This is a genomic window from Vibrio lentus (assembly GCF_002875945.1).
Taxonomy (GTDB): domain Bacteria; phylum Pseudomonadota; class Gammaproteobacteria; order Enterobacterales; family Vibrionaceae; genus Vibrio; species Vibrio apostichopi.
This window is the reverse complement of the sequence record NZ_MCZK01000110.1, coordinates 1-57,671: the sequence shown is the minus strand read 5'-3', so window position 1 is coordinate 57,671 and position 57,671 is coordinate 1. Positions and strand designations below refer to the sequence as shown.

Genomic DNA, 57,671 nt, shown 5'->3' with positions numbered 1-57,671 from the left:
AACAGCGAACGAAAGTCAGTGAAAACCATTGAGCTTTGGGTCGGTAAAGATGAATGGCTTAAAGATTTACGTAGTTGGTGGAGAAAGGTTGGACGTTACGATCGTGAATTGGTTGATGCAGTGACCTCTGCAACGCGCCCTGCTGGCCAATACCGTTTTGTTTGGGATGGTAAGAGCGATGATGGCCAAACTCTAGAACAGGGCGAGTACACGGTTCATATCGAAGTGGTTCGCGAACACGGTGGCCGTAACTACCTTCGCCAAAAAGTATCACTTACAGATTCAAACGCATCTTACGAATTAAAAGCAACAGAAGAGACGGGTGAAATCACCCTGAACTACATCGCTAAATAGTAAGTGCGAACAGTAAAACCAAGCTGAACAGAGTAGACAGTCGTCATCGTAGGCTCAGATAGAGCGACACGGCTAACAATTATAAATAATGGAATTGAACATGATGAAACAGACAAAAATCAAAGCACTTGCTCTAGCGGGTGTGATGGCATTCGGCCTAGCAGCGACGACAACGGCACAAGCTCACCCACGTTGGATTTTGCCATCTCACTTCACCGTATCTAAAGAAGGTGGTGACTGGCTAACGTTCGACGTGACTGCTTCTCACGGTACGTTTGTTTTTGATAAGCCAGCTGGCAGCGAAAATGCTCATGTCATCATGCCTGATGGTCGCAGCGAGCGTCCTAACTTTGTGATTCGCGGCAAACGTCGTTCAATCTTTGATTTCTACTTCGAAGAAGAAGGTACGCACAAAGTTGCGATCAACAATGAGCCTTCTTACTACACGCAATACAAAGCGGGTCGTCGTGACACAGTGAAATGGATCAAAGCAAACAAAGCTGAGCGTGACTCTGTTCTTCCTGAAAAGTCGCGTGACGTGGTAACACAAATCAGCTTCACTCGTGCAGAAAGCTACATCACAGTGGGCAAGCCATCGGATTCAGTCTTCAAAATTGAAGGCAAGCTACTTGAAATGAAGCCAATAACGCATCCTTCAGACATCATTGAAGGTGAACCTGTGACATTCCAGTTCTTCTACAACGGTGAAATCCAGAAAGACGTGAAAGCGGAAATCACTCGTGAAGGCACACTTTACCGCAACCACCAAGAGCAGATTGACGTTGTGAGCGATGAGAACGGTGAAATTACCTTCACTCCAGACGTAGCGGGTCGTTACGTAATGAAAGCGAACTACAAAGGTGAGTTGATTGACAACCCACTGGCTGACAAAGCAAGCGCGAACGTTCACTTAACGTTCGAAGCACTGCTTCAATAATCTGCGATATAGGGATCGATCCCTGATATAAGCAACCAAAAAACTTAAGGGCTCATTTGAGCCCTTTATCGCTCAGTTTACTTCTGAGAATTTGCACTGTGGCTAGGGTACGAACCATGACAATAAAAACAAAACTAAAATCGATAATCACTCCATGCTTTGCTCTGGGACTTGGTTTCGCTGCATTACCTGCGCAAGCACACTTTCCACTGATGAGCTGCTGGTTTGAAGGCAAAACCGTGGCCTGTGAAGCGGGTTACTCTGATGGTAGTAAAGCGATTGATTACGCGGTTGAGATGTACGATTACGAAGACAACTTGATTGCAAAAGAGATGACGGATAAGCGTTCTATCGTTGAATTCCCAAACCCTGATACTGAGTTCTACCTTGTATTCGACTCAGGTCATGAGTTTCCTGTTGAAGTCGACGTTGTTGAGATCAGTGAGAAATGATGATTCAAGGCGTACGTGCTGACACGGGTGGCAGAGAAGGCAAATGGGTAGGGCTGATCATTGTATTCATCCTGAGCTTTGCCACGGTCGCTATTCCATTTCATCAGGCAGAATCCCACGTGAAAGCGGTACTTGATCATCAAATTCTGGTGACCGATGTTGAACAAGAAAACTTGGCGATGCTATCAGAGCTACGTTTGGCGCATGAAGAGATTCGCGACCTGCGTATGGACTCAGACGGCGAATGGCCAAGTGTTATGTCACTTAAAGATGAATGGGTCGCGCCTTTTGTTGAAGACCAGAGTTGGAAGCGCAAAGGTTCTCATACTTGGTTATTGGACGAGCGTGGTTACTACTTTTCTACGCCAAGTGAACACGCTACATCAAGCGAATATGCTGCACAAAGCGAACATGGCTTTGCAGACTCGTTTATTTTAAACGCGAACAGCGTCTCTCCTGAAATCTGGATTTACTTCGGTGGTGTAGCAAAACAGCCCGATACTTTTGATGAAAACACACTGGAATCAGCAGGTTGGAAAGTGGTGGTGAATGAGTCAGAAGTTGCTGATCAGCATGATGCTTCTTCTCATTAAACAATCCGGCTTACAAAAATGCTCACTAATAATAAGAGATTTACTATGCGAATTATGACTCTATTGATGTCGTTATTGGCGGTGTTAATGACACCCAATGCATTGGCAAAAGAATATAAGATCGATAGCGACAAGCTGACGATTGGCATAACCCTTCAGCCTTATTACAGCTACGTAAAAGCGGTGGTCGGTGACAAAGTGAACATCCTTCCATTGGTTGATGCTGGCTTTAATCCGCATAACTACTTGCCACAACCGAATGATTTGAAGCGATTGAGCCAGATGGATGCAATCGTGGTAAACGGTATTGGTCACGATGACTTCGCGCTTAAAGTGATTTCAGCCGCGCAACGTGATGACTTAGTGGTTATCGAAGCAAATAAAGAAGTGCCTTTGCTTCCTGCATTAGGCCAGTCTGTTGGTCAAGGTGCTGTGAACCCGCATACCTTTGTTGGGCTTTCGACAACGATTCAAAAGGTTTACACCATCGCGAGTGAAGTCTCTAAGCTCGACCCAGACAACGCGACGTTTTATCGCAAGAACGCACGTAAATATGCCAAGCAATTTCGTTTTATGAAGCGTGATGCGATGCTGTCATTAGGTGAGCTCGATACATCAGGCATGAAAGTAGCGACGACGCACAATGCTTACGGCTATATCCTTCAAGAGTTTGGTGTAGATGTGGCGGCGGTGATTGAGCCTGCACACGGTGTTGAACCAAGTGCTAGCCAACTGCAAGAAACGATCGAAAAGATCCGCGCATCGGGTATTGATGTTCTGTTCTATGAGCTCAACATGCCAAACCGTTTTGTTGACACCATTGAAGCGGAAACGGGCGTTCAGCTTTACCGTTTCTCTCACATGACGCACGGTGAATATGAAGACGACAAAGTCGCAGTTGAAATGAAGAAGAACCTAGAAACGTTAATCGAAGCAATGAAGTTTGCTGCAGCTAACCAAGCTAAAAGCGGGAACGCATAATGCTAGGTCCATCAATTTCAATCAATCAACTTGGTCTGCAATACGACAACAATGTAATCCTTGATGATATTTCACTAGAACTTAATGCGGGTGAGTGTCATGTGATCATGGGACCAAACGGTGGAGGCAAAACATCTTTGCTGCGCTCTGTGCTTGGTTTGACGCCTTTCTCTGGGCAAATCAATATTCATTGGCCAGAAAAGCCAAGCATTGGTTACGTTCCTCAAAAAGCGACTTTTGAGTCGAGCTTACCTTTGACGGTAATGGACTTCGTACTGCTTAATCAAACGCGAATCCCATTGTTTTGGCGTCGCAAATCTAAGCAATTGGATCTTGCACTCGCACAGTTAGATCGCGTGGGCATGGCGACTCGTAGCGACCGCCGTATGGGGCAGCTATCGGGCGGAGAACAACAACGTGTGTTGTTTGCTCAAGCCTTATTGGATCACCCAAGCTTACTGGTGTTGGACGAACCGACAACAGGTATGGACGAGCAGGGCGTTCGTTATCTTGAATCGCTGATTCGTGAATGCGTTAATGAAGGCCGTACGATTCTTGCCGTTCACCATGATGTAACCGCAGTGCGTCGCCTTGAAGCGAATGTACATGTTGTGAATCGATTCTTGGTTGATAGCGGTCCACATAAACAAGTGTTGCACCCAAGTAAAATTGAAAGCTTGTTCCAGCATTACAGCAGTGGTGCAGCCATCGCTAAATCGAAGGAGGTTGCGTAATGGATTGGTTACGACAATTTGCCATTAGCGGCGTGGAAGCAGGTTGGTTATCAGACAGCTTTATGTATGCCTTTATGGTCAATGCTTTGGTTGCAGCGTTATTGCTTGGCCCTCTGTTAGGTGGTCTTGGTACTTTGGTGATTGCTAAGCGTCTGGCTTTCTTCTCTGAAGCCGTCGGCCACGCGGCTTTAACCGGTATCGCTATCGGTGTTCTGCTCGGTGAGCCACCAGAAAACCCAATTATTGGCTTGTTTAGCTTCTGTATGATCTTCGCTTTGCTTCTTCACTTCGTAAGAAACAGAACCAACGTGCCATACGACACCCTAGTCGGCGTTTTCCTTGCGCTTGCGTTAGCGGTTGGCGCGGCATTGTTGATGTACGTGGCACGTAAGATCAATATCCACATGCTTGAGAACGTGTTGTTTGGTTCGATTCTTACCGTAACAGACCAAGATTTAGCGATTCTCGCAGGCAGTTGCGGGATCATCATTTTACTCTTGATACCGACATTCAACCGCATTCTTTTGACGTGTATTAGTCCTGATATCGCCAAGGTACGTGGCTATAACACCAGCTTCTACGATTACTTGTTTGTCATGATGATCACCTTAGTGACGATTGCAGCGGTGAAAATAGTGGGTGCGGTTCTGGTTGGCGCGTTATTGCTGATCCCAGGTGCTACGGCTCGATTGCTGACTAAACGCATGGGCAGCTTTGTTTTGCTGTCTGCGTTACTTGCAACCATCGCGTGTTTGGTCGGAACAGTATTGCCTATGGAGCTAAAACTGCCGGTGCCATCAGGGGCTTCAATCATCATCGTTTCTGCAACGTTTTTCCTAGCGGCAACGCTATACCGAATTGTAAGAAAGGCATAATCATGACTTCTTTAATGAATCGTATTTCAAGTTCACTCAAAGCAACGGCTCAAGTGAGTGCAGTCGGCAGTATGTTGTTAGGTGCCTCAATGGTATCTTTCAACGTAAATGCAGAGGATATCCTCACCAGTACGCCTGTGACTTACGCGTTAGCGACAGAGCTAACCAAAGGTACCGACATTACGACCGAATACCTACCACCAAAACGCTACGGTATTGATCGTCTGCCTAACTGGTTTGGCACTAAGGGCGCAAGCAAGGTGCTTAAGTCCGGAGAAAAGGCGACCGTTGCATTAACGCTGTCATCGATCTGGCAAGCTGACCCTACCTTTGTCTACGCAAGGCAGGGCAACATCCGTTTGGTGGAAGTAGATGCGGCTCAAGCGATTACTCCACGCGCACAAGGTGTTGCAGCGTTGACGTTATCGAGTGGTGATGTGTCTAAGTACGCGTGGTTAAACCCGACAAACTTAACGCGTATGGCGGCAATTGTGGCTGACGACTTTAAGTTATTGTGGCCAGCGCAAGCAAACACGATTGATAGCAACTTACAGCGTGTAATGCTTGATGTTCGTGAACTGATTAACAAGCAACAAGCGGTATTACTGGATAACGACGTAGATTCAGTATTGTTGCTTTCAGAAAGCTTGGAAGATTTCGCTTCGGGTAGCCAACTGTTTGTTGAAGAACGTATGTTCAAAGCAGAGCTTGAATGGACAGAGCAAGATAAAGCGAAGCTCAAAGCGATGTTTTCGGAAGATGATGCTCTTTGGTTAGTCACAGCGAAAAAGCCGACGACTTTGATTAAGTCACTGGTGCCTAATGAGCGAATTCTGGTAGTTGACTCGGTAGACCGCTGGGGAAGAGCAGGGATTAACGCAAAAGCGCCGTTCGCACGTTGGGAAGTTGAACCCTTCAAAGGTTAATAAAATAGCCAAGTCGTTAGATTAAAACGGTAGGATCAAAAAAGCAGCCCAAGTAGAGGCTGCTTTTTTTGTTCTTGTCCGTTGGCTCTGGTAAGAGTCTTGGGCAAGAGTACTGCGAGCTAAAACTTACTCTGCAGCTTTTGTCTCTTCAGCTTGGATACCAGCTTCTTCAGATTCAACAGTCGCTTCTACCGATCCTTCTGCTTGTTCTAGAGCGGCTTTCGCTTGCTCTTCAGCTTCCATTTTTGCGCGGTCAGCTTTAGAGATGTAGCGAGGTTTGTTGCTACCATGCAGTTTAGAATTCGCCTGTTTCTGTCTTTTCTTTAGAATTTGATTGATTTTTTTCTTACGGTTCATTGCTGCATAGCCTTGTATTTAGTTTATGCGGTGGAGGATAATCATTTTAGATCTAGAACTCAATATTTACATGGTATTCAGCAAGGAAAATATCACTATGCAGGCAGTCGAGACCGCACGTTTACGATTAAGAATGATCACACCTCAAGATGCGGCGTTTATCCAACGATTATATAGCTCAGAAGATTTTCTGCGTTACATCGGAGACAAGGAAATCAGCGACGTAGACAAGGCTGTTGAATACATCGAAAACAACATTCTCAAAATGCACCAAGAGAAGGGTGTGTGCTTATTAATGGTTGAAATTAAAGATTCCTCAACGCCAATTGGTGTCTGCGGATTAATTAAAAGAGATACCCTAGAGTCCCATGATATTGGATATGGTTTTGTCCCTGAAGCCTATGGGCAAGGTTTTGCATTGGAAGCGGCACAAGCTATAATTGAACAAGCTAAGCATAATGCTGATATCGATCATTTAGTTGCCATCACAACCTCTGATAACATTCGAAGTATCGCACTACTGACTAAGTTAGGTTTTGTGTTCGAACGAGTTGAAGAGGCGATCAATGAAAGCGTCAATCTCAACCTGTACGGTTTCTCATTAGGTAATTAATCATGTTCCAACATAACAACATTCTACAAGGCGAACTCGAGACAGAGTACAAAACCGTTATTGCGATGGTGCACATCTACTGCAAAGATCACCACGGTACGGTTCGTCAGAATAACGCGTTATGTGAAGAGTGTGAGCAACTGTTGCGTTATGCAGAGACACGACTCGATCGATGCCCTTATGGCGAAGCAAAGCCGACCTGTAACAAGTGCCCGATTCATTGCTATAAGCCTGACCCGAAAGAGCAGATGCGTTTGGTGATGCGCTATGCCGGGCCAAGAATGCTACTCAAGCATCCGATTTTAGCTATTCGACATTTGATTCATGAGAAACGGAAAGTGCCAGAGAAGCCACTGCCGAACGTGTCTAATCGCCATATCCGGATGAACAAGAAGTAACTGGCGCTTTAAATCAATTACTGACGAAACAAAAAAAGGTCTGATTTCTCAGACCTTTTTGTGTTTCTAATCTTCTTGTTCAGAAGGCAGCAAGCTTTATGAGGTTAAGCTGCTTGTGGTTCTTCGTAGGTAACCGTTAGGTTATTGATCCAACGTCGACTCAAGTATCGGTGTGAACAAATTGCGAGTTTCACCACTTCTTCTACCAACATCAAACCATAGATGTATTTGAAATCCCATCCAGCGACAAATGCGCCGTAAACACACACTGGAATGCCAACCATCCACATCGCGATGAAATCCATGCGCAGGCAGAATGCATTGTCACCACCAGCACGAATGATACCGTTAATGATTACCATGTTTAGCATGCGAATCACGACGGCAAAGCACATGATCATCATTGCTGGCGCGGCGAGTGGGTACAGTTTCTCGTCTGTTAAGTTCAGCCAACTCAATACGTGCTCTTTGCTTAGGAAGAGAAGAAGGCCGACAATCGCGCCAAATCCAATCACAGCCTTTATGAACGTCAGACCCATGCTCATAGCATCATCAAATTCATCACGGCCGAGTGAGTGTCCAAGCAGTACAGAACACGCCACAGAAATACCAAAGAATATCGAGTAACACAGCGACTCGAACGGCGCGAGCATCGAGAAAACCGCTAGCTCTGTTGTACCCATGTGACCGAAGATCATTTGATACGCCATGGTACCCATTGCCCACAACACTGCATTCATCGTTAGCGGTAACGCAATACGACGGTAAGACAGCCACAGTGACGGGCGATGTGGTGAGCTTGGGGTGGTTAACAGCCAGTGTTTACGCACACGCATGTAGCTATACATTAAGCCCACTTGAATCAATCGCGCTAAAGTTGTCGCCAATGCCGCACCTGCAACGCCCATCGCTGGAATGCCGAAAGCCCCTTTAATAAGAACGAAGTTAAGCGCAATGTTAAGTGCGATGGTAACGCCGCCTAACAATAGTGGTGTTACGGTGTCACCTGAAGAGCGCATGCTCGCTTCTACCACGACCACAATGTGAGTCAGCAGCAGAACAGGGAAGCCATACCAAAGGTAAGTGGCACCAAGCTCAATCACGGTTTGATCGCTGGTTTGCAACATCATTAAAAATTGGGAACCAAGAGTGATGATTGCAGTCACAGGCAGAAGAACTTTTAAGCCAAATACCATTGCGATAGATGACACTGTGCGTGCACTTTTTCGGTCATTCTTCCCCCAGTATTGAGCGACTAATGTGCCGTTTGCTGAGGCCAACCCTGCCATAATCATAATCGCAACGAAGTGCCATTTTGATGCAATTCCCACAGCCGCTGCTGCTTCCATACCAAAATCACTGACCATTAAGACGTCAGCAAGGGCAAGAATGGCAACCAGCGCACTTTGCAAAGCAACAGGCAAACCAAGTTTAACGATACGAGGTAAGATGCTCTCTGGCTTGTTATTCATAGATGAGTTAGGGTTGATGTTAGTTGTCATAAGCTCTCCGATTTATGGCAGAACTATAGTGATTTGAGCGAAGTAACAACATGTTTAAAAAACAACAAAACCTGTGCGAATCCGTCATTGATACCATGAAGCCTAAATCAACGTGGCAAGATGATGTTTTTCTCGCGGAACATTGCAAAGAACGTTTTTTGACCGTTGAAGATATCCCAGAGATGAAAAGCTGTGGTGTCTACATGGGGGGTATGGCAAAGCTGCATGACGCGTATTGGGTTGAGCGTGAATCAGTGAATGTTCATACGCTCATTTTTACTCAAGAAGGGGGCGGAATTCTAACGACCGCAACCTCGGTACAAGCCATCACGCCATACACGCTTGTGGTTCTGCCCGCGGAAACACCATTTCGCTTCGAGCTTGATCCTCAATATAACTATTGGAAAATGGCGTGGATGCTGACGCCCGATACCCCGCAATGGCAGCATATTGCGAGTTTAGGTCAGAGCATTGTGCCTTTCGGAGAGTGCGAACAGATCTGGTCGCTGATGAACTTGGTTCACTTTGAAATTGGCGGCCGCGCAAGTTACAGAAAACTGCTCATGAGCGAAATCATTCGAACCTTGACGGGCTTTGAGCCTAAATCGACCAGCACCACGGCTCGTGTTCAGGCGCTATACAACGAAATCGAAAGCAGTCTGCATTTAGCGTGGACAGTCGCAGGGATGGCCGAGCGTGTTTTCATTAGTGAAGAACAGTTAAATCGCGTCACGAAGTCGTTGTTTAACGTTTCTCCGCGCAGCAAATTGATTCAGCTGAGGATGGATAAAGCGACCAGTTTGTTGAAGCAGCAAGATTGGTCAGTGTCGATGATTACTTACCGCTTAGGTTACAAAGATCCTTATAACTTTTCACACCGTTTTAAAAAACATTTTGGTTTATCGCCGAGCCAATATCGTAAGAGTCATCGAGTCTCAAGTTAAATAACCGGGCTGTTGAGAATCATACCCACATACGATATAAAACAGTGTTCATTTGCAACATCTAATAACGTCGCAATGCAGTAGATTTACTGTATTGTTACCGATCGGGGTTATGTACTTTTCTCTTACTTTTATGGTCATGCCTATGCAAATCGGTATGGCTGATTCACAAAATAAGAGGTAAGTGATGCCACAAGACATAATGGACATACCAGACTTTAGTTCTGAACGGATAATCGTTCTTAACAGGAGAGAAGTAAATACTAAAACGAAATTGGTCCGAAAGGAAGACAACGGGTCAATCATAGGGACATTATCTGAACCTCACCGTAAGGTACTTTTTTATCTGTACCAGAACAAAGGCGTGGTCATCAGCAAGAATATTCTCAAGCGCGTAGGGTGGCCAGGTAAGTCTGTGACATCCGCTTCAGTGCTTGTTGCTATCTATGAAATACGCAGAATGATAGACTGTAAATGTATCTATACCATACCTAACGAAGGCTATTTGTTAGAGCCAAGACCCTGCTGTTGATATTCTGTTCATAATCTAATAATAAAAATTTAATCTCTTTACCGTATACGCTGCTTTCATTATCTTCGATTTTAAGCGTCCATTTATAAGTGACGTTATTAAACACATCTCTTAATAAAGTTGTGTCGTTAGTTGCTCTGTTAGGGAATATTATATGAATACGGACACCTACCCTGTGATTGAAGGTAAACAGAAAGAACAGAATGAGGTTTTAGAGGTAAACGGAAAGGTTATTGAGCTGAACACAAAGCTCATACGCAATCTAGAAAATGGTTATATCGTTGGAACCATGCCATTAGCTTATCGAAAGATGATTCTCTCTATGAATCGTCAACGTGGACAACTCTTCAGTGTTCATCAGCTTAAAAATATTGGCTGGGAAGGCGAGAAGGTGACTAACTCTTCGGTCATCGTTGCTATTTCTGAAATACGCTCAATTTTAGGCGATGGTTTGATCTTAACGATCACCGGTGAAGGCTATGTTTTCCAGCCTTAATACGCTTGAAACTTGGTGTTGTTCAAATCAGTAGCGCAGTTTTAATAAATAGCTCTATTCCAACGAATTGATCGTTAACCCCCGACGTATCAAAGACACATCAAAAAGGGCGCTTCCTTCAGGCCAATAGCCTTAATGAAGAGCCCCTGAATTTACAATTCAACTAGTTGATTCTGATTCGTAGACTAAGATTCGCTGACTGCGAGTCGGTCACTCGCCTGCGATCTGCATAGGAGAGCGCTTTAGGCTTGCGATCAACATGTAAATAGTTGTCGCTAGCAGAGACGCAAACAGGTAAGTAAATAGTCCTGCTTGTGAATCCATAAAGCTATCCGCAACCAATGGTCCTGCGACTGAACCCACGCTGTAACACAACAACATAACCTGAGTCACTGACACTAGGTAGTTCGGATCTAAGTTACGACAACCCAAGTTAATTGCAATTGGGTAAAGTGCAAACGTCGCCATACCTAACACAAACAGGCTCATACCAAGAACGTAAAAATCATGGTTAATAGTGAGCACGCCAATGCTTGCAACACCTAGCAGGCAGAATAGAGCCATTAATAACACTTGTCCTATGTGGTGCGATAACCATGTCACCATCGGTTGAACAGCCATACCACCCATAATTACTAACGCCATCAAACCACCAATATCTTGGTGAGCAATGTTGCGTTGAGCCAGTTCTACAGGCATCAAGCCATAAATCGAACCAAGTGTTAGCCCTGAAACAATGCAACCAATCAAAGCGCTATGACTTAGCTTGCTGATTTGCTTTAGTGATAGAGACTGCGCATCATGAATTTGTGGTGCTGTCGCTTGTCCGTACATCAATACAATGATTGCCCCAAACAGCAGGGTGAACATTGCGATGAAAGGTACGCCGCCTGTAATTCCAAGATATCCAATGCCAAGCTGACCAACGGCAGAACCGCCGTATAGCGAACACATGTAAACCCCTAAACGTTTCGCACGTTGGGATTCGTCCCCGCTCATTAACCAAGACTCTACAATCACAAAAATACCAGCGACAGACACACCCGCCACGAAACGAGCCAACAGCCAAACGGATTGATGTGGTGCCAACGGTAATACAAGGATCGTTGCGATAAAAATGGTTAGTGCGATAACAAACGCGTCTCTGTGACCAACACGCGCGATTGCACGCTCAATCAATAACGTTCCCGCTAAAAGACCTGCATAAAAGGCACTCGCCAACCAACTCGATAGGTTACTGTCTAAGCCATACTCAGACAGCATTAATGGTAATGAACTCATTAAGTAGCCTGAAGCGATCGCGTAAAAAGACAATGCAATAACAGGAACAGTTATGCGAGTTGTTGGTTGGATGTTGTCCAATGCAGGAGCCTCTAAATAGTGAAAGAAACGATGAATTTTCCGCGACTATGGGGGAGAAACTGAATTGGGTAAAACGAATAAAAATGGTCGTGAAGATAAAAGAAATTTATCGCCAATCTAAACTAAAATACCATTGCGATGTTTAGGGCGTGTTGATCTTTCGAGCTGATTTTTGCAGCGAGTTGTTGGGTATTTATACAAGGCAGAGGCTTTGATGTGTAGCTAGCCTACATGAGAAGCCGATAACGTAGTAGAAATGACCAGCAAACGCTGCCCGAAGGGTTCGACTAAAAGCGCTTTACTCTTTGTTGAGGGAGATTTGCTTAGAATGACTAGGCTACTTCTCCCTCGCCGCGATTAAAACGCTTTTACTTCGAACAAAATTTCACCACGAAAGGTCAACACGTCCTAGCAATTTGGCAAAATTTTATGCGGTCAAAAAGCCGTTAAACCCTTGTTCATGGGCTATTTAATTTACAAAGCGATCGGATAGTCATTGGCGTTATCTGATTTTAATTTCGTGCGCGATTTAGTGTTAGACGACTTCTTTACGGTATTGCCTTGGCGAACTACCACTCCACTTACGAAACGCATGTCGAAAGTTAGCACTGTCAGAAAAACCGACGCGTTCGGATATCTCTTCAATGCTCATTTGAGTTGAAGAAAGATAGTGTCGAGAAAGGTGAAAACGAACATGATCAAGAATCTTTTGATAACTCGTATCGACCGCTTTGAGGTGCCGGCGCAGTGTTCGGGAAGACATCCCCAATTCTGAAGAGATAGATTCTATGGAAGGGTAACACCCAGGTCGCTCAATCAACATCTGAGAGACTTTCTCTTTTAGGCTGGTGGGCGCACTGACTTTTGCCAGCATGTCATCACACGACTTTAAACACATCTGCAGTGTGATGGTATTGGCGGTCGGAAGGGGCGAGTACAAGCTTGTCGCGTCGAACTGCCATTCAAGGCGATCACTGTTGAATTCGACCGGACAACGGAAAATCTCTGTGTAGAGATCGCCATATTCTGGTTTTGGGTAAGGGAAGCGGATCACTTGTGAGGGGAAGGGTTGTTGCAGCACTTCTTCACATAGGCTTTGAATCGCGGTGAACCAGTATTCACAGCAAAAAGGCAACAGCGAATCCAAATCGATAAGTTGTTCTGCGCGAAAGTGGCCCACGTTGTCTTCAACAGACATGGTTTTTCTTAGTACAGGGCCTGCAAGCTGTAGATATTTAAATCCAATCAATAAGGCATCTAATAGTGTTTCACTGCTGAACACCGCATACCCCAAGACACCGAAATCACTGAAACGTGCCTGTTGGCCGACTCTGAGCCCGAGACCTTCTTCGTTGGTATTTGCTAGCGCATTACTAAACACCGCCAACTTTTGCGCCAAGGTAATGTGCGTGTCTGGCGTGTTGAGTTGAAGATCATCGATGTTACTGCCTTCAAGCAGTTCATCGATGCTGAGAGCAGGCGACATGTAACGATGCAGCAATTGAAGGTCGAGAATACCGAATGCTTGCATATCGGGTTCGTAGACTGCGGTGTATTCCATAGGATGCCTCTTGTTGAGTATTGCCATCTTAACCGAACTCTTAACATTTACGCTTGTCGCCTGTTCTCACTTTCCCAAGCTTGTTCAAACTTTTGCTTTATGTGTGCAAGGTTTTACAAGGCCTGATAGAGGTATGTCCGAATATCACCGGTTTTTGTCTTTTTGAAACCTGTTCGAAATGTTATCAAAATGTTGTAATTTAACAAGTTGCACATTGGGTCGTACCCGTCACTTTGCGAATTAGCTCGCTGCATGGTGTTCGCTACACATCAACGTACAAGCTCGTGATTAGAAGAAAGACACTTATAACGATTACAACTATTAGAACGTCTACGGTGACCGTGACTAACCGGTCTAAGCCGAATAAGGAGATCATGGATGCACAATCTTGCTGTTAACTTGGAGCGCAGCGCTTCGCTTTTTCCAACTAAAGCTGCTCTGCGTATGGGATCGGATGAAGTCAGCTTTTCTCAGTTAGAACAACTTTCTGGAAACGTGGCCGCGAATCTAAAAAGACTCGGGTTAAAGAAGGGAGACAAGGTCGCGTTGTCGTGTCCGAACGTCACGTATTTCCCAATCGCTTATTACGGGATTCTAAAAGCGGGCTGTGTAGTGGTGCCGTTGAATGTGTTATTCAAGGCCAGAGAGATCGCTTATCACCTTAACGATTCTGATGCGAAAGCTTATTTATGCTTTGAGGGCAATGAAGAGCTACCAATTGGCCGTTATGGATTGCAAGGCTTCGAGCAGGCAAATCAATGTGAACATTTTATTGAGATGCCAATTCCAACAAGCTCAGGAGCTTCTTCAGAAGCACATAAGCAACATGAATCGATTATCGACTGGATGGCACAACCTTTGGTTCCTTTTGAGTCCGTGCCTTGTCATGGTGATGATACCGCAGTAATCCTTTATACCTCTGGCACAACCGGTCAGCCAAAAGGCGCTGAGCTTTCTCACACCAACATGCAAACCAATGCGATGGCGTCTCAGTATTTAATGAGATTGGAATACAGTGACACGACAATGGCCACGCTTCCTTTGTTCCACAGTTTCGGCCAAACCGTGATGATGAACGCGAGTGTGTTAACGGGTTCTACCATGGTGTTGATTCCGCGTTTCGAACCGTCATTGGTGATCGAACAGATCATTAGCCATAAAGTCAGCGTGTTTGCGGGTGTTCCTACTATGTATATCGCGCTGCTAAAGGCGGGAGAAGAGTCTCCTGATAGTTTAGAAAATACAAAAAAACGCTCTGAACAGGTTAAACACAGCTTAAGGCTTGGTGTATCAGGCGGGGCTTCTATGCCTCTTGAGGTTATCCGACAATTTGAATCCCGATTCGAACTTCCGGTATTGGAAGGTTATGGGTTGTCTGAAACTGCGCCGGTTGCCACGTTTAATCATATTGATGGTGATCGATTGTCGGGTAGTGTTGGCCAACCCTTGTGTGGGCATCTAATCAAGATTACAGACATCCAAGGTAACTCAGTCGCCATGGGTGAATTGGGCGAAGTCTGCATCAAAAGTCCAAGTGTTATGAAAGGCTACTATCAAAGGCCAGAAGCCACGGCTGAAGCCATCAGAGACGGTTGGTTCCTAACCGGAGATATCGGACGCATCGATGAGCACGGCAACTTGTTCATTGTCGATCGCGTTAAAGACATGATCATCCGTGGTGGTTACAACGTGTACCCGCGTGAAATCGAAGAAGTCTTGATGTGTCATCCCGATGTCGAAATGGTCGCGGTGGTTGGTGAACATCATGATCGTCTAGGCGAAGAAATTCATGCGCATGTTGTGCTTCATGAACATACACAATGTGATAGCACAGCGCTGATAACTTGGTGTCGTGAGCAATTGGCGGATTACAAATACCCTCGTAAGGTGTTTATTCGTAAAGCGCTACCAATGACGGCGACAGGCAAGATTTTGAAGCGAGAGTTACACCCACTAGAAATCGCGGAGGCAACCAATGGATAGTTATGATTTTATTATTGTTGGCGGTGGTTCTGCGGGTTGTGTCATGGCTTCGCGGCTGTCTGAAGACCCGAATATCACTGTTTGCTTATTAGAAGCGGGTGGTAAAGACAGCAGCCCGTTCATTCATACTCCGGTTGGCGTGGTGGCAATGATGCCAACCAAACTCAACAACTGGGCCTTTGAAACCGTTGAACAACCGGGTTTAAATGGCCGTAAAGGTTACCAACCGAGAGGTAAGACACTTGGCGGTTCTAGCTCTATCAATGCCATGATGTATGCTCGTGGGCATCGTTACGACTACGATACGTGGGAAAGCTTAGGTAACACTGGCTGGAATTATGAATCATGTCTGCCTTACTTTAAGAAAGCGGAAAATAACGAAGTTCACCAAGATGAATACCACGGCCAAGGTGGTCCATTGAATGTGGCGAACCTTCGATCGCCAAGCCCGATGTTGGAACGTTACTTAACGGCGTGTGAGTCGATAGGGGTTCCTCGTAATGAAGACATCAACGGTGCGGCTCAATTTGGCGCGATGCCGACTCAGGTGACTCAGATTAATGGCGAACGATGCAGCGCTGCCAAGGCTTATTTAACGCCAAACCTTTCGAGACCAAATCTAACGGTCGTGACCAAGGCAACCACGCATAAGGTATTGTTTGAAGGCAAGAAGGCGGTTGGTGTCGAATATGGTTCTAACGGCAAGCGTTATCAGATCCAGTGCAACAAAGAAGTGATTCTATCCGCTGGCGCCTTTGGTTCCCCACAATTGCTGTTACTGTCGGGTGTCGGCGCTAAAGATGAACTAGAGACGCATGGCATCGAACAGGTTCATGAATTGTCTGGAGTGGGTAAGAACCTTCAAGACCATATCGACTTAGTCCATTCGTACAAATGCAGTGAAAAGCGTGAAACTTTTGGTATCTCGCTGCAAATGGCCTCTGAAATGACCAAAGCTTTACCGTTATGGCACAAAGAGCGCCGCGGTAAGATGAGCAGCAATTTTGCAGAAGGGATAGGCTTTCTTTGTTCCGAAGATCATATCGCCGTGCCAGATTTAGAGTTTGTATTTGTCGTCGCTGTGGTTGATGATCATGCCCGAAAAATACATACCAGTCATGGGTTTACGTCTCATGTCACCTTGCTACGACCGAAAAGTATAGGCACGGTAACGCTCAATAGTAGCGATCCCTATGATCCGCCTAAGATCGACCCTGCGTTTTTCAGTCACCCTGAAGACATGGACATCATGATTAAGGGGTGGAAGAAGCAGTATCAAATGCTAGAAAGCGCGGCGTTTGATGATATCCGTGGCAATGCTTTTTATCCGGTCGATGCCAATGATGACAACGCTATTGAGCAAGATATTCGAAATCGTGCGGATACTCAGTATCATCCAGTCGGAACCTGCAAAATGGGAACCGATGATGATTCTCTGGCCGTGGTAGATAACGATCTTAAAGTCTATGGATTGGATAACTTAAGAGTCATTGATGCTTCTGTGATGCCAACATTAGTGGGGGCGAATACCAATGCGCCAACCATTATGATTGCCGAAAAAATAGCAGATCAGATCAAGGAACAATACGGGCTTTGCAAGCAACAAACCAAGCAACAAGACAATGAACAGGCAGAAGACGAGATGGTTGTATAATTAACAGAAACAGATATAACTGATTGTTTTACAGTAGGTTAGGGAGTCTTATTTTGGTAAGGCTCTCTAACCTATTTTTTGTACGCTTTCTTAAAGCACAAGCTAAATTAAAAGCGATATAAACACGGGTCTATTTGGTCAGAGCTTGATTAAGCCATTGATCAAATTGGCCTTTTGGTAACGCACCGTTAATCGTATCGACACGCTTACCGTCTTTAAACACCATCACCGTGGGAATACTTCTGATTTGGTACATCGCGGCAAGCTGTTGCTGAGCTTCAGTATCAATCTTAACGAATCGAACATCTCCCGAACGCTCTTTTGCGACGTCGCTGAACACTGGCGCAAAGCCCACACATGGGTTGCACCATGTCGCCCAGAAATCGACAACCACAGGCTGTGAACTGTTCAAGATAGATTGGAAATTAAGTGACGTTCCCTCGATAGGAGCGCCATCGAGCAATGCTGTTTTGCATTTGCCGCAGGTTGGGCTTTCTGAAATTCTTTCTGAAGGAACTCGGTTTACGCCATTACAAGAAGGGCAACGTGTGTTGAATGTAGACATAACTTTCTCTTTTTATTGCAACTCCGTGTCTAACGCGATTTACGAATCGCGCACGGAACGCTTATACTGTTTAAAACAAGAATACGATACTTAAATAAAAACAAACAATAAACAGGTAAATGATGACAAAATTTTACGCCGAAATTACTGGCTGGGGAAAGTGTCTGCCACCAGCCGTGCTGTCCAATGATGATTTAAGCACTTTCATTGATACGTCTGACGAGTGGATTCGAACTCGAACTGGTATCGAAAACCGTCGTATCAGTCATGTAAATACCTCTGAACTTGCGACTGTTGCAGCGAAACATGCAATGGCGTGTGCTGGCCTAACTGCTGAAGATATCGATCTTGTTATCATCGCGACGTGCAGCCCAGATTCTCTTATCCCAAATACTGCATCTAAGGTTCAACAGAACCTAGGCATTAAAAGTGCAGCGGCTTTCGACCTTAACGCTGCGTGTACTGGATTTATTTACGGTGTTGAAACCGCGACTCGATTGATTCAAGCGGGCAACTACCGCAATGCGATCGTTGTCGGTGCTGAACGTCTTTCTTTCTTCATCGACTGGACCAAACGTGATACTGCAGTTCTGTTCGGTGATGGCGCTGGCGCTGTGGTTCTATCTCGCACTGAAGAACAAGTTGGTTTGCAAGAAGCTCAGATCGGTTGTGATGCTGAAGGACGCGATATTCTAGCTGTACCAAAATTCGGTACTTCTATGGACCGCTTTGCGGCTGATAACGGCTACTGGGACTTTGATTTCGTTGGTAAAGAGATCTTCAAACGTGCAGTGAAAGGCATGGGCGCAGCGGCACACACAGTATTGAGCCGCACAGGTATCTCAACCGACAACATTGACGTTGTGATTCCGCACCAAGCGAACATCCGAATCATTCAAACTCTGTGTGATATGGCAGGTATCGATCGCGAGAAAGCGTTTGTTAATATCCAAAACTACGGCAACACATCCGCAGCGACTGTGCCAATCGCATTGTGTGAATCGCTAGAACAAGGTTTCGTTAAGCCTAACGACAACATTCTTGTTGCGGCATTTGGTGCGGGCTTAACGTGGGGCGCTGGCCACATTAAATGGGGTAGTCGTGTTGAACCGCTAGGTCAATCAGATGCTAAGCTTCCAGAAGCCGACAAATCTGCGTTAGAGCTTCTAGAAAGAGCCATTTTACACTGTAAAACACATCCGAATTCAGCGAGCGAATAACGCTGATGGGCACAGTAACCAAAGTACGTCTTATGACTAAAGCCGACCTCGATGGGGCGGCTTTAGTCCACCAAGCAACGTTTGTTCGACAACAGAACTCAAAAGATTGGTTACAATGTAACTTGAACGCCGCGCCACGCTTTCTTAACTTTGTTGCAGAGAGTGAAGGTGAGATCGTGGGTTACATCATCTGGGTTCAGAAGAGTGGGTTTAGACCTGAAGCTGTTTTGGAGCTAGAACAACTTGCGGTATTACCAAGCGCGCAGGGCAAAGGATTGGGTAAAAAGCTGATTCTAGATTCCCTGCCGCAGGTAAAGCAGCATTTGGCGGAGCAAGGCTCAACACTAAAGCATGTTTTAGTGACCACCAGAGCGGATAACTTTGCACAGAAACTGTATCAGTCGACATTGGGTGCAGAGGTCGAAACCACGATTTCAAACCTGTACTCTGCTGACGAAGTGCTTATGATAGCTCGTAATGTAGGTGAGCGAATCTGATCGCTGAGTTCTTAGAACCAATTATAATCAGCGGTACAAACCGACCGTCATCGATAAACGTTTAATTAGGGACTAATCTAGTCCCTTTTGTTATTTCTTAGGAAGTGTTTTGAAGAAAGTTTTAGCAATTGGCTACGTTTGGCCAGAACCGAATTCATCGGCGGCTGGCAGCCATATGATGTCAATTTTACGTCTATTTAAGAGACAAGGTTGGTCAGTTGAATTTGCAACGCCAGCTCAAGAAACCGAGCACATGATTGATCTCTCTGAAGAGGGCATCACGAGCCAATCTATACAGTTAAATTGCGATAGCTTTGACCAGTACATCGAAGAGCTGCAACCCGATGTCGTGATGTTCGACCGTTTCATGATGGAAGAGCAGTTTGGTTGGCGTGTTGAGAAAGTATGCCCGAATGCCTTTAAGTTACTGGATACGGAAGACTTGCAGTTCCTACGTAACGCGCGCCATGAAGCTGTTAAGAAAGAGACAGAACTGACTAAAGCGCATTTGTACAGTGACTTGGCTAAACGTGAAATTGCCGCGATTCTACGCTGTGATCTTTCGTTGATCATTTCTAGCCATGAGATGGAGTTGCTTCAATCTGAGTTCAATATCGATCCAAAACTGCTTCATCACTTGCCGTTCATGGTTGATCTCAATACTCTACCTGAAAGCACGAAAAGCTTTGAAGAACGTAAGCATTTCATGACGATAGGCAACTTTAGACACGCACCGAACTGGGATGCTGTACTTCAGTTGCAAAAGATTTGGCCGAAGATTCGTAAACAGTTACCTGAATCTGAGCTTCATATTTACGGATCTTACCCGCCGCCGAAAGCAACGGCTTTGCATAACCCTAAAACTGGCTTCCATATCAAAGGTTGGGCGAAAGACGCTCAAGAAGTGATGGAGCAGGCTCGTGTGTGTGTAGCACCTCTACGATTTGGCGCAGGCATTAAAGGCAAGTTACTTGATGCGATGAAGCTACAGACTCCGAACGTGACCAGTGAAATCGGTAGCGAAGGCATGTTGCCACAAGGTGAACTGCAATGGCCGGGCGCGGTTGCTGATGATATCGACGAGTTTGTTGAAGCTGCGGTTGCTCTCTACAAAGATGAAGAGAAGTGGCTTAAGGCTCAAAGCCAGTGTCACTTAATCCTTGAAGCGTACTATGAACAGAATCAACTGGGCGACACATTGATTGAGCGATTAACGGCGTTAGAGTCGGATCTTGAATCTCATCGACTGGATAACTTCTTTGGTTCGATGCTTAAGCACCATAGTATGGCGAGTACTAAGTACATGTCGCAGTGGATAGCTGAAAAGAACAAGACTAAGTAGCTTACACAATACAACCAATACAACCGAATCAAATCATAAGCCCTTAGGTTAACGCCTAGGGGCTTTTTTCATGCAGGGTGCTTGTTAATTCCAGACTTACAAAACGAAACATACCTTTAGTACATTAGCATTGACTAATTTATATTTATTAGTAAACTCTAATTTAAAGGTTGTTATGAGTTTATGATGTTTGTGGATAGGAGAGGTCTGTGCTTAGTTTGATTCCTTGGGATGCTTTTTTCGGAGGCATGTTGTTAGGCGTGTCGGCCATTGTTTTAATGTTGGGGATTGGTCGAGTTGCTGGCATTAGTGGCATTGTCAGCCGATTATTGCCAACTGGCACCAGCAACAAAGAACGTAAAGATGCGGATACAGCAAACACCGAGAAACACTGGCGTATCGCCTTTGTTGTGGGAATGGTCGCAAGTGGTTGGCTATTAATTCCGACGGGCTACCAACTTCCGCAGTTAGAAGAGATGAATCTCGCTTTAGTGATTATTGCAGGCCTTCTGGTGGGCTTTGGTACTAAAACAGCGAACGGTTGTACTAGCGGGCATGGCATTGTCGGAATGGCTCGTTTATCTAAACGTTCTATTGTTGCGACCTGTGTATTTATGGGTGTGGCAATCGTAACCGTGTTTATCAAGAATCTGACTGGCTTGGGGGCATAATGAAAAACGCTTCATTTACTATCGTTATCGGTTTGGTCGCAGGTATTCTTTTTGGCTCTGGCATGATCATCTCAGGGATGGTTGATCCTGAGAAGGTACTCGGCTTCTTAGACATTACCGGTAACTGGGACATTAGTTTGGCATTCGTCATGGGTGGCGCGCTATTGGTCTTTGCACCGTTTTATCACCTGGTCATTAAAAAGCGCGCTAAAGCCATCAATGGCGAGCCGTTAGATAGCCGTAACAATCCGTTGATAGACAGAAAGCTGATTCTTGGATCTACAGCGTTTGGCTTAGGCTGGGGGATTGCAGGCTTTTGCCCAGGCCCTGCGGTAACCAGCCTAAGTGGCGGCAACCCGACGGTGTGGGTGTTTATGATAAGCATGCTGGTGGGAATGTGGCTGGCGGGTCGTATGAACAAAACCTGTTAGTAGCAAGCGTATAGCTGATTACAATGGCTTTGATGTTATTCGTTCTGAGCTGACCAACCATAGAGGTTGACTCGCTTTCAACAAGAAAGCCAGTCAGCCTCTTTTATATCTACTGTTTCTACTATTTGCAGTTATCTACAATCTGCCGTTATCTAAAATCTATTAATTAATAGTCGTTGAAACTGGGCAGTGGTCACTGAGTTTGTAGTCCAGCACATCTTGCGTTTCAAATACCTTTTGCTTCGCAGGAGAAGCATCCAAGGACTTGCTCACCACAATATGATCAATCACTGAACGAAACTGATGCGTACGGTGATTGTTGCGGTTTGAGCGCACCTTACAATCTGCTCGAGTTTTTCGTGTTGCCAACTGAGCATCGGTATTTTGCGTCATGTCTTTCCACATCCAATCTCTTGAATAGGAGAGGTTGTGGTTAAAGTCGCCCAGAATCGCGTAGTCTTCGCCTTTACGTTCTCTTTGCTGTATCCACTTATTGAGTTGTTGAGCTTGGTCTTTGAGCCTTGAACAGTCTCGGTTAGACTTATACGCGCCGCTGCAACCCGCCTTTAAATGCACTGACAACATGTGAATTGGTTTTGTGTTCGTTTCTACAACCATATAGCTAGCAAACCTAAGCTTGCTGTTAGCACTCGTTTCTAGAGGAAAGTCAGCGTAGTCAGTGAGAGCGATTCCTTTACGAACCGCGAAGCCCGTATATTGGTTCACTTCTTTGAATTGTCGGTTACTATTTTTGGGCAATGAACGATCAGACATCAAGATTTCATATTGATCACCAGCGATGCGTTGGATGGCATTGACGTCATCGATTTCTTGAAAAGCAACCACATCCGCATCTAAGGATTGGAAATACTGTTCGAGTTTATCGAAATCCGCTTGATCACGTTGGGCAGAAAACTTATTCACAGCCACATTGGTTGATAACCATTCGATATTCCAACTGGATATGGTCAAAGGTTCAGCAAATGCCTGGCTACTGAGTAAGCAACTTAGCATTACCCACTTTTGAAGTCGTTTCATTCCAAATATCCCTAATTTTGTCGTCCAATATAGTTGAGCCGTTATCCTACAACACTTACCAAAAATTCAACTCTTTTTAGCAGTTTTTTTATTGTTACATTGTTTCTTTTCGACTTGAGAACTCACGTAATAATATTGGATTTATCTTGTTCAGCGTGCGCGTTTTATTGATCCAAATCAATACTCAAAGTTGGTGGTTCTCGTTAAATACGCCACAATATCTAGTGTTAGTTAAACGATAAATCGCTCTATATAGTGTGTTTGTGGATAAGTCTGTGAATACCTCAAGAGTAAGGAGAAGTGGTGAAATCAATCGTAATCAAGCGTGATGGCTCAAGAGCTCCATTCAGTAGAGATCGCATTCAAGCTGCAGTGGAAGCAGCATCAGACAAAGCCGATAAGGAAATTGCTATTTATGCTCTGAATGTGGCATTAGCAGTTGAGTTGAAGCTCGAAGACTACGATGAAGTTCATATCTCTGAAATTCAAACCATGGTCGAGAACGAGCTAATGCAGGGACCTTATAAGTCTCTGGCTCGTGCCTACATTGAATATCGTCATGACCGCGACATCGCACGTGAAAAGCAAAGCGCTTTAACGCGTGAAATCGAAGGCCTGATCGAAGAAAGCAATGTTGATCTGATCAATGAGAATGCCAACAAAGATGGCAAAGTTATCCCAACTCAGCGTGATTTGCTGGCGGGTATCGTGGCTAAACACTATGCGAAAACTCACATTTTGCCGCGTGACATCGTACAAGCTCACGAGTGTGGTGACATTCATTACCATGATCTAGACTATGCACCGTTCTTCCCAATGTTTAACTGTATGCTTATCGATCTGAAAGGCATGTTAACGCATGGCTTCAAGATGGGTAATGCAGAAATAGACACTCCTAAGTCTATTTCTACGGCAACAGCGGTAACCGCGCAGATCATCGCGCAAGTAGCGAGCCACATCTACGGCGGCACAACGATTAACCGTATCGATGAGGTTCTAGAGCCTTACGTTATGGCGAGCTATGAGAAGCACTTATCGCTAGCGAAAGAGTGGGACATTCATAGCCCAGAAGCTTTTGCTATCTCTCGTACTGAGAAAGAGTGTTACGACGCGTTCCAATCTCTGGAGTACGAAGTAAACACGCTGCACACCGCTAATGGCCAAACACCATTCGTGACGTTTGGTTTTGGTTTAGGCGAAAGCTGGGGTTCAAAACTAATCCAGCAATCTATCTTGAAAAACCGCATTGCAGGTTTGGGTAAGAACCGTAAAACAGCCGTGTTCCCGAAACTGGTTTTTGCAATCAAAGATGGCTTGAACCACCAGAAGCAAGATCCGAACTACGACATCAAGCAATTAGCGCTAGAGTGCGCATCTAAGCGTATGTACCCAGACATTCTTAACTACGACAAAGTAGTAGAAGTGACAGGGTCATTTAAAACGCCTATGGGTTGCCGTAGCTTCTTGAATACTTATGAAGAAAACGGTGAGTTGATTCATGAAGGACGTAACAACTTAGGTGTAGTTAGCTTGAACTTGCCACGTATCGCGATTAACGCGAAGCAAGATATGGTTAAGTTCTACGAACTGCTTGATGAAAAACTGAAGCTGGCTCGTCGTGCTCTAGAAACTCGTATCTCTCGTCTAGAAAACGTGAAAGCGCGTGTTGCTCCAATCCTATACATGGAAGGTGCGTGTGGTGTTCGTTTGAAAGCAGACGACTCAATCGCAGACATCTTCAAGAACGGCCGTGCTTCTGTTTCTCTTGGTTACATTGGTATCCACGAAGCAATGACCGCACTTTACGGCACTGACGTTCATCTGTACGACGACGGCGAAATGCGTACTAAAGCGCTTGAGCTGGTGGAGTACATGAAGCGTGAAGTGGAATCTTGGACGAAAGAAACAGGTTACGCGTTCAGCCTATACGGCACACCAAGTGAAAACCTATGTAGCCGTTTCTGCAGCATCGATACCAAAGAATTTGGTGTGATTGATGGCGTAACAGACCGTGGTTACTACACAAACAGCTTCCACTTAGACGTGCAGAAGAAAGTGAACCCATACGACAAGATCGATTTCGAGATGCCTTATCCTGAAATCTCTAGCGGCGGTTTCATCTGTTACGGTGAGTTTCCGAACATGCAGAAGAACATCGAAGCACTAGAAAACGTATGGGACTACAGCTATACACGTGTTCCTTACTACGGCACCAATACGCCGATTGATGAGTGTTACGAGTGTGGTTACAACGGTGAGTTTGACTGTACAAGTAAGGGCTTTACATGTCCTAAGTGTGGCAACCATGACTCAACCAAAGTATCGGTAACACGCCGTGTTTGTGGTTACCTTGGTAGCCCAGATGCACGACCATTTAACTTCGGTAAGCAAGAAGAAGTTAAACGCCGCGTGAAGCACCTTTGATCTAACGAAGGATCTTAGTAAGGTCTGCGATTTTTAGCTAGCTCACTTAGAAGAGCTACGTTTCAAGAAATAAGATTGGTATCGGCGCTATGTCGATACCAATTCTTTTGTTTCAGTTCTTACTGCATTTCGCTTCAAACTATTAAGTAATAACGAGTTTTCAATACTGCCTTATGAATTATCATCAATATCACCCAATCGACGTCGTAAACGGCCCTGGAACACGCTGCACTTTGTTTGTGTCGGGTTGTGTACACCAATGTCGCGGGTGCTATAACCAGTCGACACAAAGATTGGACTCTGGGCATTTGTTTACTCAAGAACTACAAGATCAAATTATCGCTGATCTCAATGACCCGCGAATCAAGCGTCGTGGTTTATCACTTTCTGGTGGTGACCCAATGCATCCGGCAAACGTGTCTGAAGTGCTTAAGCTTGTTCAGCGTGTAAAAGCGGAATGCGAAGGCAAAGACATTTGGATGTGGACGGGCTACGAGCTAGATGAGCTTGATGAAAAACAGAAGCAAGTATTGGAATACGTTGATACCTTGATTGATGGTCGTTTCGAGCAAGACAAAGCGGATCCAATGTTAGATTGGCGTGGTAGTTCAAACCAAATCATTCATCGATTTACTGACATATAACTGTTGTCGTGACTTAGCATACTCGTAAAGCGAAAAAGGGCGTCATGGTTAGCGCAATGCAACCAATCGGCCCTTGGGTGTGAGTTCTTTTCGTTTATTAGCTCAAACTATTATTCAAGCAGTGAGCTGGTCAGGTTCTTCTATTAGGTTGTTAATCCATTTCTTAGAGTGAATACGTTGGCTGGTCAAAGCGATCTTGACTAACTCCTCCAGTAGCACAATCATCAACACCCATTCTAAAGACCAACCCAACACTAAAGCGGTGAAATAGGCGAGGGGAATACCAATTGCCCACTGGCCAAATATGTCGATGAAGATGCTGTAGTTGATGTCTCCACCACTTTTTAAAACACCGCCAATGCCAACCATATTGAATACTCTCAGTATCATCCCCGCGGCCATTACTAATGCGACGTTGACCGCTGTGTCTTTAAGCTCTAGATGCGTAAAACCGATCAGTTGGACAATGGCTGGCTTGGCGATAAAACACAGTAATGCGAGTAAAGCAGCAAGCGCACAACTGACGAACACATAACCCCAAGCGGTATTCTCGACGCGTTGGTAGTTCTTCGCCCCAATCTCATTACCAAGAATGATTGAAGCGGCAACCGCAAAACCCAAGAACGCGGAGATTAAGATACTTTCGACAGGCGATAACAGCGAAATGATCGCAAGCTCTCCAACACCCATTTGCCCAACGATCACGTTATAAATAAGAATCCCGCCTGCCCATGCTGTGTCATGAATCAACATAGGTATCGCTATCGTGAAGTACTTCTTTCTATGCTTGGGTAAGATTGCATCACGCCAACTCTCTATTGTAGGAAATAGATGCGCGTAATGTTTTCTCGCCATAACAAGCAATCCAATCGTCTGAAAGAATCGAGAAACTGTGGTGCCAATCGCTGCGCCAAGCACGCCGAGTTCTGGAAAACCAAATAACCCAAAGATCAGCAGTGCATTTAGAATCGCATTCACGATGATCGCCCAGATACTGATCTTGGTAGGTAATTTTGCTTCACCAACCGATCGCAATGCACTTTCTAGCGGCACAACGATCGCGGTACCAAAAAGGCTGGCTCCTGTTATCCAAAGGTAATCCGTTGCCAAGCGGACGTAATCAGGGTCTGAGGCCACCACAGACACCACTGATTCAGGAACCAATGTATAGATGAACACAAAGGGAATGATGGCAAAGATAGACAGTGCCCATGATTGCGCTAGCGTACGTCGAATTCCGTTGAAATCACCTGCGCCAAAATATTGCGAAGCTAGCACGTTCACTGCTCCGCTAATCCCCGACACCATGATCAAGTTGAAGAAGAAGATACGGTTGCCAACACCAACAGCGGCGGTTGCAGAATCACCAAGCTGATTGACCATAAAAATATCGACCACGCCAAGCAATGAAAACAACATGGTTTGCAGTGAGACAGGTAAACCGATGTGTAATAGTTTTTGCCAAAATTCTTTGTCTAAATGACGATATGTCGAGAGCATCGCATTTCCCCTCTAGTGAATATGCGAGAAGTTTATCGGCATTTGTTTTGTCTGTATTGTTCCTGCTCATCACAAACTTTTGCCAAACTATCCAGTTTAGTGGTTTGGCAATTTATACGAGCTAGCAATTGAATGAATGAGAAACAAGAACGGTATGAGATTTCAGACAAGACGCATCAAGAGTTTGTCGATCAAAGCCATGTCTTAGCATTTGAAGAGCTCGGCATCGTTCAGTGTGGGACGGCATCATGCCGAGACTTCTTTTCCGTCTATCGCAAGAATCAACAGAAACACATGCTGCTGTATACCGTGAGAGGCAAGGGTTGGCTCGAAAGCGCAGGATGTCGCTACATTCTAGAACCGGGCTCGTGCATTACCGTTCCAGCAGGTATTGAGAATGGCTTTGGTATTGAAGAAGAAACATGGCAGATAGCCTGGATCTTTCTCTCGCCCGATAAACAGTGGGAAAATGTTGTCAGTGATGAAGTGAGTTATACGCTGTCTCCGGCAGCAGAAGTCGTTTCGTCGTGCATTCACACTCTATTGAGAAGCATTGCCTTACCCATCGATTTGGGTGGAGCGATTGCCATACATAGCGTAGCCCAAATAGAATTCATGATTAATGCGCCGGTCCCACAACAGCAGTCACGAAATTTGATTCGCCTAAGACGCGTGTTCGACAACGTACAAAAGCAGCTTCACAAAGAGTGGAACGTTCATGAACTCGCGAGCTTATTCCCGTGCTCAGAGCCGCATTTCCATCGCTTGTGTCAACGATATTATTCTCATAGCCCGATGACCCACATTATGCGCATGAGAATGGAGTACGCGGCGCGATTACTCAGGTCGAGTGATTGGTCGATTCAACATATCGGTGAGATAGTCGGTTATCCCAATGCTGCCAACTTTAGCACCCGATTTAAGGCGTGGTCGGGAATGACACCAAGGCAATTCAAACAGAGTGTTTGATCGATGTAGCTGTGGGAGGTTAAACAATAAAGCTTATATATTGCGCAACTGGCTCTTAACTGTTCGAAATTTAAACTATATCTAGGCTTAAAATGACCAATCTCTGATTACTTATGGTAACTAAGCTCTTCTATTAAAAAATGTTTCTGATTTTAGTACGAAAATGTTAACGTGAAATCCATTACTTGAATTTCAAAGGGTTGTGACTTTCATGTTTTCACATCTACCAAAACCAACTTTAGATCCAATTTTATCTCTTTCTGTCGCTTACCGCGGCGATCCTCGTACTGACAAAGTCGACTTAGGCATTGGTGTTTACAAAAACGACCAAGGCGAAACACCTATCATGAAAGCCGTTTCTATGGCTCAAGATATTGTTGTCGAGACTCAGAAAACCAAAGCTTACGTTGGCCTTGCTGGCTGTGAAGAGTTTAACCAGAGCATGGTTGATCTGCTGCTTAAAGGGACTTCTGCAATGGGTCGTGTAGCCGCGATTCAAACACCGGGTGCAAGTGGTGCACTTCGTATGTTGGGTGACTTAATGAAAGTTTCTCAACCAGACACCACGGTTTGGATTTCAAACCCAAGCTACGTTAACCATAAACCGGTGATGGAAGCAGCAGGCCTAAAAGTTCGATACTACAATTACTTCAGTCCTGAAACGAAGCAAGTTGATGTTGCAAGAATGATGGAAGACCTATCAACAGCGGGTCCATCAGACGTTGTACTACTTCACGGTTGCTGCCATAACCCGACGGGTGCTGATATCAATTTTGAAGCGTGGCAGGAAATTACTAAGTTATCGCAAAAGAATGGTTTCTTACCGTTCGTTGATATTGCCTACCAAGGCTTTGGCGATGGCCTAGAAGAAGACGCGAAAGGTCTTCAACACATGGCAAACAACGTCGAAGAAATGCTGATCACAACATCCTGCTCGAAGAACTTCGGTTTGTATCGTGAAAGAACGGGTGCTGCGATCGTTATCGGCAAGAACAGCGAACACGTTGGCAATGCAAGAGGTAAGCTTCTTACTCTGGCTCGTTCAACTTACACTATGCCGCCTGATCACGGTGCTGCTCTGGTTAAAACAATTCTTCAGAATCAAGAGCTAACGAAGATTTGGAAGCAAGAGTTGAGTGAAATGCAGCAACGTTTGTTAAATCTGCGCCAAAGTTTGTGTGATGAATTGCGAAATACTTATAACACGTCACAATTTGACTTCATTGAAAGCCATAAAGGTATGTTTAGTGTACTAGGCTTTAAAGAAACTCAAATGAATCAATTACGTGAAGAATATGGAGTCTATGGTGTTGGTGATGGACGCATCAATATTGCAGGCCTTTCCGAATCTCATATTCCTTACGTAGCAAAGGCGATAGCTAACGTATCAAAATAAAAGGTGACTGAATGTACAATTGGAAAGCGATTATAACCCTGATGTTAAGTGGTGGCCTGTTTGCTTGTTCGACGACGACTCAAGTTCCTGTCGAGCCAGAGCAAAAGCCTCAAATCGAACAACCTGTTGTTGATGATTCTTCGAAGGGTGAGACTGAAGCAACGGAAGGCGAGAAAGTAACGGAACCTACAGAAAAGCCTGAAGAAGTAAAACCAGTAGAGCCTGCGGAACCTGAGGTAAAACCTGCACCTGTTGAAAAGCCAGTAGAGAAGGCTAGAAAAACAAGTGATGGTAAACTGATCCTTGGTGAAGAAGAGTGGGTGTTTGTTCCTGGTCTTAAAGAAGCATTTAAAGCTCGTGTCGATACCGGCGCGACGACGTCATCAATCAGTGCAGTCGATATTGTCGATTTCGAACGTGACGGCAAAGATTGGGTTAAATTTAAGATTGAACATGATGGCATCACAACGGAAGAGGTGAGCTTACCTGTAGAACGTTGGGTGAAGATCAAACAATCAAGTGCTGAAGGCACACAACGACGTGCTGTTGTTGTCGCTTCAATTCAAATCGGCGATCTAAAAGACAAAACTGAGTTTACGTTAGCAGACCGAACGCATCTTTCTTTCCCACTTCTTTTGGGTAGAAGCTTCTTTAGAGATGTTGCGGTAGTAGATGTAAGCCAAAAGTACGTTCAAAAGAAAATTACTAAGTAACGGTACATTTCCTCGTCAAGGCTTTTAGTCTTGAAGAGAGATAGCTTTAAAAGCGATCAGCTTAGAACGTTTTTAGTATCGATAAATAGAATCCCTGTCAGTTCAACTGGCGGGGATTTTTCTATTTACACGTTAATAACGTATGAAAAGCATCTAAATGGTCTATGTTTACCATTCGTTTACTGTTTAGCCTCGACAACGTGATCGAGATCTCTATATAATCCGCGCTTCGATTTTTGTTTAATCCATACTTTCGTACTTCTTATTTAGGTTATTGAAATAGTCTAATAATTATCTGTCAGTACACGCTTAGGAATTAGTTCTTTGATATCTACCGCGAACATCACAATGCAATTTGGCGCAGAGCCGCTGTTTGAAAACATCTCTGCTAAATTTGGTAACGGCAACCGCTACGGTTTGATCGGCGCTAATGGTTGCGGCAAATCAACGTTCATGAAAATCCTAAGTGGTGCATTAACGCCAAGCTCGGGTAACGTTTCTATCACTCCAGGCGAAAAACTGGGTGTTTTGAGCCAAGATCAGTTCGCATTCGAACAGTACAGCGTTATCGACGTTGTGATCATGGGTGACAGAAAGTTGTGGGAAGTAAAACAAGAACGTGACCGTATTTACTCTTTGCCAGAAATGAGCGAAGACGATGGCATGAAAGTCGCTGAGCTTGAAAGCGAATTCGCGGAAATGGATGGCTACACAGCAGAAAGCCGTGCAGGTGACATCCTGATCCAAGCGGGTATTGAAGAAGAGTTTCACTTCGGCCTGATGCAACAAGTTGCTCAGGGTTGGAAACTGCGTGTGCTATTGGCACAGGCACTGTTCGCAAACCCAGATATCTTGCTTCTTGATGAACCAACCAACAACTTGGACATTCACACGATTAACTGGCTTGCTGAAGAGCTAAACCAGCGTAAATGTACAATGATCATCATTTCGCACGATAGACACTTCCTGAACTCTGTGTGTACGCACATGGCGGATATCGACTACGGCGAACTTCGTGTTTACCCAGGTAACTACGAGTACTTCCTAGAAGCGTCAGGTTTGATTCGTGACCAACTTCTAGCGAGCAACGCTAAGAAAGCAGCTGAGATCAGCGAACTGCAAGACTTCGTAAACCGTTTTGGTGCGAACGCATCTAAAGCGAAACAAGCAAGTTCTCGTGCTAAGAAAATGGACAAGATCACGCTTGATGAAGTGAAATCTTCGAGCCGTATGAGCCCATCAATTGATTTTGGTGAAGGCAAGAAACTACACCGTCAAGCGCTTGAACTTAAAGAGCTTGGTCACGGCTTCGATGGCGAAACATTGTTTGCTGGTGGCAACTTACTGCTTGAAGCGGGTACACGTCTTGCTGTTATCGGTGAGAACGGTGTGGGTAAAACCACGTTGCTACGTTGCCTAGTTCAAGAGCTAGAGCAAAACGAAGGCATCGTTAAATGGTCTGAAAACGCTTCTGTAGGTTACTGCCCACAAGACAGCACAAGAGACTTCGACAATGATTTGAGCATCTTCGATTGGATCTCACAATGGCGCACAGCGAAGCACGATGACCTAATGGTACGTGGCATTTTGGGTCGTCTGTTGTTTACTGCTGATGATGCAAACAAGAAAGCACGTAACTGTTCTGGTGGTGAGAAAAACCGTCTGTTATTCGGCAAGCTAATGATGCAAGACATCAACGTACTTGTTATGGACGAACCAACTAACCACATGGACATGGAAGCAATCCAAGCTCTTAACGATGCGCTCAAGGTTTACACTGGCACGCTCATCTTCGTAAGTCATGACCGTGAGTTTGTTTCTTCACTAGCAAACCACATCATTGATGTGAAAGATCAACAGCTAGTAAGCTTCCAAGGTACTTATGAAGAGTACTTAGACCACCAGAAAAAGATGCTGATGGTTAACTTATAATCGTGTTGATTAGCTGCTAAGTAACTCGGGTATATAAATAGCTTTGTATATAAACTAAGCTACGCACAGGTAACCTGATACGAACATAAAGAAAGCCCCCGAACACAACAGTGGTCGGGGGCTTTTTGTTTGGGCTGCGTTTGTAATCGACGACAGCTAGAATCTAATCACCAGATTTAGTATTTGAACAACTGAACTTGGGTATTCAATTGTTGGGCGATACCGCGCAGCTCTTCTGATAGGTGGCGAGAGTTGTCAGCCTCAGTCGACATGTTATCTGACACGTCATTAACCAACTGAATATTTTTACTCACCTCACCAGTTACGGTTCTTTGCTCGGATGCTGCATTTGAGATTTGTGACGCCATATCTGAGATCTGTTGAATCGACGTTGCAATCTCTTCTAGCGCTGTCGTCGCATTGTTTGCATCATCAACACTAGACTGCGCCAAGTCTTGGCTGCGTTGCATTGATTCCACTGCACTGACGCTGTTTTTCTGAAGAGTCTCAATCATTTCACGAATCTCATCAGTAGAGCTGTGAGTTCGTTGAGAGAGAACTCGAACTTCGTCTGCGACAACCGCAAATCCACGACCTTGTTCACCAGCACGTGCTGCTTCAATGGCGGCATTCAGAGCGAGTAGGTTAGTTTGCTCTGCGATGTCTGAAATTGTTGCCAATATCGCATTGATATCCAGTGCATTTTTCTCAACTTCTTGAATGATCCCAGAAGCGTTTTCTACTTGTTGAGCAAGGTTAGTGATTGAATCTTGGTTACGAATAATAACTTGTTTGCCTTGTTCACAGTTTTCGGTCGAGCCAATCGCTGAATCAGCCGTCATTTGAGCGTTGCTTGCCACTTCTTCTGCCGTTGCCGACATTTCGTGTACCGCCGTGGCGATTTGTGAGATCTCGTGAAGTTGAACCGACAGGCCTTCATTGGTCTGACGCGCAACATTGGTACTGACTTCAGATTGCTGATTGAGCTGATGAGAAGAGTCTGCAATATCACGTACGATCTCTTGTAGCTTAGCGATGAACGCGTTGACGTGGTGCGCAAGCGTGCCGATCTCGTCTTTGCTATTCACGGTAATACGCTGTGTTAAATCACCATCACCTTTAGACAATGCTTCCATAGCAGAGCTTAGCGTCGTTAATGGCGCAAGTGCTTTCTTGATAATGAACATCGCAACAAATGCGATAACGGCAAGTTGTATTAGGCCAAAGATCGCCGATTGACGTAGTAACGAGCGGTAAGAGGCAAAAGATTTGGTTTTATCGATAACGACGGTGAAATACCAATCGGTGTGTGGGACTTTCTTTGCCGAGAGTAGAGATTCAGCGCCATCAATCATTAGTTCTTCAAATGCTGGGTCTCGAGCAAGCGATTGGATCTTATGTGCTGAAAGGTTACTTGAAATATTAGAAATCGACTTTAGCGTTAGGTTTCGATCTCTATGGGCAACGATATTACCTTCGCCGTCGACAAGAAATGCATAAACGCCAGGTTGCTCGATGTTCACCACATCTTTGATCAAGGTGGTCAGGTTAAGGTCTGCGCCGATGACACCAGAGTAACCGTTGGTGCTAAAAGGGCTCGCGATGGTCACCACAAGGTCATTGGTTGCCACATCAACATAAGGTTCGGTGACCACGGTTTGCCCCGTTGCCATTGGTTTTTTGTACCAATCACGGGTGCGAGGGTCGTAGCCTTGAGGAACCGGCAAATCAACGCCTTGTAGAAAGCGGCCATCAGAAAGACCAGCGTAAGCGATCTGGAATTGACCTGCGTTGGTGCTTTGTGTGAAGTAACTGGTTGGGTCGTCTGTGTATTTGAACGCATCTTTGGCGGCGTTTACCACGTTGATGCGTCCCGCAACCCATTTCTCAATACCAGAAACATTGGCATTGGTAAGGGTTGTCGAATACTGCTGGATAGAGCGGTACGTTTCGTTAAGAAGTTGCTTCCCTGTTATGTACGTCTGAATCATTGTCATCGCGAAAATAACGACAACAAACATCAATGTTAATTTGTTCTTGATTGAAATGTTGCTAACACCCATTTACGGTACTTCACTCTATTTGAATTTCTGGAGAGGGTATCAGTACGCCATACTATCGTAAAGTGGTTTTATCAATCAGAACCTATTGATAAATTCATCATATGAAAGGAACGTTAAACAGAGAGATAGAGAAGCTGTTGATCGCGAAGATCTTTGGTTTTTGTATCAAACAGAGAGATGTGAAGCTGGGCGAAACGAAAGGGTTTTTAAGGCTAACCAGTGTTAGAACCGATTAGCCTTGAGGTCTAACATAGTAAGTTAATGGTTTAGATATCAATTGCTTACTATGATTTAAGCATCGAATGGTTTATTAGAAACCGAATCGAGCCGACATTAAGATTTGGTGGCCGTAAGTGCCGTTGTTTCGCATATCAAGGCCAACAGAAAGTTGATCCGTAGAGTGGAAACGTGCACCAACACCAACAATTGAACGCGTATCATCGTTATCGATCAGTTGACCTAGGCGTGCGTTAACTTCAACGTTTGCCATTAGCCATGCTCTTAAACCGATGTTGATCTCTGTTTTGATGTGGTTGTCGTCATTACGTTCAATGTTGTGTAACAGCATTTGGCCAGTAACGTCAGCAAATTGACTAATTGGGCCATTGAAACCAAGACCTACAGCTGCATCCCAATCGCTTTCAAATTCAGAATCGATACGTGCAACGATGTGTGAGTTCTGGGTGAACATTGTCGTTACTTCACCACCGAAAGTACTAGGGCTCGTACCCATGCGCAGCTCGAATGTGTTGTAGTTAAAGTTGTTTGCAGACGCAGAGAATGAACACAGTGCAGCTAACCCCAGAAGGACAGTCTTGTTTGTGCGACCTAGCATGGTGACTCCATATAAATTGTATTTTTCGGCAGTATATACAAAAAAGCCTGCAATATGCAGGCCAATTTATTGAAGCTCGTTATTTAAAGCGAGATGTTTGAGGTTTGAAGCTTACAAAACTTGGATATGGTCAACTTCGATCTCTGGTGTTTTGCCACCTTCGTACTCACCGAAGATACGCACTTTAGTATCAGCAGTGAGCGGTTGTGCTAGGTGGATGTCGTCATCTAGCTCAATTTGAATTTCGCTCTGTCCGTCTGAGAAGATAAATGTGTCATTTTTAAGCTGACGAACAATCTTGCCGTCTACAATCGCGTCCTGCTCTGAGAACATGCTTGTATCTGCAAGCAGTGTTGCAACAGAAACGGTTTCGATTGGTCCTGTGTAAGCAATAGGGCTCTCGTGCTTGCTGTTGCCGCTATTGTTGTTGTGGTCACCAGCCATTGCGAAAGTAGGAGCAAGAATAATAGTGGTTGCGATAGCTAATACAGTTTTTTTCATGATGAATCCCTTAATGTTGTTTTTGGTAGAAACGTTGTTCTGAATTTGAAACATTTCTTTTCGTTAGTAAGTTTTTCGTTGATACGCTTATTTTGTTTGTAAGCTTTGTTTCGATGGAGCTATTAAACAACACTAGGGTTGAATCCAGAGTGAGTAAGGTATTCATTTTCCATTCATTTTATTGAGCATCTACTCGACAATGACGTTAAGATGGAGGCAGAGAAATATTGCCCACAGCTAAAAATTGAATATTAAGAAATTAAAATATTAAGGATTGAAGTACAGATGCGAGCACCATTAAGCGCCCTTATGGTTCAAGGGACAACGTCAGATGCCGGGAAAAGTGTTTTGGTGGCAGGTTTATGCCGTGTATTGGCCAGAAAAGGCATCAAAGTGGCACCCTTTAAGCCACAAAACATGGCTTTAAACAGTGCAGTGACAAAAGATGGTGGCGAAATTGGTCGCGCTCAAGCGGTTCAGGCACAAGCTTGTAATATTGAGCCGTCTGTTCACATGAACCCAGTATTGTTGAAACCTAACTCAGACACGGGCGCTCAAGTCATCCTTCAAGGTCGAGCTATTAGTAATATGGAAGCGACGGGATACCACGATTATAAAAAATTCGCGATGAATACGGTGATCGATTCATTCGACCGACTTTCTGCTGAATACGAAAGTGTCATGATCGAAGGCGCGGGTAGTCCAGCTGAAATCAACCTACGTGAAAATGACATCGCTAACATGGGATTTGCTGAGAAAGCGGACATCCCTGTGATTATCGTGGCGGATATCGACCGTGGCGGCGTATTTGCGCACCTCTACGGCACGTTGGCTCTGTTATCTGAATCTGAACAAGCTCGCGTAAAAGGCTTCGTGATTAATCGCTTTAGAGGCGATATCGCGCTGCTTCAATCTGGCCTTGATTGGCTAGAAGAGAAAACCGGCAAGCCAGTGATTGGTGTGTTGCCATACCTGCATGGTTTTAACCTTGAAGCGGAAGATGCTATCACTTCAGCCCAAGAGTCTGACGGAGAAGCTAAACTCAAAGTCGTGGTGCCTGTTCTAACCCGAATCAGCAATCACACAGACTTTGATGCGCTAAGGCTCAATCCTTCCATTGATTTACGTTATGTAGGCAAAGGCGAGCGTGTAAACAACGCGGATTTGATTATCTTGCCGGGCACAAAATCAGTAAGAGCCGATCTGGATTACTTAAAAGAGCAAGGCTGGGAAAAAGATATTCAGCGCCACCTACGTTTAGGCGGCAAGGTGATGGGTATTTGTGGCGGTTACCAGATGCTAGGAAAGATCATCCACGATCCGGATGGAGTTGAGGGTGAACCCGGCAGCAGTGAAGGGTTAGGGTATCTCGATACTGAAACGACTTTAACGCAACAGAAAACCTTAACTAATGTGCGCGGCACCATGACGCTGGATGGAAAATCAGCACAAGTAAAAGGTTATGAAATTCACGTAGGTAGGACTGATGTCAATGAAACGGCCTTACCGGTTCAGTTAGAATCAGGCAACCTTGATGGTGCAGTGAATCAAGACAACTCGATTTTTGGTACTTACCTGCATGGCGTATTCGATAACAGTGATGCGTTATCGCTTATTTGCGAATGGGCAGGGGCCAATGATGTAACCGCGATTGACCACGAACAACTGAAAGAGTTGGGTATTAACCGAATCGCCGATGCCATCGAAGAGCACTTAAATCTTGATCTGCTTTGGCCTGAGCTTAAAGCCTAGGTTTGAACTGGAAATATCGGTTAAGAAATCAAACGAAAACAGATAAGTGAGAACAATGAAAAAGCTAGTCACTCTTGTAACCTTGGCGTTAACGACTTCGTTGAGTTCGACTCATCTTTTGGCGGAAGAAAAGCTACGAGTTTATGCCGCTTCGTCTATGACTAACGCGGTTAATTTGTTGATAGAAGAGTTTGAGAAAGAACATTCGGTCGATATTGTTCCCGTTTATGCCAGCACATCGTCATTGGTAAGGCAGATTGAAAGAGGGGCGCCTGCGGACATTTTTATTTCAGCAAATGAAAAGTGGATGACGCATTTAGTCGACCGAAAATACGTTTATAGTGACAATGTCACAAACTTGTGTGAAAACGAACTTGTGTTGATCTCTCCGAAAGAGACGTCGGTATCATTGGAACTCTCAAAGGGAGACCAATGGACTAAACTGCTGACTAATGAACGACTTGCTGTCGGTAATACGATGTCGGTGCCTGCCGGTATTTACGCTAAGGAAGCGTTAGAAGCTCTGGGTGTTTGGGATAATGTGAGCCCTCGATTGGCACCAAGTAACAATGTTCGTATGGCATTGGCCTTGGTGGAACGCAGTGAAGCGAAGCTCGGCATTGTCTACAAAACCGACGCTTTATTATCGAAAGAAGTCGATGTCGTTGCGACGTTTCCTTCAAATCTCCACACACCAATACGTTACCCTGTAGCTAAGTTGAACGACAAATTAACCACGAATGACTTCTATACTTTTCTAAACGATGAAAAGGCGAAGGGCATTCTGAACAGTTTTGGTTTTGAAGCGCATTAAATGATGTTTTTATCTGAGTACGAATACCAAGCCTTAATGTTGAGCTTAAAAGTCGCTGGGTTCGCCATCTTATGGCTTATTCCCATCGGCATAGGCTTAGCGTGGCTGCTTGCAAAGAAACAGTTTGTTGGCAAAAGCATAGTCGAGAGTATTGTGCACCTGCCTTTGGTGCTTCCTCCTGTGGTCATCGGTTATTTGTTACTGGTGATGATGGGTAGACAAGGCGTTATTGGCTCATGGCTTAATGACGTGTTTGGTATCGTATTCAGCTTTAGTTGGAAGGGCGCGGCACTGGCGTGTGTTGTTGTTGCGTTGCCATTAATGGTTCGTTCTATTCGACTGAGCTTAGAAACTGTTGATAGTAAACTTGAAGAGGCGGCTGCCACATTGGGCGCTTCACCGATTCGTGTGTTTTTTACTATCACTCTGCCTCTTATGATCCCCGGGATCATTACCGGCACCATGCTTTCTTTCGCAAGAAGCTTGGGTGAGTTTGGCGCGACGATCAGTTTCGTTTCAAATATTCCCGGTGAAACTCAGACTATCCCACTGGCCATGTATACCTTTATTGAAACCCCGGGCGCTGAAATGGAAGCGGCACGTTTGTGTGTTATTTCTATCGTGATAGCGCTTGGCTCATTGATGCTATCTGAATGGCTCAATAAGAAGTCTGCACAGCGACTAGGAGGCAATGCATGAGTGCTTTGATCCTCCAATATCAGCAACAGTTGGGTGAAACCTTCTTTGATATCGACTTAGAACTCCCAAGTAGCGGCATTACTGCGATCTTTGGTCGTTCTGGCGCGGGTAAAACCTCGCTTATTAATGCGATTAGTGGCCTTAAACAGCCAGATAAGGGCTTGATCAGCGTGTCGGGAACGACCTTGTTCGACAGTGATAATGGCATTAACTTGCCGACTCACAAACGCAATGTCGGCTATGTGTTTCAAGAATCAAGATTGTTTCCGCACATGAAGGTGTCCGGCAATCTTAAATATGGCATCAAAGACTTCGATAAAACGCATTTCGATCAGATTGTCTCATTGTTATCTCTCGGTTTATTGCTAGACCGTTACCCAGCACGTTTGTCGGGTGGTGAGAAGCAACGTGTGGCGATTGGACGCGCTTTGTTGTCTAAGCCGAGCATTTTGTTGATGGATGAGCCATTAGCGTCTCTCGACTTGCCTCGTAAGCGTGAAGTGATGCCGTTTTTAGAAAACCTATCTGAAACCGTTCAGATTCCGATCATTTACGTGACGCACAGCCTTAACGAGATTCTACGCTTGGCCAATCATCTTGTGATCATTGAGCAAGGCAAAGTCATTTCGTCGGGTGTGACTGAGGAAGTATGGGCTTCACGAGCGATGCAGCCGTGGCAGTCATTCTCAGAACAAAGTTCATTGTTTGAGGGAACGTTGGCTGAGCACAATGATGATTACGCGCTATCTCGTTTGAAGCTCGGCAAATCGACATCGTTGTGGGTTCAGAAGGTATCGAGCGACATTGGGGCTGCAGTGAGGTTACAAGTTAGGGCAAATGATGTCTCTATCACGCTAGAACAGCCGCAAGGGACTTCGATACGTAATATCCTTCCTGTGACCATTAAAAGCGTAGAGACGCACCAGCAAGGTTCAAATAAGCAGAGTGTTGCGGTAGAGCTGGAGCTAGAACCTGGTTGTTACTTGTGGGCGACCATAACCTTGTGGGCGTTGGATGAACTTAATCTAGAAATTGGCCAACGTGTTTATGCGCAGATCAAAGGTGTGAGTGTTGCTCAACGAGACATCGCGGTGACACATTAGATCTGACAAGGTCAGCTTTTCGATATTGTCGTGATGTTGTCGGTTCAAGGCACTGAAAATACGATCTTGATTCCATGAATGGAGACATGCGTCATTTTTATACGGTATAACTGCCAGTTTTGCGCCACACTGTATGAGTGCAAAGTCATATTATTTGTGCAACGACGAAACGCAACGACATATCGACGAGTAAACAGATAAGTGGCGAATAGAAAAAGCAACAGGCACAAAAAAGCCGCATGTTTGAAGTAACATACGGCTTAATCATAAGTTTTCGTTAAGCACTCAACCTAAATTAAGGTGAGATGAATGGCTTATCGGATGAAAACTTCTTTAAAATCACGCTTCAAGATAGCATCACGGCGTGCTTTCTTGATTTGCTTAGCCATGTCTTTTACACAGTTATGTAAAATTTGGTCAAGCAGTTGAGCTCGGTACTCTTCTTTTTCTTCATCAGACATACCTTCTGGAAGTTTAAGAGTAGGGAACTCTTCCATCATGTTTACGCCAGCAAAAGCTTGGCTAACAGAGATTAGAGCGTGGAATTGCTCAAAGTTGTCCAAAACATTTTGTGCGCTTGCTGGAAGGCTGCTCCAAGTTTCACGCACTGCTTCTTCAGACACCTCATGAATAGAAGTAACCATGTTGTGCATCTCTTTAGGCACTTCATCAAATTCGATAACTTGGCGAAGCTCTGGTGAGATAGTGGTTAAATCGATTTCTTGTACTTCGTTGTTTGTAGCGTCTGACATAGTATTTCTCTTTAAAAAGAAACAATGCTAAAAAGATCTGTAAAAAAGTCAATATAATATAGAGATTAGGGCATGAATTAAGCCCAAAATTGAGCTACTTTCAATATTCAACGCTAGATAAAGGTGATGTGATGATAGAAAAGGGATCTTCGATGCGCATCTTGCTGGTTGATGATGTTCAACTAGACAGGATGCAACTTGCTATTCGACTTAAGCAATTGGGACATATTGTGGAAGCGGTAGGTAGCGGTAAAGAAGCTCTAAATATCTATTCTGATTTTGACCCTGAACTCGTATTACTTGATATCAGCATGCCAGACATGGATGGTTTTGAGGTCGCTAACGAGGTTCGTAGACAATTCCCCGAATGGGTTCCCATCATATTTCTGAGTGGCCATGAAGAACCTGAAATGATCGCGAAAGCGATTGATGCAGGTGGTGATGATTACCTAATCAAACCGGTTAACAAAGTGGTGCTGAATTCAAAACTGATCGCGATGCAGCGTATTGCTCATATGAGGCGAGAGTTAAAACAAAGCACCGCCAAACTTGAAGAATTGAACATACTCCTGCAACAACAAGCCAATGAAGATGGCTTAACAAAATTGTATAACCGTCGATATATGGATACTAAGCTTGAAGAGAGCCTTGCGTGGCACGGACGACGTAATATACCCATGACAGTGATACTTCTAGATGTAGACTTTTTTAAGCCTTACAACGATAATTACGGGCATATTCAAGGGGATAAGTGCCTACAAGGGCTTGCCAGTACTTTGAAACAGCTGTTTGTTCGAGCTGGAGAGTTTGTTGGCCGTTATGGCGGCGAAGAGTTTGTTTTGGTCTTAAGTGACACGGACAGCGCCGCGGCTAAGTTACATGCGACTCGAATAAAAGAAGCATTGCATGACATGAACTATGCCCACGACCACTCAAGCGTATCTGATAGAGTGACAGCGTCACAAGGTGTACTTTCATTTGTACCTGAAGGTGGTGAGTCGATCGCTTCTATTTATGAAAAGGTCGACCAAGCACTTTACCAAGCAAAACAAAGCGGCAGAAATACCTTTATACTGCGCAACATTTTGGAGCTTGCAGGCTAGTTGGCGAGCTCTTCTGGATATTTGAATTTATACTTCTATTAGCGTTTGAGCTTGGAAGTACTTTAAGTGATAAGAGAAATGCCACATTCAAAGTCATTTTCTATGGCTAATACATGTTGGACACTGGTTGTCCCTGTATTCTGTTTATCTGTTCCTACCGTTGCTTCTGCAAACACGATATCTGATCTTGTTCGTAAGGAGATAGAGCGAAACTTTGCAACCAGCGTGCTTCTTAATGACACCGACGTATTCACTTTTGGTATCAATAACTTTGACCCAAATGAAGTCTTTCGTTTGGACAATGAAGAGATCGGTTCGAGTGACTCGGTAAGCCGAAGACAAAACATGGCCTCTCTCAGTCTTCCTTACACGTTCAAATTACCCGCCATTATTGAAGATAACCATCAAGAGGTGACGCTGCGTTTGTCTGCGTTGCGCACTGAGAATGAAGTCAATTATTCATCAGCGTCTGTGTCTGACCTCCAAAAAGAGACGGTCATTTCGGGGTATGTTGAGTTTTCGAATGTCGCCCAATTAGATGAATACTGGAGCTTTCATTCCGGTATTGGCAATCACATCTCATATTATCGCAATGACTACGATTATCGAGGTAATGTACCCCAGCCTCTGGTAGACGAACTTGATGGCGTTTATCTCAATACTGACGCTTGGGCTTACATCATCGAGCCTAAGATTAAATTGATCTATGAAGACAAGAATAACTGGGGTAAATACAAACTCAGTACCAGTTGGCATTATTTTAATGGTGTCGGTTGGGGAGAAGCCAATAACGGTAACATCGGCCACCCAGAAGGTTGGTATATCGCCAATGAAGCGAAGATCTTTTATGACTTAGTACGTTGGGATAAGAACATCACTTCCATGTACTCGAGCATCAAGAGAATTGATATTGGTGGCGATACTGTCGTGCCTATGGGGACAACATCATATTATGAGGGCAGCGTAGGTTGGTTGCTTAACCCAAACCTATTTAACGACTGGGTCGATAATGTGGGCATTGGGTTTACCATCAATTACGGTAGCAGCTTAAAAGGCGGGAGCTTGGTTATCTTCTTTAACCAAGACTAAGCTTCAATCAAAACTGAGCTTCTACTTGGATATAAGCTCTCTTCTAATGACTTGTTTTTCGCTATAGCGGCTATAAAGCTTCTACTAAGATACAACGCTTCTTCCAAGGGCTTGTTTGTCGCTATAGCGATTTAGTTTCTAACCATAGTGATTAAGTTTCTAACTATAGCGCTTAAAGCTTCTAGCCGTAGCGTTTAACTGTTAACGCACAGTTTATTTCGCCCAGTTTCTTTCGCTTTGTAAAGTGCATTATCGGCAAGCTTCAACACTTCTTCGGGCTGTTTGGTGGTTGTACTGTCAGACAGGCCAATACTGACCGTCACATTCACCACTTCACTTGGCTTGCCATTCTTGCCGCGTTTTTGCATGCCCACTTCATGATCATCAGGGCGTTCGTGAGTATTACGAATGATCATATCGTAATTCTGGATCTCAGAAATTAGAACTTGAAGATGCTCTTTGGCTTGCTCAGTGTTCTTACCTTTGAAAATGATCGTGAACTCTTCACCACCATAACGATAAGCTTTTGCGCCACCTGTCGTTTCTCTTAATATACGCGCGACTAGCTTTAACACATCGTCGCCAATGTCATGGCCATAGGTATCATTGAATTTTTTGAAGTGATCGATATCGACCATGGCCATCGAATATTTACGGCCTAGGTGCTTCATATCGACTTCTAATGCATGTCTGCCAGGGATGTTAGTCAGTTGGTCATTAAACGCCATATCGTGGCTAGCGGACATTACATAGACGATAATCAATATGCCTGACAAAGAGAACATGGTGCTTGAGATGTATTGGATATCAAAGAATATGAAGGTACTCGAAGACAACAAAATCGCGCTGTAAACAACGACATCGATAGAGCGGTTATAGACCAAGACCAAAATCGAAGTTAAACCGAGTAAGCAAAGGCTATAGAGAACCAATACAAAGGGCAGTTTGGAGAAGTCTCTGACTATAAACAGAATCCCTTCACTCCATGATTCAAAACCTCCGGCATGGAAGTGAGAAACAATAAGTTGCGCCCAGATCATGAATAGCACCACGACTAAGGCGTAAAGGAACATGGACTTTGAGTTAACCCCGTTATCAGGGAAGGCATACACCAATAAGCAAGTAACAGGCACTAAAGCGGCCAGCAGAGACAGCTCCAATAATGTGGTTCCAGTGTTTAATGGGGTTTGTAAGCGGATTTGGATGATCAAATAGGCAACGAGCATGGTGAGAGACACCATAGCCATACGACCTTGCCTGAATGTGTGGCACAGCAAAACGGCAACGCTCAATAAAATATACGGAAGGTTGCTAGCAAACCCTAAGTTTGAATCCGTCACGAGAATGACGTTGTTCATACCTACGAGTAACATTGCTAATAGAAGTAAGGGAAAGCAAAATCGAAACATGCTCGACGTTACAAAAGAAGATGCCATTTATGTGGTGAGCCTAAGTGTACTGATGATCTTATAATTTAATTTTATACGTAGGATACGGTTAAACAAGCGATTGCCAAGCTTTTTGCGTAAATCAGAGCAAAAACATAGTCATAGGTCGCTATTGGTGCAACTCTTTTTATATGTATTTGAGTTGCTATTAACCATAGAACGAACTACATAGTATATATGAGAAATTAATTAGTCGTTATAATTAGTTAACATGCAGTTAGTAAATCTGTAGTAATGAGTAGGGTATAGTAAGGTAACAATATGTAGGTCGTTGCCAATCAGACTAGAACACGATCTGTCGTGATAGCTACAAATGGAGGTGTAGTATGCAAATCAGTGTGGATGTACACAATTATATGGAAACACTTGTTGGCCATGTACTGGCTACCGAGGAGTATGTGTCGAGTTATACAAGTGAGCAGCTTGCCGATCTCGCGTGCCTTGCGTTGGGCCAACTGAAACCTATCTATATCCGTTTTGATATTGATTTTCTTTCGGCATTACCGGAAGACAAATTGGTGCTCTATAAAAGAAATAGTGAGATCGCAGTCAAAAATGCAGAAAGCATGATTATTGAGGATCGAAGACGAGATCGAACGGACAATGTACCCGTTATATTTAGTCAACACAATTTTGACGATGACGTAGAATTACAATGGTATGAAAAGCCATTGTTGAACACTAAACAGTCGTGATAGTTTAGTGTCAGTACGGTCATTTAAGGAGTAAAAAACGTGGGATTCTTTTCTAGATTATTTGGTGGCAAAGAAAAAACCGAACAAAAAGTAGAGATTGAGCCAGTGGAATACAAAGGCTTCAATATCTATCAAGACGCCATTGCAGAATCTGGTCAGTACCGTGTGGCTGGTCGTATCGAGAAAGAAATCGACGGTGAAATTAAAACTCATCGTTTTATTCGTTCTGATGTTGTTTCAAACAAACAAGACGCCGATGAATTGATGCTTAAAAAATCGCAAATGTTCATTGACCAAATGGGCGACAATATATTTAGCTAACCAATTAGGGTTAGAATTGATGTTGGTCATAATTTAGAGAGCTTTCAGTGTATATGCTGAAAGCTCTTTTTAGTTTTAAGGATAAAGAACAGCTAGTAGGTTGTTATTAAAAGGATTATTGGCAAGTGGTTTGACCTCTTTATTCGAGAGGGCCGTCATTTATCTAAATTAAGTGCTCAAAATCCATCCAAATCGTTATAAGTAATAACTTTTCCTGTTCTTTGAACAAAACGCTTGAAGTATTAGTTGTCGTTAGATACAAACGAATAAGTCATTGTGCCAATAGTCAAGGAATCGCTATGCAAATTGGTGTACCAAGAGAAACACTCGCAGGTGAAACGCGAGTCGCTGCATCGCCGAAATCGGTGGAACAGCTTCTAAAATTAGGATTTGAAGTTTGTGTTGAATCACAAGCAGGTGCGTTAGCAAGTTTTGATGATACAGCTTATGAACAAGCTGGAGCAAAAGTTGTAACCGCAGATGAAGCTTGGAAATCCGATATTATCTTTAAAGTTAACGCTCCCATCGTTGACGAGTCTAAAAATGAAATCGAGTTACTTAAAGATGGCGCAACACTGGTCAGCTTTATTTGGCCTGCCCAAAACCCAGAATTAATGGAACAGCTTTCTAGTCGTAATATTAATGTGATGGCAATGGACTCGGTACCACGTATTTCTAGAGCTCAAGCTTTGGATGCTCTGAGCTCTATGGCAAACATCGCGGGTTACCGTGCTGTTGTTGAAGCCGCTCATGAGTTTGGTCGTTTCTTTACAGGTCAAATTACGGCTGCAGGTAAGGTTCCACCAGCGAAAGTATTGGTTGCTGGTGCGGGTGTTGCTGGCCTTGCGGCTATCGGTGCTGCGGGTAGCTTAGGTGCGATTGTTCGTTCATTCGATGTTCGTCCTGAAGTAAAAGAGCAAGTCGAGTCTATGGGCGCTGAATTCTTGGAAGTCGATTTCAAAGAAGACACAAGCGCTGGTGATGGCTACGCGAAAGAGATGTCTGACGCGTTCAACAAGAAAGCAGAAGAGCTCTACGCGGTTCAAGCGAAAGACGTTGATATCATCATTACGACGGCACTGATTCCAGGGCGTCCTGCGCCTAAGCTAATCACAAAAGAAATGGTAGATAGCATGAGCGCGGGTAGCGTGATTGTGGACCTTGCAGCGGCCAATGGTGGTAACTGTGAATATACCGTTGCTGATAAAGTGATCACGACCGCTAATGGCGTAAAAGTTGTGGGTTATACCGACATGGTAGGTCGCTTGCCGACTCAGTCGTCTCAGCTGTACGCAACCAACTTGGTTAACTTGCTGAAACTGCTTTGCAAAGAGAAAGACGGCAATATCGATATCGACTTTGAAGATGTTGTTATTCGTGGTGTTACCGTGGTTAAAGCGGGCGAAGTCACTTGGCCAGCTCCACCAATTCAAGTTTCAGCGCAACCTCAACAAGCGAAACCTCAAGCCGTTAAGCCACAACCGAAAGTTCAAGAGCCTGTTTCTCCTGTTAAGAAAGCGGCGGGTATGGCAGTGGCGGTTGGTGCCTTTGCTTGGATAGCTTCGGTTGCACCTGCTGCATTCTTATCTCACTTTACCGTTTTTGTTCTCGCTTGTGTGGTGGGTTATTACGTAGTTTGGAATGTAAGTCATTCTCTGCATACGCCTTTGATGTCAGTAACAAACGCAATCTCAGGGATCATTGTTGTGGGCGCGTTGTTGCAAATAGGACAAGGAAGTGGCGTTGTCACGTTCTTATCATTTATTGCCGTATTAATTGCAAGTATCAATATCTTTGGTGGCTTTACCGTGACCAAACGTATGCTTGAAATGTTCCGTAAAGACTAAGGAGTAGCAGATGTCTGAAGGATTAGTACAAGCAGCTTATATCATTGCTGCTGTATTCTTTATAATGAGCTTAGCCGGACTATCGAAACAGGAATCTGCTCGCGCAGGTAACTATTACGGTATCACTGGTATGGCAATCGCATTGATCGCAACGATCTTTGGCCCTCACTCTGCAGGTATTGTGTGGATCATCATTGCTATGGTGATCGGTGGTGGTATTGGTATCCACTACGCGAAGAAAGTAGAAATGACAGAAATGCCTGAGCTGGTGGCAATTTTGCACAGCTTCGTAGGTATGGCTGCGGTACTTGTTGGTTACAACAGCTACATTGACGCGCCAGAAGCGGCAACGCACGCAGAACACGTTATCCATCTTGTTGAAGTTTTCCTTGGCGTGTTTATCGGTGCGGTTACGTTCACTGGCTCTATTGTTGCCTTTGGTAAGCTTCGTGGCACGATTTCATCGTCTGCATTGAACATCCCTCATAAGCACAAATGGAACCTAGCGGCTATCGTTGCTTCTACATTGCTAATGATTATGTTCGTTAAAGCTGATGGCAGCATGTTTGCTCTGATGCTGATGACGCTTATCGCATTTGCTTTCGGTTACCACTTGGTGGCATCGATTGGTGGTGCAGATATGCCAGTGGTTGTATCAATGCTGAACTCTTACTCTGGTTGGGCAGCAGCGGCAGCAGGTTTCATGCTTGCAAACGACCTGTTGATCGTAACCGGTGCATTGGTAGGTTCGTCGGGTGCGATTCTGTCTTACATTATGTGTAAGGCGATGAACCGCTCGTTCATTAGCGTAATTGCTGGTGGATTTGGCCAAGAAGTGGTTGTGTCTGATGGCGATGAAGAGCAGGGTGAACACCGCGAAACATCAGCTGAAGATGTGGCTGACATGCTGAAAAACTCTAAGTCAGTCATCATCACTCCAGGGTACGGCATGGCAGTAGCTCAAGCTCAATACCCAGTGCATGAAATCACTGAGAAGCTAAGAGCGCAAGGCATTAACGTTCGATTTGGTATCCACCCAGTTGCGGGTCGATTACCGGGTCACATGAACGTACTGCTTGCTGAAGCGAAAGTACCTTATGATGTCGTTCTTGAAATGGACGAAATCAATGATGACTTCAATGAGACAGATACTGTATTGGTTATTGGTGCGAACGACACTGTAAACCCTGCAGCATTGGAAGATCCAAACAGCCCAATCGCTGGTATGCCAGTGCTTGAAGTTTGGAACGCTCAAAATGTTATCGTGTTCAAACGTTCGATGAATACAGGTTATGCAGGTGTGCAAAACCCGTTGTTCTTTAAAGACAATACTCAGATGTTGTTCGGTGATGCGAAGAAAAGCTGCTTAAGCATTTTAGAACATCTATAAACCGCAATTATTCTGCAGTAAAAATAAGGAGCTCATATGAGCTCCTTTTTTTGATTCTAGCGTACCCAGTTGTTTAACATTGGGCGATCTTTTTTGTGCACACAGATGCATTTATTGTGTTGGCAACAAATGCTGAGTATTCACGGGTAAATTGATTAGTGAAGCCGCCGATCAAGGCTCGTAATCGTTTTCTCTTCAAATACACACCACTTTTCATGCGGTTAAAAATTTATCTTTGATAGCGAATGGTATATATTTGATTGATCTGTATGAATTTGCGCTTGGTTTGTGATCATCAAAAGAATATATACTCTGTTCATCGCTTCGTTAGTCGTTTCAGCAAATGCGTTTGCTGATTCTTTGCCTGAGCGTATCGATCACTTTACTAAGTTGTTTGATCATCAAACGGCCATCGAGTCTTATGATATTCGATTGCTTCAGGCGGATTATCCAACTCGCCTGATCATGCCGTCTTCAATGCTGCCACAAACAGCAGAGTACCCATTAAAAGACATTCAGCGCCTCTACCAGCTGTCTAAGACGTGTAGCGGAAAATTACCACTTAGCCCGTTAATCACTGAGCCTTTGGTGTTTACTCGCGCAATGTGTAAAGGCACCAAGCTTTCTGATCGTTGGTTTAGTCGTAGCGGCCTTATCCACCCGGGTGGTGGTTCTTATGCCGCGCGTTACGTTGAAAAGTACCCTGATAAGTTCGATTCCTTGAAGCGCTTTATGCATATTCAAGAACGCCCAAACGTCGAACATGATGAATTGTTATCTCGCTTGCAGGATATGGACAGCGAAGCGATTACGGCATTGCTGGCTGGTGCGAGCATGTTTGTCGAACTTGATGAAATGTGGGTTAAACGCGGCGACAGATACTATTTATACAAAGAACCGGTTTGGTCTGAAAATGCCACACTAGCGGGTTTATCGCTCAGTTTATCTTCAGAAGGCAACAGTTGTTTCGTTCAACGCGGTAACGTGTGTTGGGAGATAGAAGATCACTCGGAACTTCTGCAAGTCGCGATGTTCATACTAGTGTTTGCCAATATCATGCTTGTGGTGGGTTGGGCGATATACCGTTGGAACAGTAAGAAGCAAGAGATGAAAAGTCGAATGCTTGTCCTTCAGATCTTAACGCACGAACTAAGAACACCGATCGCGAGTTTATCTCTAACGGTTGAAGGCTTTAGACGTGAATTCGAACACTTACCAGAAACGGTATATGATGAATTTCGTCGACTTTGTGAAGACACTCGTCGTTTAAGGCAGTTAGCTGAAGCGAGTAAAGATTACCTGCAGTCGGATAATCAACCACTGGCCACTGAGTGGGTGCCGAGTGTACAAGAATGGCTTGAATATAAAGTCGAAGAAGATTTTGCTCCGGGTATCGAACTCCGAGTAAACAAAGACATTGCTGCAAAATTGAACGTATATTGGTTAGGTACGTGTATTGATAACCTGATCAGAAACGCCGTGAAATACGGTGTGGCTCCAGTGATACTAGAACTGAATACTTCTGACAAGAAGCTGACATTCAAAGTTATAGATAATGGAGACTTGTCCCGTAAAGATTGGGGGCAACTAAGAAAGCCATTTGTAAGTAAAAGTGGACTAGGTTTAGGTCTGACGATAGTGGAATCTATGGTCGGAAAAATGGGCGGTCACATGACGCTGATAGGCCCCCCAACAACATTTATTTTGGAGATACCTTGTGAAACAGACATTGCTTCTCGTTGAAGATGATAAGAATTTAGCTGACGGTTTATTAGTTAGCCTTGAGCAAGCTGGATATGAATGTTTGCATGCAGAGTTAATCTCTGAAGTTGAAGGCTACTGGGAGCAAGCGGATCTAGTGATTCTAGATCGCCAACTGCCAGACGGTGACTCAGTAGATTCACTACCAGCTTGGAAGAAGAAGAAAGACATTCCTGTCATTTTGCTGACGGCACTTGTAACAGTGAAAGACAAAGTCGCGGGCCTAGATTCAGGTGCAAACGACTACCTAACGAAGCCTTTCGCAGAAGCGGAACTATTCGCTCGAATCCGTGCGCAGTTACGCCTGCCAGACGCTGAAGAGCAAGATGCATCAAAAGTGATGGCTCAGAACCTTGTTATCGATAAAGCTACTCGCGAAGTGTTTTTTAACGAGCTAGAAGTCACGCTAACACGTACTGAATTTGATCTACTCTTGTTCTTGGCTAGCAACTTGGGTCGCGTATTCACACGTGATGAATTGCTTGATCACGTATGGGGTTACAACCATTTCCCAACAACACGTACCGTAGATACACACGTTCTTCAACTAAGACAGAAACTACCAGGTCTTGAGATCGAAACACTTCGTGGCGTTGGTTATAAGATGAAAGCGTAATGAAAAAAGCCTTACTTCCACTGTTAGCGTTAGCAAGTATCGTTAGCCCGGCACAAGCGGCCGATTGGTTTAAGAATAGTGATACTCTGACACAAGTGCACAAACATCTGCTGGATAACGACTTATCCCAGATGTTTGATTCATTAGTGGAAGTTTGGCAAATTAATTCTTCTCAAGTAAGAGAAGATCACCTCAATGAATTATTTGACCAAGCGTTGAATAAGGATTGTGGAAAACCCCTCACCAAAAAGACCTTACCGGAATGGATTAATTCGGTGGTAGTCAAAAGACACACCATTCAAAGCCCTGGACGAGACACGTTTAGAGTCGTAATCGAAGTAGAATCTGAAGAGAATATCCAAGACATCACCTTCGAGAAATGGGTCGATAAAGTTGTATCATCAGACAGCGAACTCACTAAAGACAACGAAGTCGTGAACAACGCTTCAGTCAGTCTTTATAAGCAACGTTACAATTTACCTTCTCAATTAGACTCTGGCTTATACCGTTTGAATGTAAAGGCCGAAGGTGGCGTAGCTTGGAGCACTTGGATCATTCTTGGTGAAATTACGATGCGACAACAAGTGCGTTGGGCATCCAAAGACACCTGGAGAATCGACAAAAAAGAGCTTCTTAACCCATATTGCCCATTACCAAAGCTAGACGTCGGTTTGTACGATTACATCGACGAACACTATGAGCAGGTGTGGGGAAAAAGCTACGAGTCAGATTATCCCATCAGTTTAAGTGCTGAAGAAGTTCCTAATGATCGCTACGTTTTGGCAGTTTCGATGATACATTCGCGCTGGCAAGGTGACATAGCGATAGAACAAGCACAAACTATCAGTAAAACTTATGATATTTCTAGCGAAGAAGAGTTAAAGTAATTTAAAATTGTGCCGTTAACTATGTAAGGGATCTAACAAAGATAAACGGCATGAAAAAAACTACTAAACTACTCGCAACGTCAATTGCATTCGCCAGTCTTCCTCTTTCAGCAGCAAACTACGCCATTGAAGCGCGTGGTGATGCGATGGGTGGTGTTGGTGTTGTTTCTGCAAACTTCTTAACCGCTCCATTCTATAATCCAGCATTGGTTGCTATCTATCGTCGTAACGATGATATGGGTATGATTACACCAAGTTTTGGTGGTAGCTATAACGACCCAGACGACATGAAGTCGAACATCGATAGTGTTGTTGATGCTTCAAACACTGCAGACTTAGATGCCGCACTGAATAAACTGGATGGTAACCAAGCCAACGTTGAATTGGGTGGTGTTGTTGCATTCGCTCTTCCTAATCAGTTTGTCGCTGCAAACCTTTTCGCGAAAGCCTACACAGAATCATTTGCGACACCTAATGTTTACAGCACGGGTTCAGATACCGATAAGCTTGAGTTGTCTACCGTTGAAGCTGTGTCTATCGGAGTAGCAGAGGTTGGTCTTTCTCTTGCAAAATACCAAACCTTCATGGGCCAACACATTTCATTTGGTATCACACCTAAGATCCAACGCATTTACACATACAACTACGTTGCTTCAGTTAATGATTACGACTTATCTGACGTAAGAGAAAACAGTGACGGTGAAACAGCCTTCAACATGGACGCTGGTGCACTTTGGTTCTTCGGTCCATTCCGAGTCGGTGTTGCGGCAACGAACTTAATCTCTCGAGATATCGAAACTAAAGATACAACGAGAACACTAACCAGCAGCACAAGTGGAGCGACTCACCAAGTCGGTGGTAAATACACTTACCAACTTGAGCCCGTTTATACCGTTGGTGCGGGTATTGTGTCTGACTACTTTACGTTTAGTGTCGATTACGATTTGAATGAGACTGAAAAGTTTACTTCGTTCGAAGACAACGAACAGATGATTCGTGTTGGTACTGAAGTCGATCTGCTTCGTCAGCTTAAGCTAAGGGGAGGGTACTACAAGAACCTGGCTTACTCTGATTCAGAAGGAACAGTCACAGCCGGTATTGGTATTTCGCCACTCAACTTGTTCCAGTTAGATCTAAGTGCTAACTACACGAACGAAAATGCAATGGGCGCTTCAATCAATTTCCTTGCTAGTTACTAACAGTCCTTATATAGTTCTGCTCCTAAATAAAGGAGCAGAGCATGCTAAACGACTTACCAACCCTTTCTCACGAAGAACAACAGAAAGCTGTTGAACGAATTCAAGAAATGATGACTCAGGGCATCAGCACAGCACAAGCTATCAAAATCGTTGCTGAGCAAATTCGTGAAGAAATGAGTAATAAAGAAGAGTAGGGCATCAGCCCTTCTTTTTTAACACCTTGGCGCACTATAACTAAATATATTACCCTCTAGTATATTATCTCGTACATACCCACTCTTTAGTCACCCTAAATTTCAACCCGCCCACAACTCTCAAATTTAGCTTATTCAATAACTTACATCAGAGCAATCTACTTTATAGGCTTTTCTCGGTTTCTATTTGTAATTAAATTACAGCAAGATCTGAAAGTAGAACAATCGCCACTTTAGGTGTCAGTATTTATGTCACTGTGTCTAAGTGGTTCAATATATGGCGTTTTTTAAGGCTAGTGACGTTGTGACTTCTTTTTTTAGCGGATACGAGTGCATGAATGTTCAGAAGCAAACAAATGAGGATTTCATCTAAGAACAGTGCGAGATAAGTGACGACGGTGATGTTCAAAATCGATACCGCGAAAGGCTTACCACCGCTTAGAACAAGCTTTACGAGCCAAATATGTGACTTTAAGAACAAGTGCTTTGGAAGCTTAGAGGCACAAGGAAGAGCTGTTTATAGAGCGATTCAGGAACGATACGTATCAACATGAGAATGCCATTGATGACGTTTTACAGGTGGTGTCATTACAGATGATGAGAGCACGCTTAGAAGTGTGCGAATCGATTAGAGTCCTGATGAGACAACAAAGCTTATGGGCTTGTTTAGTCAGCGGTTAAAAATCTAACGGTTGCTCAAGTGGAGAGTCGATATCGACAGGGTATTGATTGCGTGTTGATTGAGTCTTAGCAGAGAGTTGATTATGTAACTGTAATCCAGTCTAGCGAGTCTTAGTAAAACGTAACGACTTGGTTTCGTCCGTTGTCTTTCGCTTGGTAGAGAGCTTTGTCTGCACGTTTGATGGCAGTACGTATCGATTCATGCTCCTTAAGCTTCGTTACTCCGGTCGAAGCCGTTACTTTAAGGGCTTTAGGCCAAAGGCTTTGGTCCATTGCTAGGTAAAAATTATCGATAGATTCGTTACACTGTAGCGCAGTTTGTTCCAAGCAAACGAGTAGAAACTCTTCACCACCCCAGCGATAAAGCAAGTACTGCTCACCAAGGCTCTCGTTCGCCGTTGCGACAAACTGAATAAGTACTTTGTCACCCACTTCATGGCCATGTTGATCGTTGATCTGCTTAAAATGGTCTAAATCAAACAACGCGATGTGAATCGTTTTTCCTTGTTGCGCCAACCATTCGAAATCATAGAAAGTATCTAATGCTTCGGTTCGGTTCCTACATCCGGTCAACGGATCGGTTGTGGCCTTTACCTTTAGCTCTTCAATTTCTTGGGTTAAATAGCGTTGTTGCTCTGCTGCACGCGTTTTGCTTCGCTGTGCGATATGTAATGCGCAACCTATATAATAGATGGCATACATCACCTTCACAGTAGGGCAAGCTATAGGTTCGTTTAAAGTCACACTGTAACTCAATTCCATCTTCTGACCTGTGTAACGAGCCTACGGTGCCACCATCATGGTCTCTGTCTGTGTGAACGCGTGTAGGGTATTTGTCTGGTGTAATAACGTGGCTCTTATTCATGAGCGTATTAAATGAGATCAACGACACTAGCGTGATTGTTAGGCAAAAAATCGAAAGGAATATGTTGAGTTTTCGGAATGCTTTGTCGCTCATGATACTAACCCGTACACGTGATTCGAACCTTATGTACAATGCCTTAGAGTTGGCGCAATCGGAGATTAGAGTATTAGCATTGATAAAATGGCTATACCCAGAACTGATCCAGAATTGACGGTTATACAGGAAAGCGCACCATTAGACCAAATTCAAGTTTAAAAATTGAACGCAGACCCTTGATTTTGAATGTTATTTGTTCGATAAGTGCGGTTTTTACGGGGGTAACAATATAACTGTATATTTATACAGTTATATTTAAAGTGGCTCGGTTTGTTGTAATCAGAGTGGTGTGTGCAGGTTTTATCGCGTGATAACGAGTCACGAGGCCACTGTTACTGTTCATCAATTAAAGTGGAGGGTAATTATGTTGCAGTGTCACTTTTCAAGCTCAATTTTATCGAAACACTTTGTTGTCTATGAGAGCGTTCGTACCAAAACGCATCACATAGAATATAAGCTCCACGATGTTACCTTGTTTCAACTATTTTCAATAGTAGATGATCTTAGAATGACCACCCGAGCGATAGGCCAGTCCATTTTATGTCTACAGTAGTTAAACCCATTACATCAACGTTTTGCTTCTGTAAGCTAGCGTCAAGGTACAGGCCATGTTTTCCTAAATAGCGTATTCCTAAACCACGACTGATACCGAAATCCGAAATATCTGCACTTCCGTAATCTTCCTTGTAAGAACCAAGGCCAAGTTTAATGTAAGGAACAATTTTGTATTCACTTTCAACCCACAACGATAAAACATCAAATCCAGCATTGAAGTTTAAGTCAACTAACGTTGCGTCGTAATGGGTGTTGGTTGACTTGTTATAGCTAAATTCACCACCAAGTAAAGCTCCAGTGTTAGATATTTGGTTCGTATAACCGATCTTAACACCATTGTACTCTGAGTACTTATCATCTAAAGCTTGGTAACCTACATAAATCCTGTCGTATGATGTATTTTGGTCAAGTGTAGCTTCATTAGAGTAGGCAGACATAGATGAAAAGAGACCTAATGCTGCAGGGAAAAGTATTTTAGAGCGATGTTTCATTAATTATGACTACCAATTTGATTTGTTTGAATAGCGAAAACTAGTGGTTTCGGCTTGGCTAAAAGAGAAGCCGCATATACTAATTAGAATTAATATGTCATACAAATCGTTTTGGTCGTGCTTAGACTTCGGCATTTCCGCAGCGTTTACTTCAAGCACTAACATTAAGTAATCGCCACCATGTCAATCCCATTTTAGAACTTGGCCGAGGCGTTTGCTGTCGACGATTTGGGTTTGTTGAACGTGCTCGAGTTTGTAGAAGGTTTTGAATTCGAGTTTTCGATGCCCGTATTGGATGGCGATTTCACCGTTTGGGTAGTCGAGTATTTTCACAGTTTCGTGTGTTAATCGGCTGTTTTCGTCGAGTTCTTGCTTGGACTCTCGAACCGGACGATGCATGTCTTTTGGGTATTGAGCGGGCTTAGCAAAGCGATGGTTAAAATCGGCGGTGAAGTAGGGAAGCCAGGCGTTGGCTTGTTCGATGGTGTCGATACCTTGTAAGCGCATCTCTTTAACCAGCCGGTCTTGCAGCGTGAGGTTGGCTCGCTCAACGCGGCCTTTGGCTTGGGAGCTGTTGGCACAGATGAGTTCTATGGCCAGTTCTTTCAGCACGCGCCCGTATTGAGGTATTCACGCGTGGTCAACATGTAGTCAAATGCGGATTCTGTCTCGCTGAATCTTAGGTTCATCAAACGGCCAGTCGCATCATCAATGAACACCAATAGGCAACATTTGTCGCTGTGGCCTTCAAACCAGTCATGATGGGAGCCGTCAATTTGGATAAGTTCACCCAAGCAATCACGACGGTAACGAGGCTGATAGACTCGAGGTTTGCGTTGTGAATGTGGAAGCCACAGTCCGTCGGCGATCATCCATTGACGGAGTGTTTCTTTAGAGACGGATAGATTGTGTCGTTCAGTCAGTTTTTCCATAGTGAACGTTGGTGAGAAGTCAGAGTAATGCTCACGGATAAGTTTCAGTATTTCAATTCTGAAATGTTCTGAGTAGCGTCGATTACTTGGGCGTCCACGCGCTGCTTGTGTAAGACTTTGAGCGCCAAGAGAGACAAGTTTGTTTACCAAACGCGCAGACAGATTCAAAATGATAGCAGCGTCAACTTGGCGTAGTCGTTTTTCACGTACGTCAGTAAGCACCTTGAATCGCTGAATATCTTTTTCACTCATAGTAATAAGCATCCGGATAGCTCCTAAGCAGACCAATATAGGTAAGCTTAGGAGGATATTTTAAAATGGCTCAAACAGGACATTACTAAATTACTCTAACACTACCACTGCGCATTATGGGTTTAAATTATGTT

The 57,671-nt window shown here is 44.3% G+C and carries 54 protein-coding genes and 2 pseudogenes (1 of these 56 running past the window's edge); 41 read left to right on the top strand and 15 right to left on the bottom strand.

From position 1 onward, the window contains the following. The 8 genes from BCT49_RS10675 to BCT49_RS10640 all read left to right on the top strand — a co-directional run. Window positions 1-354 carry the 3' portion of a DUF2271 domain-containing protein gene (locus BCT49_RS10675; protein ID WP_061025159.1) on the top strand. Its footprint begins 165 nt before the window's first position, so only the last 354 of its 519 coding nucleotides appear in the window; its start codon lies off the left edge, out of view; the stop codon is at window positions 352-354. A gap of 100 nt (window positions 355-454) precedes the next feature. Continuing rightward, the gene (locus tag BCT49_RS10670; RefSeq protein ID WP_102312033.1) at window positions 455-1,291 is read left to right on the top strand and encodes a DUF4198 domain-containing protein; all 837 of its coding nucleotides are present in this window, start codon (window positions 455-457) and stop codon (window positions 1,289-1,291) included. A 116-nt stretch (window positions 1,292-1,407) separates the two neighbouring features. After that, complete coding sequence (locus BCT49_RS10665) at window positions 1,408-1,743, top strand: hypothetical protein (protein ID WP_102435190.1); 336 nt, start codon at window positions 1,408-1,410, stop codon at window positions 1,741-1,743. Continuing rightward, window positions 1,740-2,336 (top strand): DUF6162 family protein, encoded by a 597-nt coding sequence (locus BCT49_RS10660; protein ID WP_065105804.1) that lies wholly within the window; start codon window positions 1,740-1,742, stop codon window positions 2,334-2,336. The genes BCT49_RS10665 and BCT49_RS10660 overlap by 4 nt, the downstream gene beginning before the upstream one ends. A gap of 45 nt (window positions 2,337-2,381) precedes the next feature. Next, window positions 2,382-3,317 (top strand): metal ABC transporter solute-binding protein, Zn/Mn family, encoded by a 936-nt coding sequence (locus BCT49_RS10655; RefSeq protein ID WP_102306929.1) that lies wholly within the window; start codon window positions 2,382-2,384, stop codon window positions 3,315-3,317. After that, complete coding sequence (locus BCT49_RS10650; RefSeq protein ID WP_102435189.1) at window positions 3,317-4,051, top strand: metal ABC transporter ATP-binding protein; 735 nt, start codon at window positions 3,317-3,319, stop codon at window positions 4,049-4,051. The genes BCT49_RS10655 and BCT49_RS10650 overlap by 1 nt, the downstream gene beginning before the upstream one ends. Then, window positions 4,051-4,926: a metal ABC transporter permease gene (locus tag BCT49_RS10645; RefSeq protein ID WP_102435188.1), complete on the top strand. Its 876-nt coding sequence runs from the start codon at window positions 4,051-4,053 to the stop codon at window positions 4,924-4,926. The genes BCT49_RS10650 and BCT49_RS10645 overlap by 1 nt, the downstream gene beginning before the upstream one ends. Window positions 4,927-4,928: 2 nt before the next feature. Continuing rightward, window positions 4,929-5,852, top strand: a complete 924-nt coding sequence (locus BCT49_RS10640) for an ABC transporter substrate-binding protein (RefSeq protein WP_102435187.1) — start codon at window positions 4,929-4,931, stop codon at window positions 5,850-5,852. 126 nt (window positions 5,853-5,978) lie between these two features. Here the strand turns inward: BCT49_RS10640 and BCT49_RS10635 are convergent, their stop codons facing one another. Next, complete coding sequence (locus tag BCT49_RS10635; RefSeq protein WP_102435186.1) at window positions 5,979-6,209, bottom strand: DUF2986 domain-containing protein; 231 nt, start codon at window positions 6,207-6,209, stop codon at window positions 5,979-5,981. Window positions 6,210-6,306: 97 nt separating this feature from the next. Here BCT49_RS10635 and BCT49_RS10630 point away from each other — a divergent pair, with 97 nt between their 5' ends. Beyond that, on the top strand, window positions 6,307-6,822 hold the full coding sequence (locus BCT49_RS10630; RefSeq protein WP_102435185.1) for a GNAT family N-acetyltransferase: 516 nt from the start codon (window positions 6,307-6,309) through the stop codon (window positions 6,820-6,822). Between the two features lie 2 nt (window positions 6,823-6,824). Next, window positions 6,825-7,220: a nitrous oxide-stimulated promoter family protein gene (locus tag BCT49_RS10625; protein WP_102435184.1), complete on the top strand. Its 396-nt coding sequence runs from the start codon at window positions 6,825-6,827 to the stop codon at window positions 7,218-7,220. Window positions 7,221-7,324: 104 nt separating this feature from the next. Here BCT49_RS10625 and BCT49_RS10620 read toward each other — a convergent pair whose 3' ends face one another. After that, window positions 7,325-8,722 (bottom strand): MATE family efflux transporter, encoded by a 1,398-nt coding sequence (locus BCT49_RS10620; RefSeq protein WP_102435183.1) that lies wholly within the window; start codon window positions 8,720-8,722, stop codon window positions 7,325-7,327. A 50-nt stretch (window positions 8,723-8,772) separates the two neighbouring features. Between BCT49_RS10620 and BCT49_RS10615 the strand changes: the two genes are divergently transcribed. The 3 genes from BCT49_RS10615 to BCT49_RS10605 all read left to right on the top strand — a co-directional run bounded on the left by BCT49_RS10615 (window position 8,773) and on the right by BCT49_RS10605 (window position 10,694). Further along, window positions 8,773-9,666 (top strand): helix-turn-helix domain-containing protein, encoded by an 894-nt coding sequence (locus tag BCT49_RS10615; protein ID WP_102435182.1) that lies wholly within the window; start codon window positions 8,773-8,775, stop codon window positions 9,664-9,666. A gap of 187 nt (window positions 9,667-9,853) precedes the next feature. Next, a complete protein-coding gene (locus BCT49_RS10610; RefSeq protein WP_102435181.1) occupies window positions 9,854-10,198 on the top strand; it encodes a winged helix-turn-helix domain-containing protein in 345 nt (114 codons plus the stop codon). 154 nt (window positions 10,199-10,352) lie between these two features. Beyond that, window positions 10,353-10,694, top strand: coding sequence for a helix-turn-helix domain-containing protein (locus BCT49_RS10605; RefSeq protein WP_102435180.1), 342 nt, complete (start codon window positions 10,353-10,355; stop codon window positions 10,692-10,694). A gap of 210 nt (window positions 10,695-10,904) precedes the next feature. Here BCT49_RS10605 and BCT49_RS10600 read toward each other — a convergent pair whose 3' ends face one another. Together BCT49_RS10600 and BCT49_RS10590 are read right to left on the bottom strand one after the other, a co-directional pair. Next, window positions 10,905-12,056, bottom strand: coding sequence for an MFS transporter (locus BCT49_RS10600; protein ID WP_102435179.1), 1,152 nt, complete (start codon window positions 12,054-12,056; stop codon window positions 10,905-10,907). Between the two features lie 535 nt (window positions 12,057-12,591). Further along, window positions 12,592-13,617 carry an AraC family transcriptional regulator gene (locus tag BCT49_RS10590; RefSeq protein ID WP_102435178.1) on the bottom strand — a complete coding sequence of 342 codons (1,026 nt, stop codon included), beginning with the start codon at window positions 13,615-13,617 and terminating at the stop codon, window positions 12,592-12,594. A 378-nt stretch (window positions 13,618-13,995) separates the two neighbouring features. Between BCT49_RS10590 and BCT49_RS10585 the strand changes: the two genes are divergently transcribed. Both BCT49_RS10585 and BCT49_RS10580 read left to right on the top strand, forming a co-directional pair. Beyond that, window positions 13,996-15,600 carry a long-chain-fatty-acid--CoA ligase gene (locus BCT49_RS10585; protein WP_102435177.1) on the top strand — a complete coding sequence of 535 codons (1,605 nt, stop codon included), beginning with the start codon at window positions 13,996-13,998 and terminating at the stop codon, window positions 15,598-15,600. After that, entirely contained in the window at window positions 15,593-17,254 is a 1,662-nt protein-coding gene (locus tag BCT49_RS10580) for a GMC family oxidoreductase (RefSeq protein WP_102435176.1), read from the top strand. The genes BCT49_RS10585 and BCT49_RS10580 overlap by 8 nt, the downstream gene beginning before the upstream one ends. A gap of 130 nt (window positions 17,255-17,384) precedes the next feature. Here the strand turns inward: BCT49_RS10580 and trxC are convergent, their stop codons facing one another. Then, the gene (trxC, locus tag BCT49_RS10575) at window positions 17,385-17,819 is read right to left on the bottom strand and encodes a thioredoxin TrxC (protein ID WP_004731082.1); all 435 of its coding nucleotides are present in this window, start codon (window positions 17,817-17,819) and stop codon (window positions 17,385-17,387) included. Window positions 17,820-17,941: 122 nt separating this feature from the next. Here trxC and BCT49_RS10570 point away from each other — a divergent pair, with 122 nt between their 5' ends. The 5 genes from BCT49_RS10570 (at window position 17,942) to BCT49_RS10550 (ending at window position 21,980) form a co-directional block, all read left to right on the top strand. Then, window positions 17,942-19,039 carry a ketoacyl-ACP synthase III gene (locus BCT49_RS10570; protein WP_016785269.1) on the top strand — a complete coding sequence of 366 codons (1,098 nt, stop codon included), beginning with the start codon at window positions 17,942-17,944 and terminating at the stop codon, window positions 19,037-19,039. 32 nt (window positions 19,040-19,071) lie between these two features. Next, window positions 19,072-19,536: a GNAT family N-acetyltransferase gene (locus BCT49_RS10565; protein ID WP_102435175.1), complete on the top strand. Its 465-nt coding sequence runs from the start codon at window positions 19,072-19,074 to the stop codon at window positions 19,534-19,536. Between the two features lie 109 nt (window positions 19,537-19,645). Further along, window positions 19,646-20,878: a glycosyltransferase gene (locus BCT49_RS10560; protein ID WP_102435174.1), complete on the top strand. Its 1,233-nt coding sequence runs from the start codon at window positions 19,646-19,648 to the stop codon at window positions 20,876-20,878. 209 nt (window positions 20,879-21,087) lie between these two features. Then, window positions 21,088-21,549 (top strand): YeeE/YedE family protein, encoded by a 462-nt coding sequence (locus tag BCT49_RS10555; protein ID WP_010429747.1) that lies wholly within the window; start codon window positions 21,088-21,090, stop codon window positions 21,547-21,549. After that, window positions 21,549-21,980 (top strand): YeeE/YedE family protein, encoded by a 432-nt coding sequence (locus tag BCT49_RS10550; protein WP_102435173.1) that lies wholly within the window; start codon window positions 21,549-21,551, stop codon window positions 21,978-21,980. Before BCT49_RS10555 ends, BCT49_RS10550 begins: the two co-directional genes overlap by 1 nt. A 162-nt stretch (window positions 21,981-22,142) precedes the next feature. On the opposite strand, the gene BCT49_RS10545 is transcribed toward BCT49_RS10550, so the two are convergent. Beyond that, the gene (locus BCT49_RS10545) at window positions 22,143-23,018 is read right to left on the bottom strand and encodes an endonuclease/exonuclease/phosphatase family protein (protein ID WP_102435172.1); all 876 of its coding nucleotides are present in this window, start codon (window positions 23,016-23,018) and stop codon (window positions 22,143-22,145) included. Between the two features lie 303 nt (window positions 23,019-23,321). Between BCT49_RS10545 and nrdD the strand changes: the two genes are divergently transcribed. Continuing rightward, window positions 23,322-25,442: an anaerobic ribonucleoside-triphosphate reductase gene (gene nrdD / locus BCT49_RS10540; protein WP_102435171.1), complete on the top strand. Its 2,121-nt coding sequence runs from the start codon at window positions 23,322-23,324 to the stop codon at window positions 25,440-25,442. Window positions 25,443-25,615: 173 nt separating this feature from the next. Next, window positions 25,616-26,086 carry an anaerobic ribonucleoside-triphosphate reductase-activating protein gene (gene nrdG / locus BCT49_RS10535; protein WP_102435170.1) on the top strand — a complete coding sequence of 157 codons (471 nt, stop codon included), beginning with the start codon at window positions 25,616-25,618 and terminating at the stop codon, window positions 26,084-26,086. Window positions 26,087-26,200: 114 nt separating this feature from the next. Here the strand turns inward: nrdG and BCT49_RS10530 are convergent, their stop codons facing one another. Next, window positions 26,201-27,586: an MATE family efflux transporter gene (locus BCT49_RS10530; protein WP_102435169.1), complete on the bottom strand. Its 1,386-nt coding sequence runs from the start codon at window positions 27,584-27,586 to the stop codon at window positions 26,201-26,203. 132 nt (window positions 27,587-27,718) lie between these two features. Between BCT49_RS10530 and BCT49_RS10525 the strand changes: the two genes are divergently transcribed. From BCT49_RS10525 to BCT49_RS10510, 4 genes are all read left to right on the top strand, one after another. Then, window positions 27,719-28,555: an AraC family transcriptional regulator gene (locus BCT49_RS10525; protein WP_102435168.1), complete on the top strand. Its 837-nt coding sequence runs from the start codon at window positions 27,719-27,721 to the stop codon at window positions 28,553-28,555. A gap of 211 nt (window positions 28,556-28,766) precedes the next feature. Then, the gene (locus BCT49_RS10520; protein WP_054546835.1) at window positions 28,767-29,951 is read left to right on the top strand and encodes an amino acid aminotransferase; all 1,185 of its coding nucleotides are present in this window, start codon (window positions 28,767-28,769) and stop codon (window positions 29,949-29,951) included. 11 nt (window positions 29,952-29,962) lie between these two features. Further along, window positions 29,963-30,664: a RimK/LysX family protein gene (locus BCT49_RS10515; protein WP_102435167.1), complete on the top strand. Its 702-nt coding sequence runs from the start codon at window positions 29,963-29,965 to the stop codon at window positions 30,662-30,664. Between the two features lie 324 nt (window positions 30,665-30,988). Further along, entirely contained in the window at window positions 30,989-32,596 is a 1,608-nt protein-coding gene (locus tag BCT49_RS10510) for an ABC-F family ATPase (RefSeq protein ID WP_102435166.1), read from the top strand. Between the two features lie 176 nt (window positions 32,597-32,772). Here BCT49_RS10510 and BCT49_RS10505 read toward each other — a convergent pair whose 3' ends face one another. The 3 genes from BCT49_RS10505 to BCT49_RS10495 form a co-directional block, all read right to left on the bottom strand. Then, window positions 32,773-34,659, bottom strand: coding sequence for a methyl-accepting chemotaxis protein (locus BCT49_RS10505; protein WP_102435165.1), 1,887 nt, complete (start codon window positions 34,657-34,659; stop codon window positions 32,773-32,775). A 310-nt stretch (window positions 34,660-34,969) separates the two neighbouring features. Then, a complete protein-coding gene (locus tag BCT49_RS10500) occupies window positions 34,970-35,494 on the bottom strand; it encodes a hypothetical protein (RefSeq protein ID WP_102435164.1) in 525 nt (174 codons plus the stop codon). Between the two features lie 111 nt (window positions 35,495-35,605). Continuing rightward, window positions 35,606-35,995, bottom strand: a complete 390-nt coding sequence (locus tag BCT49_RS10495) for a YgiW/YdeI family stress tolerance OB fold protein (RefSeq protein WP_017107035.1) — start codon at window positions 35,993-35,995, stop codon at window positions 35,606-35,608. 285 nt (window positions 35,996-36,280) lie between these two features. Between BCT49_RS10495 and BCT49_RS10490 the strand changes: the two genes are divergently transcribed. From BCT49_RS10490 to modC, 4 genes are read left to right on the top strand one after another with little or no spacing between them, the layout of a single operon-like run. Continuing rightward, window positions 36,281-37,747 carry a cobyric acid synthase gene (locus BCT49_RS10490; RefSeq protein ID WP_102435163.1) on the top strand — a complete coding sequence of 489 codons (1,467 nt, stop codon included), beginning with the start codon at window positions 36,281-36,283 and terminating at the stop codon, window positions 37,745-37,747. A 55-nt stretch (window positions 37,748-37,802) separates the two neighbouring features. Then, entirely contained in the window at window positions 37,803-38,561 is a 759-nt protein-coding gene (gene modA, locus BCT49_RS10485; RefSeq protein WP_102435162.1) for a molybdate ABC transporter substrate-binding protein, read from the top strand. Next, window positions 38,562-39,260, top strand: a complete 699-nt coding sequence (gene modB, locus BCT49_RS10480) for a molybdate ABC transporter permease subunit (protein WP_065105781.1) — start codon at window positions 38,562-38,564, stop codon at window positions 39,258-39,260. Further along, a complete protein-coding gene (gene modC, locus BCT49_RS10475) occupies window positions 39,257-40,363 on the top strand; it encodes a molybdenum ABC transporter ATP-binding protein ModC (protein WP_102435161.1) in 1,107 nt (368 codons plus the stop codon). Before modB ends, modC begins: the two co-directional genes overlap by 4 nt. Before the next feature lie 314 nt (window positions 40,364-40,677). On the opposite strand, the gene BCT49_RS10470 is transcribed toward modC, so the two are convergent. After that, window positions 40,678-41,115, bottom strand: a complete 438-nt coding sequence (locus BCT49_RS10470; RefSeq protein ID WP_004731036.1) for a DUF3069 domain-containing protein — start codon at window positions 41,113-41,115, stop codon at window positions 40,678-40,680. Between the two features lie 131 nt (window positions 41,116-41,246). Between BCT49_RS10470 and BCT49_RS10465 the strand changes: the two genes are divergently transcribed. Both BCT49_RS10465 and BCT49_RS10460 read left to right on the top strand, forming a co-directional pair. After that, complete coding sequence (locus BCT49_RS10465) at window positions 41,247-42,218, top strand: GGDEF domain-containing response regulator (protein ID WP_198595843.1); 972 nt, start codon at window positions 41,247-41,249, stop codon at window positions 42,216-42,218. A gap of 78 nt (window positions 42,219-42,296) precedes the next feature. Continuing rightward, on the top strand, window positions 42,297-43,307 hold the full coding sequence (locus BCT49_RS10460) for a Solitary outer membrane autotransporter beta-barrel domain (RefSeq protein WP_102435159.1): 1,011 nt from the start codon (window positions 42,297-42,299) through the stop codon (window positions 43,305-43,307). A 194-nt stretch (window positions 43,308-43,501) separates the two neighbouring features. On the opposite strand, the gene BCT49_RS10455 is transcribed toward BCT49_RS10460, so the two are convergent. Further along, window positions 43,502-44,743, bottom strand: coding sequence for a GGDEF domain-containing protein (locus tag BCT49_RS10455; protein WP_102435158.1), 1,242 nt, complete (start codon window positions 44,741-44,743; stop codon window positions 43,502-43,504). Window positions 44,744-45,081: 338 nt separating this feature from the next. Between BCT49_RS10455 and BCT49_RS10450 the strand changes: the two genes are divergently transcribed. From BCT49_RS10450 to BCT49_RS10410, 9 genes are all read left to right on the top strand, one after another. Next, the gene (locus BCT49_RS10450) at window positions 45,082-45,450 is read left to right on the top strand and encodes a late competence development ComFB family protein (protein WP_065105775.1); all 369 of its coding nucleotides are present in this window, start codon (window positions 45,082-45,084) and stop codon (window positions 45,448-45,450) included. 39 nt (window positions 45,451-45,489) lie between these two features. Then, window positions 45,490-45,771, top strand: coding sequence for an HlyU family transcriptional regulator (locus BCT49_RS10445; protein ID WP_102435157.1), 282 nt, complete (start codon window positions 45,490-45,492; stop codon window positions 45,769-45,771). Between the two features lie 299 nt (window positions 45,772-46,070). Next, a complete protein-coding gene (gene pntA / locus BCT49_RS10440) occupies window positions 46,071-47,618 on the top strand; it encodes a Re/Si-specific NAD(P)(+) transhydrogenase subunit alpha (RefSeq protein WP_102435156.1) in 1,548 nt (515 codons plus the stop codon). Between the two features lie 10 nt (window positions 47,619-47,628). Beyond that, entirely contained in the window at window positions 47,629-49,008 is a 1,380-nt protein-coding gene (gene pntB / locus BCT49_RS10435) for a Re/Si-specific NAD(P)(+) transhydrogenase subunit beta (RefSeq protein ID WP_102435155.1), read from the top strand. A gap of 291 nt (window positions 49,009-49,299) precedes the next feature. Then, window positions 49,300-50,751 carry a sensor histidine kinase VxrA gene (vxrA, locus tag BCT49_RS10430; protein WP_198595844.1) on the top strand — a complete coding sequence of 484 codons (1,452 nt, stop codon included), beginning with the start codon at window positions 49,300-49,302 and terminating at the stop codon, window positions 50,749-50,751. Next, complete coding sequence (gene vxrB / locus BCT49_RS10425; RefSeq protein WP_017107022.1) at window positions 50,726-51,385, top strand: response regulator transcription factor VxrB; 660 nt, start codon at window positions 50,726-50,728, stop codon at window positions 51,383-51,385. Before vxrA ends, vxrB begins: the two co-directional genes overlap by 26 nt. Beyond that, the gene (locus BCT49_RS10420; protein WP_102435153.1) at window positions 51,385-52,272 is read left to right on the top strand and encodes a DUF2861 family protein; all 888 of its coding nucleotides are present in this window, start codon (window positions 51,385-51,387) and stop codon (window positions 52,270-52,272) included. The genes vxrB and BCT49_RS10420 overlap by 1 nt, the downstream gene beginning before the upstream one ends. Window positions 52,273-52,322: 50 nt before the next feature. After that, window positions 52,323-53,471: a conjugal transfer protein TraF gene (locus tag BCT49_RS10415; RefSeq protein WP_102435152.1), complete on the top strand. Its 1,149-nt coding sequence runs from the start codon at window positions 52,323-52,325 to the stop codon at window positions 53,469-53,471. 41 nt (window positions 53,472-53,512) lie between these two features. Then, window positions 53,513-53,665 (top strand): YoaH family protein, encoded by a 153-nt coding sequence (locus tag BCT49_RS10410; RefSeq protein WP_004731009.1) that lies wholly within the window; start codon window positions 53,513-53,515, stop codon window positions 53,663-53,665. Between the two features lie 792 nt (window positions 53,666-54,457). Here the strand turns inward: BCT49_RS10410 and BCT49_RS10405 are convergent. The 3 genes and pseudogenes from BCT49_RS10405 to BCT49_RS10395 form a co-directional block, all read right to left on the bottom strand. Continuing rightward, a pseudogene (locus BCT49_RS10405) lies at window positions 54,458-55,343 on the bottom strand (GGDEF domain-containing protein). A gap of 467 nt (window positions 55,344-55,810) precedes the next feature. Further along, entirely contained in the window at window positions 55,811-56,299 is a 489-nt protein-coding gene (locus BCT49_RS10400) for a hypothetical protein (RefSeq protein WP_241908055.1), read from the bottom strand. Between the two features lie 246 nt (window positions 56,300-56,545). Then, window positions 56,546-57,537: pseudogene (locus BCT49_RS10395) on the bottom strand (ISNCY family transposase); the annotation flags it as partial. Window positions 57,538-57,671 lie beyond the last annotated feature (134 nt).

Excerpts from the sequence above, each read along its gene's own strand:
- BCT49_RS10670 (WP_102312033.1), top strand. The coding sequence starts at position 455 with ATGATGAAACAGACAAAAATCAAAGCACTTGCTCTAGCGGGTGTGATG.
- BCT49_RS10665 (WP_102435190.1), top strand. The coding sequence starts at position 1,408 with ATGACAATAAAAACAAAACTAAAATCGATAATCACTCCATGCTTTGCT.
- BCT49_RS10660 (WP_065105804.1), top strand. The coding sequence starts at position 1,740 with ATGATGATTCAAGGCGTACGTGCTGACACGGGTGGCAGAGAAGGCAAA.
- BCT49_RS10655 (WP_102306929.1), top strand. The coding sequence starts at position 2,382 with ATGCGAATTATGACTCTATTGATGTCGTTATTGGCGGTGTTAATGACA.
- BCT49_RS10650 (WP_102435189.1), top strand. The coding sequence starts at position 3,317 with ATGCTAGGTCCATCAATTTCAATCAATCAACTTGGTCTGCAATACGAC.
- BCT49_RS10645 (WP_102435188.1), top strand. The coding sequence starts at position 4,051 with ATGGATTGGTTACGACAATTTGCCATTAGCGGCGTGGAAGCAGGTTGG.
- BCT49_RS10640 (WP_102435187.1), top strand. The coding sequence starts at position 4,929 with ATGACTTCTTTAATGAATCGTATTTCAAGTTCACTCAAAGCAACGGCT.
- BCT49_RS10635 (WP_102435186.1), bottom strand. The coding sequence starts at position 6,209 with ATGAACCGTAAGAAAAAAATCAATCAAATTCTAAAGAAAAGACAGAAA.
- BCT49_RS10630 (WP_102435185.1), top strand. The coding sequence starts at position 6,307 with ATGCAGGCAGTCGAGACCGCACGTTTACGATTAAGAATGATCACACCT.
- BCT49_RS10625 (WP_102435184.1), top strand. The coding sequence starts at position 6,825 with ATGTTCCAACATAACAACATTCTACAAGGCGAACTCGAGACAGAGTAC.
- BCT49_RS10620 (WP_102435183.1), bottom strand. The coding sequence starts at position 8,722 with ATGACAACTAACATCAACCCTAACTCATCTATGAATAACAAGCCAGAG.
- BCT49_RS10615 (WP_102435182.1), top strand. The coding sequence starts at position 8,773 with ATGTTTAAAAAACAACAAAACCTGTGCGAATCCGTCATTGATACCATG.
- BCT49_RS10610 (WP_102435181.1), top strand. The coding sequence starts at position 9,854 with ATGCCACAAGACATAATGGACATACCAGACTTTAGTTCTGAACGGATA.
- BCT49_RS10605 (WP_102435180.1), top strand. The coding sequence starts at position 10,353 with ATGAATACGGACACCTACCCTGTGATTGAAGGTAAACAGAAAGAACAG.
- BCT49_RS10590 (WP_102435178.1), bottom strand. The coding sequence starts at position 13,617 with ATGGAATACACCGCAGTCTACGAACCCGATATGCAAGCATTCGGTATT.
- BCT49_RS10585 (WP_102435177.1), top strand. The coding sequence starts at position 13,996 with ATGCACAATCTTGCTGTTAACTTGGAGCGCAGCGCTTCGCTTTTTCCA.
- BCT49_RS10580 (WP_102435176.1), top strand. The coding sequence starts at position 15,593 with ATGGATAGTTATGATTTTATTATTGTTGGCGGTGGTTCTGCGGGTTGT.
- trxC (WP_004731082.1), bottom strand. The coding sequence starts at position 17,819 with ATGTCTACATTCAACACACGTTGCCCTTCTTGTAATGGCGTAAACCGA.
- BCT49_RS10570 (WP_016785269.1), top strand. The coding sequence starts at position 17,942 with ATGACAAAATTTTACGCCGAAATTACTGGCTGGGGAAAGTGTCTGCCA.
- BCT49_RS10565 (WP_102435175.1), top strand. The coding sequence starts at position 19,072 with ATGACTAAAGCCGACCTCGATGGGGCGGCTTTAGTCCACCAAGCAACG.
- BCT49_RS10550 (WP_102435173.1), top strand. The coding sequence starts at position 21,549 with ATGAAAAACGCTTCATTTACTATCGTTATCGGTTTGGTCGCAGGTATT.
- BCT49_RS10545 (WP_102435172.1), bottom strand. The coding sequence starts at position 23,018 with ATGAAACGACTTCAAAAGTGGGTAATGCTAAGTTGCTTACTCAGTAGC.
- nrdG (WP_102435170.1), top strand. The coding sequence starts at position 25,616 with ATGAATTATCATCAATATCACCCAATCGACGTCGTAAACGGCCCTGGA.
- BCT49_RS10530 (WP_102435169.1), bottom strand. The coding sequence starts at position 27,586 with ATGCTCTCGACATATCGTCATTTAGACAAAGAATTTTGGCAAAAACTA.
- BCT49_RS10525 (WP_102435168.1), top strand. The coding sequence starts at position 27,719 with ATGAATGAGAAACAAGAACGGTATGAGATTTCAGACAAGACGCATCAA.
- BCT49_RS10520 (WP_054546835.1), top strand. The coding sequence starts at position 28,767 with ATGTTTTCACATCTACCAAAACCAACTTTAGATCCAATTTTATCTCTT.
- BCT49_RS10515 (WP_102435167.1), top strand. The coding sequence starts at position 29,963 with ATGTACAATTGGAAAGCGATTATAACCCTGATGTTAAGTGGTGGCCTG.
- BCT49_RS10505 (WP_102435165.1), bottom strand. The coding sequence starts at position 34,659 with ATGGGTGTTAGCAACATTTCAATCAAGAACAAATTAACATTGATGTTT.
- BCT49_RS10500 (WP_102435164.1), bottom strand. The coding sequence starts at position 35,494 with ATGCTAGGTCGCACAAACAAGACTGTCCTTCTGGGGTTAGCTGCACTG.
- BCT49_RS10495 (WP_017107035.1), bottom strand. The coding sequence starts at position 35,995 with ATGAAAAAAACTGTATTAGCTATCGCAACCACTATTATTCTTGCTCCT.
- BCT49_RS10490 (WP_102435163.1), top strand. The coding sequence starts at position 36,281 with ATGCGAGCACCATTAAGCGCCCTTATGGTTCAAGGGACAACGTCAGAT.
- modA (WP_102435162.1), top strand. The coding sequence starts at position 37,803 with ATGAAAAAGCTAGTCACTCTTGTAACCTTGGCGTTAACGACTTCGTTG.
- modB (WP_065105781.1), top strand. The coding sequence starts at position 38,562 with ATGATGTTTTTATCTGAGTACGAATACCAAGCCTTAATGTTGAGCTTA.
- modC (WP_102435161.1), top strand. The coding sequence starts at position 39,257 with ATGAGTGCTTTGATCCTCCAATATCAGCAACAGTTGGGTGAAACCTTC.
- BCT49_RS10470 (WP_004731036.1), bottom strand. The coding sequence starts at position 41,115 with ATGTCAGACGCTACAAACAACGAAGTACAAGAAATCGATTTAACCACT.
- BCT49_RS10465 (WP_198595843.1), top strand. The coding sequence starts at position 41,247 with ATGATAGAAAAGGGATCTTCGATGCGCATCTTGCTGGTTGATGATGTT.
- BCT49_RS10460 (WP_102435159.1), top strand. The coding sequence starts at position 42,297 with ATGCCACATTCAAAGTCATTTTCTATGGCTAATACATGTTGGACACTG.
- BCT49_RS10455 (WP_102435158.1), bottom strand. The coding sequence starts at position 44,743 with ATGGCATCTTCTTTTGTAACGTCGAGCATGTTTCGATTTTGCTTTCCC.
- BCT49_RS10450 (WP_065105775.1), top strand. The coding sequence starts at position 45,082 with ATGCAAATCAGTGTGGATGTACACAATTATATGGAAACACTTGTTGGC.
- pntA (WP_102435156.1), top strand. The coding sequence starts at position 46,071 with ATGCAAATTGGTGTACCAAGAGAAACACTCGCAGGTGAAACGCGAGTC.
- pntB (WP_102435155.1), top strand. The coding sequence starts at position 47,629 with ATGTCTGAAGGATTAGTACAAGCAGCTTATATCATTGCTGCTGTATTC.
- BCT49_RS10420 (WP_102435153.1), top strand. The coding sequence starts at position 51,385 with ATGAAAAAAGCCTTACTTCCACTGTTAGCGTTAGCAAGTATCGTTAGC.
- BCT49_RS10415 (WP_102435152.1), top strand. The coding sequence starts at position 52,323 with ATGAAAAAAACTACTAAACTACTCGCAACGTCAATTGCATTCGCCAGT.
- BCT49_RS10410 (WP_004731009.1), top strand. The coding sequence starts at position 53,513 with ATGCTAAACGACTTACCAACCCTTTCTCACGAAGAACAACAGAAAGCT.
- BCT49_RS10400 (WP_241908055.1), bottom strand. The coding sequence starts at position 56,299 with ATGTCTGCCTACTCTAATGAAGCTACACTTGACCAAAATACATCATAC.